This is a genomic window from Aeromonas sp. ANP5 (assembly GCF_963870295.1).
In the GTDB taxonomy this organism is placed as follows: Bacteria; Pseudomonadota; Gammaproteobacteria; order Enterobacterales; family Aeromonadaceae; genus Aeromonas; species Aeromonas veronii.
In genome coordinates this window covers 53246-100449 of record NZ_CAWMRY010000015.1, presented here as the reverse complement: position 1 = coordinate 100449, position 47204 = coordinate 53246, and the positions used below count along the sequence as shown (strand labels likewise).

General features: G+C 60.3%; 42 protein-coding genes and 1 tRNA gene. 24 read left to right on the top strand and 19 right to left on the bottom strand.

Annotated elements, in window-relative coordinates:
• Positions 1-5 precede the first annotated feature (5 nt).
• Positions 6-701, top strand: coding sequence for a ChrR family anti-sigma-E factor (locus AACT07_RS10790; protein ID WP_069527670.1), 696 nt, complete (start codon positions 6-8; stop codon positions 699-701).
• A gap of 66 nt (positions 702-767) precedes the next feature.
• On the opposite strand, the gene bacA is transcribed toward AACT07_RS10790, so the two are convergent.
• The 5 genes from bacA to galE form a co-directional block, all read right to left on the bottom strand.
• Positions 768-1583 (bottom strand): undecaprenyl-diphosphate phosphatase, encoded by an 816-nt coding sequence (gene bacA / locus AACT07_RS10785; RefSeq protein ID WP_069527669.1) that lies wholly within the window; start codon positions 1581-1583, stop codon positions 768-770.
• Positions 1584-1698: 115 nt separating this feature from the next.
• Positions 1699-2688, bottom strand: coding sequence for a galactose-1-epimerase (gene galM, locus AACT07_RS10780; RefSeq protein WP_069527667.1), 990 nt, complete (start codon positions 2686-2688; stop codon positions 1699-1701).
• Entirely contained in the window at positions 2685-3833 is a 1149-nt protein-coding gene (galK, locus tag AACT07_RS10775) for a galactokinase (protein ID WP_069527665.1), read from the bottom strand. Before galK ends, galM begins: the two co-directional genes overlap by 4 nt.
• Positions 3830-4888, bottom strand: a complete 1059-nt coding sequence (locus AACT07_RS10770) for a UDP-glucose--hexose-1-phosphate uridylyltransferase (RefSeq protein ID WP_069527663.1) — start codon at positions 4886-4888, stop codon at positions 3830-3832. Before AACT07_RS10770 ends, galK begins: the two co-directional genes overlap by 4 nt.
• 60 nt (positions 4889-4948) lie before the next feature.
• Complete coding sequence (galE, locus tag AACT07_RS10765; protein WP_069527661.1) at positions 4949-5962, bottom strand: UDP-glucose 4-epimerase GalE; 1014 nt, start codon at positions 5960-5962, stop codon at positions 4949-4951.
• 201 nt (positions 5963-6163) lie between these two features.
• Here galE and AACT07_RS10760 point away from each other — a divergent pair, with 201 nt between their 5' ends.
• The 6 genes from AACT07_RS10760 to AACT07_RS10735 all read left to right on the top strand — a co-directional run bounded on the left by AACT07_RS10760 (position 6164) and on the right by AACT07_RS10735 (position 16069).
• On the top strand, positions 6164-7171 hold the full coding sequence (locus AACT07_RS10760) for a substrate-binding domain-containing protein (protein ID WP_005356970.1): 1008 nt from the start codon (positions 6164-6166) through the stop codon (positions 7169-7171).
• A gap of 189 nt (positions 7172-7360) precedes the next feature.
• A complete protein-coding gene (locus AACT07_RS10755; protein ID WP_069527659.1) occupies positions 7361-10420 on the top strand; it encodes a beta-galactosidase in 3060 nt (1019 codons plus the stop codon).
• A gap of 276 nt (positions 10421-10696) precedes the next feature.
• On the top strand, positions 10697-11683 hold the full coding sequence (mglB, locus tag AACT07_RS10750; protein WP_005340747.1) for a galactose/glucose ABC transporter substrate-binding protein MglB: 987 nt from the start codon (positions 10697-10699) through the stop codon (positions 11681-11683).
• A 53-nt stretch (positions 11684-11736) separates the two neighbouring features.
• Positions 11737-13257 carry a galactose/methyl galactoside ABC transporter ATP-binding protein MglA gene (gene mglA, locus AACT07_RS10745; protein WP_069527674.1) on the top strand — a complete coding sequence of 507 codons (1521 nt, stop codon included), beginning with the start codon at positions 11737-11739 and terminating at the stop codon, positions 13255-13257.
• Positions 13258-13273: 16 nt separating this feature from the next.
• Positions 13274-14284, top strand: a complete 1011-nt coding sequence (gene mglC, locus AACT07_RS10740; RefSeq protein ID WP_005342585.1) for a galactose/methyl galactoside ABC transporter permease MglC — start codon at positions 13274-13276, stop codon at positions 14282-14284.
• 51 nt (positions 14285-14335) lie between these two features.
• The gene (locus AACT07_RS10735) at positions 14336-16069 is read left to right on the top strand and encodes a methyl-accepting chemotaxis protein (protein ID WP_069527658.1); all 1734 of its coding nucleotides are present in this window, start codon (positions 14336-14338) and stop codon (positions 16067-16069) included.
• 67 nt (positions 16070-16136) lie between these two features.
• Here AACT07_RS10735 and trmA read toward each other — a convergent pair whose 3' ends face one another.
• Positions 16137-17270, bottom strand: a complete 1134-nt coding sequence (gene trmA / locus AACT07_RS10730; protein ID WP_005356965.1) for a tRNA (uridine(54)-C5)-methyltransferase TrmA — start codon at positions 17268-17270, stop codon at positions 16137-16139.
• Positions 17271-17440: 170 nt separating this feature from the next.
• Here trmA and AACT07_RS10725 point away from each other — a divergent pair, with 170 nt between their 5' ends.
• Together AACT07_RS10725 and AACT07_RS10720 are read left to right on the top strand one after the other, a co-directional pair.
• Entirely contained in the window at positions 17441-18583 is a 1143-nt protein-coding gene (locus AACT07_RS10725) for a DUF5610 domain-containing protein (RefSeq protein ID WP_069527656.1), read from the top strand.
• Between the two features lie 90 nt (positions 18584-18673).
• Positions 18674-19207: an ATP--cob(I)alamin adenosyltransferase gene (locus tag AACT07_RS10720; protein WP_042059505.1), complete on the top strand. Its 534-nt coding sequence runs from the start codon at positions 18674-18676 to the stop codon at positions 19205-19207.
• Between the two features lie 99 nt (positions 19208-19306).
• Here AACT07_RS10720 and malZ read toward each other — a convergent pair whose 3' ends face one another.
• From malZ to AACT07_RS10675, 9 genes are all read right to left on the bottom strand, one after another.
• Positions 19307-21136, bottom strand: coding sequence for a maltodextrin glucosidase (gene malZ / locus AACT07_RS10715; protein WP_069527655.1), 1830 nt, complete (start codon positions 21134-21136; stop codon positions 19307-19309).
• A 5-nt stretch (positions 21137-21141) separates the two neighbouring features.
• Positions 21142-21972, bottom strand: a complete 831-nt coding sequence (locus AACT07_RS10710) for an HDOD domain-containing protein (protein ID WP_069527653.1) — start codon at positions 21970-21972, stop codon at positions 21142-21144.
• 100 nt (positions 21973-22072) lie between these two features.
• Positions 22073-22489, bottom strand: coding sequence for an META domain-containing protein (locus AACT07_RS10705; RefSeq protein ID WP_069527651.1), 417 nt, complete (start codon positions 22487-22489; stop codon positions 22073-22075).
• Positions 22490-22654: 165 nt separating this feature from the next.
• On the bottom strand, positions 22655-24016 hold the full coding sequence (yegD, locus tag AACT07_RS10700; protein ID WP_064339148.1) for a molecular chaperone: 1362 nt from the start codon (positions 24014-24016) through the stop codon (positions 22655-22657).
• Between the two features lie 92 nt (positions 24017-24108).
• On the bottom strand, positions 24109-25098 hold the full coding sequence (locus AACT07_RS10695; RefSeq protein ID WP_005340720.1) for a 2-hydroxyacid dehydrogenase: 990 nt from the start codon (positions 25096-25098) through the stop codon (positions 24109-24111).
• A 74-nt stretch (positions 25099-25172) separates the two neighbouring features.
• On the bottom strand, positions 25173-25667 hold the full coding sequence (locus AACT07_RS10690) for a CreA family protein (RefSeq protein WP_005355485.1): 495 nt from the start codon (positions 25665-25667) through the stop codon (positions 25173-25175).
• A gap of 26 nt (positions 25668-25693) precedes the next feature.
• Complete coding sequence (locus AACT07_RS10685; protein ID WP_069527649.1) at positions 25694-26140, bottom strand: Mpo1 family 2-hydroxy fatty acid dioxygenase; 447 nt, start codon at positions 26138-26140, stop codon at positions 25694-25696.
• A 62-nt stretch (positions 26141-26202) separates the two neighbouring features.
• Entirely contained in the window at positions 26203-27060 is an 858-nt protein-coding gene (locus tag AACT07_RS10680) for a hypothetical protein (RefSeq protein WP_069527648.1), read from the bottom strand.
• A 147-nt stretch (positions 27061-27207) separates the two neighbouring features.
• The gene (locus AACT07_RS10675) at positions 27208-27594 is read right to left on the bottom strand and encodes a TraR/DksA family transcriptional regulator (RefSeq protein ID WP_005356952.1); all 387 of its coding nucleotides are present in this window, start codon (positions 27592-27594) and stop codon (positions 27208-27210) included.
• A gap of 480 nt (positions 27595-28074) precedes the next feature.
• Here AACT07_RS10675 and AACT07_RS10670 point away from each other — a divergent pair, with 480 nt between their 5' ends.
• The 9 genes from AACT07_RS10670 to AACT07_RS10630 all read left to right on the top strand — a co-directional run bounded on the left by AACT07_RS10670 (position 28075) and on the right by AACT07_RS10630 (position 37256).
• Positions 28075-29406, top strand: a complete 1332-nt coding sequence (locus AACT07_RS10670) for a glutamine synthetase family protein (RefSeq protein WP_013723370.1) — start codon at positions 28075-28077, stop codon at positions 29404-29406.
• Between the two features lie 173 nt (positions 29407-29579).
• Positions 29580-30941 (top strand): aspartate aminotransferase family protein, encoded by a 1362-nt coding sequence (locus tag AACT07_RS10665; protein WP_069527646.1) that lies wholly within the window; start codon positions 29580-29582, stop codon positions 30939-30941.
• 53 nt (positions 30942-30994) lie between these two features.
• Positions 30995-32092: an extracellular solute-binding protein gene (locus AACT07_RS10660; protein WP_005340709.1), complete on the top strand. Its 1098-nt coding sequence runs from the start codon at positions 30995-30997 to the stop codon at positions 32090-32092.
• A gap of 119 nt (positions 32093-32211) precedes the next feature.
• Positions 32212-33297, top strand: a complete 1086-nt coding sequence (locus tag AACT07_RS10655) for a polyamine ABC transporter substrate-binding protein (RefSeq protein WP_005355476.1) — start codon at positions 32212-32214, stop codon at positions 33295-33297.
• A gap of 78 nt (positions 33298-33375) precedes the next feature.
• Positions 33376-34530 (top strand): polyamine ABC transporter ATP-binding protein, encoded by a 1155-nt coding sequence (gene potA / locus AACT07_RS10650; protein WP_005340704.1) that lies wholly within the window; start codon positions 33376-33378, stop codon positions 34528-34530.
• Positions 34527-35432: an ABC transporter permease subunit gene (locus AACT07_RS10645; RefSeq protein WP_005340703.1), complete on the top strand. Its 906-nt coding sequence runs from the start codon at positions 34527-34529 to the stop codon at positions 35430-35432. Before potA ends, AACT07_RS10645 begins: the two co-directional genes overlap by 4 nt.
• Entirely contained in the window at positions 35429-36274 is an 846-nt protein-coding gene (locus AACT07_RS10640) for an ABC transporter permease subunit (RefSeq protein WP_005355472.1), read from the top strand. Before AACT07_RS10645 ends, AACT07_RS10640 begins: the two co-directional genes overlap by 4 nt.
• Before the next feature lie 45 nt (positions 36275-36319).
• Positions 36320-37024: an MOSC domain-containing protein gene (locus AACT07_RS10635; protein ID WP_069527645.1), complete on the top strand. Its 705-nt coding sequence runs from the start codon at positions 36320-36322 to the stop codon at positions 37022-37024.
• A gap of 155 nt (positions 37025-37179) precedes the next feature.
• Positions 37180-37256 (top strand) — tRNA-Pro (locus tag AACT07_RS10630).
• 259 nt (positions 37257-37515) lie between these two features.
• On the opposite strand, the gene AACT07_RS10625 is transcribed toward AACT07_RS10630, so the two are convergent.
• Positions 37516-38043 carry an AbiTii domain-containing protein gene (locus tag AACT07_RS10625; protein ID WP_005356927.1) on the bottom strand — a complete coding sequence of 176 codons (528 nt, stop codon included), beginning with the start codon at positions 38041-38043 and terminating at the stop codon, positions 37516-37518.
• Between the two features lie 124 nt (positions 38044-38167).
• Positions 38168-38632 carry a thioesterase family protein gene (locus AACT07_RS10620; protein ID WP_069527643.1) on the bottom strand — a complete coding sequence of 155 codons (465 nt, stop codon included), beginning with the start codon at positions 38630-38632 and terminating at the stop codon, positions 38168-38170.
• A 133-nt stretch (positions 38633-38765) separates the two neighbouring features.
• Here AACT07_RS10620 and recQ point away from each other — a divergent pair, with 133 nt between their 5' ends.
• The gene (recQ, locus tag AACT07_RS10615) at positions 38766-40601 is read left to right on the top strand and encodes an ATP-dependent DNA helicase RecQ (protein WP_069527641.1); all 1836 of its coding nucleotides are present in this window, start codon (positions 38766-38768) and stop codon (positions 40599-40601) included.
• Positions 40602-40667: 66 nt separating this feature from the next.
• Here the strand turns inward: recQ and AACT07_RS10610 are convergent, their stop codons facing one another.
• Positions 40668-40970 carry a c-type cytochrome gene (locus tag AACT07_RS10610; protein WP_005340687.1) on the bottom strand — a complete coding sequence of 101 codons (303 nt, stop codon included), beginning with the start codon at positions 40968-40970 and terminating at the stop codon, positions 40668-40670.
• Between the two features lie 105 nt (positions 40971-41075).
• Between AACT07_RS10610 and AACT07_RS10605 the strand changes: the two genes are divergently transcribed.
• The 3 genes from AACT07_RS10605 to AACT07_RS10595 all read left to right on the top strand — a co-directional run bounded on the left by AACT07_RS10605 (position 41076) and on the right by AACT07_RS10595 (position 43635).
• Positions 41076-42503 (top strand): protein adenylyltransferase SelO, encoded by a 1428-nt coding sequence (locus tag AACT07_RS10605; protein WP_069527639.1) that lies wholly within the window; start codon positions 41076-41078, stop codon positions 42501-42503.
• Positions 42504-42513: 10 nt separating this feature from the next.
• Positions 42514-42801, top strand: coding sequence for a DUF3630 family protein (locus AACT07_RS10600; protein ID WP_069527637.1), 288 nt, complete (start codon positions 42514-42516; stop codon positions 42799-42801).
• Between the two features lie 159 nt (positions 42802-42960).
• Positions 42961-43635 (top strand): 7-cyano-7-deazaguanine/7-aminomethyl-7-deazaguanine transporter, encoded by a 675-nt coding sequence (locus tag AACT07_RS10595; RefSeq protein WP_005340680.1) that lies wholly within the window; start codon positions 42961-42963, stop codon positions 43633-43635.
• Between the two features lie 270 nt (positions 43636-43905).
• Here AACT07_RS10595 and rraA read toward each other — a convergent pair whose 3' ends face one another.
• Entirely contained in the window at positions 43906-44391 is a 486-nt protein-coding gene (gene rraA / locus AACT07_RS10590; protein WP_005340678.1) for a ribonuclease E activity regulator RraA, read from the bottom strand.
• Positions 44392-44537: 146 nt separating this feature from the next.
• Between rraA and AACT07_RS10585 the strand changes: the two genes are divergently transcribed.
• Positions 44538-46391, top strand: a complete 1854-nt coding sequence (locus tag AACT07_RS10585; RefSeq protein ID WP_069527636.1) for a methyl-accepting chemotaxis protein — start codon at positions 44538-44540, stop codon at positions 46389-46391.
• 122 nt (positions 46392-46513) lie between these two features.
• The gene (locus AACT07_RS10580) at positions 46514-47164 is read left to right on the top strand and encodes a chromophore lyase CpcT/CpeT (protein WP_069527634.1); all 651 of its coding nucleotides are present in this window, start codon (positions 46514-46516) and stop codon (positions 47162-47164) included.
• The last annotated feature ends 40 nt before the right edge of the window (positions 47165-47204 follow it).

Below are 47204 nucleotides of genomic sequence, written 5' to 3'. Positions count from 1 at the left end.
AGGCCATGATTAAAGCCCATCCGACCGACCCTATGCTGCGTGCCTTCGCCGCTGACGAGCTCCCTCTGCCGCTGGCGGTGGGGCTCTCCGCCCACTGTGAACTCTGCCCCGATTGTGCTGCCCGCCTGAAGACATTCGAAGAGGAGCTGGCGCAGCAATATCTTGCCTCGCCAGCAGAGCCCGAGCTGGACTCCCGCGATGAAGTAGCGCTGGACGCCGGATTCGACGCCATGCTGGCGGATATTCTGGCCCAGCCGCTGGCAGAACCCCTCTCCGAGCCAACACATGACCAGCCCCGAACGCAGCACGGCGAGCTGGAGGTGGCCGGTCAGGCCTACCGTTTGCCACGGGTGCTGGCCCGCTATCGTTCCCCCAAGTGGCGCCATATCGGGGCTATTCGTCAGCATAGTTTGCCGCTGGACGAGATGGGGGCACGCGCCAGCCTGCTCCATATCGAAGCGGGCGGCCGCATCCCCGAGCACACCCATCAGGGCTATGAGCTGACCTTGCTGCTGGCGGGCAATATTCAGGATGGCGATACCCTTTACAAGGCGGGAGATTTCATCTGGCGCGATGCCAGCCACTCCCACAGCCCGCATACGCCGGACGGTTGCCTCTGCTACACGGTGCAGGATGCGCCGGTGCAGTTCACCAAAGGGTTGTCGCGGCTGCTGAATGGCATCAGCCAGCACCTCTACTGAGCACCATGACGCCATAGAAAAAGGGACCAGATTGGTCCCTTTTTTCATTTGATTGCTGGTTGCCGGTCAGGCGACAAACACCAGATAGACGGCGAATGCCACGATAAAGCGGTAGATGGCGAACGGGATGAAGTCGATGCGGCGGATCAATGTCAGGAAGGTCTTGATCGCAAACATCGCTACCACGAAGGCGGTGATAAAGCCCACGGCAAACATCGGGAAGTCGGCCATCGAGAGGAAATCGCGGCTCTTGTAGAGATCAAGCCCGCTGGCCGCCACCATCATGGGCACTGCCATGATGAAGGAGAACTCGGCGGCAGCGTGACGGCTGATCCCCATCAGCATGCCACCACTGATGGTGGCGCCGGAGCGGGAGAAGCCGGGCCACAGGGCCAGACATTGGAACAGACCGATGCCGAACGCCTGCTTGTAGCTGATGTCATCCAGGGTTTCGGCTGTGACGGCCGGGCGGAACTTCTCGGCGATGATCAGCAGGATGCCCCCCGCGACCAGCGCGTACATGACGGTCTGCGGACCAAACAGGTTGGCCTTGATCCAGCTGTGGATGGCCAGACCGACCACGATGGCGGGCAGCATGCCGAGGATGACGTGGATCAGCGACAGGGTGGCGTGATCCCGGGACGGCTTCTGGCCGAAGTGAATGCCAATCAGGCCAAACAGGCGGCGCCAGAAGACGGCGACCACGGCGAGGATGGAGCCAAGCTGGATCACCACTTCGAAAGTGGCAGCCTTGGGCCCTTCAAAGCCCAGCAGATGGCCGACGATAATCATGTGGCCGGTGGAGGAGACGGGGAGGAACTCGGTCAGCCCCTCGACGACGCCCAGAATAAAGGCGACCAGCAGGCTATAAGTGTCAGTCATCGAACAAACGATCCTTAACTTCGTTGATGTAAAAACGCCCCGGGAGGGTCTCGGGGCGGCTTATCTTGCTCGATAGTGACTGCTGAGGCTATGTAAAAATCATGAAACCTTTAAGTCAGTCGCGGATAAAGCGGTAGCGGGTTTGGTGGTGATAACGCCCGCCCGGCAGCAGCCAGGGGTCGCCCAGCTCGGGGCGATTGGGGCTGTCCGGTAGCTGTTGCGCCTCAAGACAGAAGCCGTCGTGATCCCGGTGCGACAGGCCGCTGCGGTTCGGGGTATTGGCCAGCCAGTTTCCGGTGTAGAACTGTAGCGAGGGCTGGTTGGTGTAGACCTCCATCGCCAGCTGCCTGTCCCCTGATACCACGCGAGCAGCCCACTCTTGCGTTGGGCCGTTGAGCACAAAGGCGTGATCGTACCCCTTGGCCTGTTGCTGCTGGGGATGGTTCAGCCAATTCTGGCCAATCAGGCGCTCTTGGCGCAGATCGAATGGCCCATCCACCGGAGTGATGGTGATCGGCAAACCGCTCGGGTCGGTCGGCAGGAAGTGGTCGGCATTGATGCTGATGAGGTGGTCACGGATATCTCCGCCATCGGTTTGCCCATCGAGATTGAAGTAAGCGTGGCTGGTGAGGCTGACCGGCGTAGCGGCATCCGTGCTGGCGATGAAATCCACCACCAGATCGCTCTGCTCAAGCCGGTACTCCAGGGTGACCCGCAGATTGCCGGGAAAGCCCTGATCCCCCGCTCGGGAGAGCAACGCCAGCTTGACCCGATCTGCTTCCAGTTCCTTGATCTGCCAACGCTGGCGATGAAAGCCAGCCTGCCCGCCGTGCAGACAGTTGGGTGCCTGATTGGCATTCAGCGGCCAGTGCTGTCCATCACGCACCAGCTCGGCACCGCCGATGCGGTTGGCAAAACGTCCCGCCACCGCGCCCAGCCACACCTGTTGGGCGGGATAGGCGTCGTCGGCACAACCCAGCAGCACTTCGCGCCGTTTGCCCGCCACCGGCAGGGTGAGGGAGGTGAGGGTAGCGCCGAAGTCGAGGCCGCGCAGGCGCAGCCCCTCCTCGTTTTCCAGTTCGAATGGCGTCATGGCGCTGCTCATAGCTTGCCTGCACCGGCGCTGGCAGAGCAGACGTAGCAGTCGGCCTTGAGGCCCGAGATGGCCGGATACTCTGCCTCGACGGCAGCGATCACCTCGGCCACCTTCTCCGGGCGCAGCAGGGCGACCACGCAGCCGCCGAAGCCGCCACCTGTCATCCGCACGCCGCCATCTGTGCCGATCCTGGCCTTGATGATCTCCACCAGACCGTCGATGGCGGGCACTGTGATCTCGAAGTCATCGCGCATGGCGGCGTGCGACTCGGCCATCAGCTTGCCGAGGCGGGTCAGGTCGTGGCTGGCCAGCGCATCGGCGGCCGCCAGGGTGCGGGCGTTTTCCCCTACGATGTGGCGGGCACGGCGGTAGCAGGCCTCATCCAACCCGGCCTTGCCCGCTTCCAGTCCGGCCAGATCGAGATCGCGCAGCGCCTTGACCCCGTAGTGACGGGCGGCCTCTTCACACTGCTGGCGACGAGTGTTGTATTCGCTGTCCACCAGACCGCGGCGTACATTGGAGTTGACGATCAGCACCGCCAGATCGCTGGGCATGGGGATGAGGCGAGTCTCCAGCGAGCGACAGTCGAGCAGCAGGGCGTGGTCTGTTTTGCCGCTGGCGGAGATCATCTGATCCATGATGCCGCAGTTGCAGCCGACGAACTTGTTCTCCGCCTGCTGACCGTTGAGGGCGATCTCGGCCTGGCTGATGTCGAGCCCCAGCACCTCCTTGAAGGCCTGACCGATGGCCACTTCCAGCGAGGCAGAGGAGGAGAGCCCCGCCCCCTGCGGCACGTTGCCGGAGACCACCAGATCGAGGCCGCGCAGGGCATAACCGCGCTCCTGCAGATACTTCACCACGCCGCGGATGTAGTCGCTCCAACGCTGGCTGGGGTGGTGCTCGATGGGCTGGTCGAGTTCGAACTGGTCGCGCTGGTTGTCGTAGTCGGCGGCGATCACCTGCACTTGCCGGTCATCGCGCAGGCCGATGGCAACGCAGGTCTCGTAGTCGATGGCGCAGGGCAGCACGAAGCCGTCGTTGTAGTCGGTATGTTCACCGATGAGGTTGACGCGGCCGGGGGCGCGCACCAGCAGATCGGGCGCTTTGGCAAATTGCTCGGCAAAAACGGTGCTGACGCGTTGGCTGGGGGTCATAAGGCCTCCTCATTGGTGTGGCTGGTCTGGGTGTAGTGAACGGGGCTCAGGGCACGCAGCCGCTCGGCAGCCTGCTCGGGGGTAAGGTCGCGCTGGGTTTCGGCCAGCATCTCGAAGCCAACCATGAATTTGCGCACGGTGGCGGAGCGCAGCAGCGGCGGATAGAAGTGGGCATGCAGTTGCCACGCCTCGGGACAACCCGATTTGGGCGGGGCAAAGTGCCAGCCCATGGAGTAGGGGAAGCTGCACTCGAACAGGTTGTCGTAGCGGCTGGTGAGCTCCTTGAGCGCCACTGCCAGATCCTGTTGCTGGACCTGAGTCAGGTTCAGCATGGAGGGGACGTGCGCCTTGGGCAGCAGCAGGGTTTCGAACGGCCAGGCGGCCCAGAAGGGGACCACGGCAAGCCAGTGCTCGGTCTCCACCACGATGCGAGAGCGATCCGCCAGCTCCCGCTCTACATACTCCAGCAGCATGGGGCGGCCATGTTCGGCCAGCCAGTCGCGCTGGTGCTGCTCTTCGCGGGCGATCTCGTTGGGCAGGAAATCGCTGCCCCAGATCTGGCCGTGGGGGTGCGGGTTGGAGCAGCCCATAACGGCCCCTTTGTTTTCAAATACCTGCACCCACTGCCACTGGGCCGACAACTCGGCGACCTGATCCATCCAGGTGGTGATCACCCCCTCGATGGCGGGTAGCGGCAGCTCGGGCAGGGTCTTGCCGTGATCCGGCGAGAAGCAGATGACCCGGCTGGTGCCGCGGGCGGCTTCCAGTTTCAACAGGGGATCGCTGGCGCTATCGGCGGCCGGGGTATCCTGCATCAGGGCGGCGAAGTCGTTGGTAAAGACAAAAGTGCCCTTGTAGTCGGGGTTGATGTCGCCAGTGACCCGGGTGTTGCCGGCGCAGAGGAAGCAGTCGGGATCGTGGGCCTGTTTGGGGGCCTGACTCACCTTCTCCACCTGTCCCTGCCAGGGGCGTTTGGCCCGATGGGGGGAGACCAGCACATACTGGCCGGTCAGCGGGTTGAAGCGGCGATGGGGATGATCGACGGGGTTGAACATCATCTCTCCTGAATAAGGTATTGAAAAATAGGGTCGTCTATTAACAGGGAGCAGGCAGGCCTACTCCTCGTAACCGTTCGGATTGGCGGATTGCCAGCGCCAGCTGTCGGCGCACATGGCGTCGATGTTGCGGGTCGCCCGCCAGCCCAGCTCCCGCTCAGCCTTGGCCGGATCAGCCCAGCAGGCGGCGATATCGCCGGGACGGCGCGGTTCGATGCGAAACGGCAGCGGCTTGCCGCAGGCATTGGAGAAAGCGGCGACCAGCTGCAACACGCTCTGGCCCTGGCCGGTGCCCAGGTTGTAGGTGTGCACGCCACCCTTGCCGGCGCAGTGTTGCAGTGCCTTGACGTGCCCCTCGGCGAGATCCATCACATGGATGTAGTCGCGCACGCCGGTGCCGTCCGGGGTGGGGTAATCGTTTCCAAAGACAGACAGGCAGTCGCGACGGCCAATAGCGACCTGGGTGATATAGGGCATCAGGTTGTTGGGGATCCCCTGCGGGTCTTCACCCATGGTGCCCGATTCGTGGGCGCCGACCGGATTGAAGTAGCGCAGCAGGGTCATGCTCCAGTGGGGCTCGGCCAGCTGCAGATCTTCGAGGATCTCCTCGATGATCAGCTTGGATCGCCCGTAAGGGTTGGTGGCGCTGCGAGGGAAATCCTCGCGGATCGGCAGGCTGGCGGGATCGCCATAGACGGTGGCAGAGGAGCTGAACACCAGATTGTGCACATTGGCCCGCTTCATCGCTTGCAGCAGGGTGAGGGTGCCGCCGAGGTTGTTCTCGTAGTAATCCAGTGGAATGCGGGTCGATTCACCGACCGCTTTGAGGGCGGCAAAGTGGATCACTGCATCGATCTGCTGCTCGGCGAAGATCCGGTCCAGCAGGGCGGCATCGCGAATATCTCCTTGATAGAAAACGGGTTGTTGGCCGCTGATGGCTGCGACTCGGGCCAGCACGCTGCGTTTGCTGTTGCCGAGGTTGTCGACCACCACGGGATTCATGCTTGCCGCTTGCAAGGCCAGACAGGTGTGGCTGCCGATATATCCGCAGCCGCCGGTGACCAGAACGTTCATCTTGCTCTCCACTGAAAAGTGTCTGGAAGGAGTCTAGCCGAGGGTGTGGCGACCAAACTGTGAGCTTGCTTGCAAAATGGTGTAAACGATTACACTGTTTTTATGGTCATCCTGACGGCAGATATACGTTTCACCCCTGTTTTCAATGGGTTTGCTGGGTATAATGGCGCTCTATTGCACAGTGAAAGAAGTGAAAACAGCATGAGCACCATCAAGGATGTCGCCCGTTTGGCCAATGTGTCGGTGGCAACGGTTTCACGGGTGATGAACAACTCCCCCAAGGCCAGCGCTGCGTCTCGCGAAGTGGTGCAGAAGGCCATGGCCGAACTGGGCTACACCCCCAACGCCAACGCGCGGGCACTGGTTAGCCAGACTTGCGACACCATGGGGGTGGTGGTCGGTGATGTAGCCGATCCCTTCTTCGGTGCACTGGTGAAGGGGGTCTCCGGCGTGGCCGTCGAGCAGAACCTTCACCTGCTGATGGGTAACGGTTTTCACAAGGCGCGTCAGGAGCGTGAGGCTATCGAGCTGCTGATCGGCAAGCGTTGCGAGGCGCTGGTGGTGCACAGCAAGGCGCTGAGCGACGAGGAACTGTACGATTACGCCATGCGGGTGCCCGGTATGGTGCTGATCAACCGCGATATTCCGGCCCTCAAGGGACGCTGCATCGCCCTCAACAATCGGCTGGGTGCGGCTACGGCGACTCGCCACCTGATCGAACTGGGTCACCGCCATATCGCCTTTATCAGCTCGGATCACGCCATCGAGGATGCCACCTTGCGCCTGCAGGGTTATCAGGATGGGTTGATGGAGGCTGGGCTGGCAGCCGATCCCGAGCTTATCGAGAGTGGCACGCCGAACGAGGAGGGGGGCGAGCGCGCCATGCTTAACCTGCTGGCCAAGGGGCTCAAGGTGACCGCCGTAGTTGCCTATAACGATGCCATGGCGGCGGGCGCCATCTCAGTGCTGGCGGATAACGGCCTGCGAGTGCCGGAGGAGGTCTCGGTGGTGGGCTTCGATGACATTATCTATGCCAGATATTTGCGCCCCAAGCTCTCCACCATGCGCTATCCCATCGAGCTGATGGCGGCCCAGGCGGCCAAGCTGGCCATTCAGCTGGCGGCGGGGGAGAGTGACGCGACCCAGAGCAGGATCTATACCCCCACCCTGATCAATCGCCACTCGGTGGCACCGGTTCGGGCCGGATAGCCCCCTTTTGCGGCCCTGTTCGGGGCCATTTCTTGCACAGTTATTGTTTTACCTATTTTTAATCATTTTTACTCCGCTTTACTTAACAAAATTAGTGTAATCGTTTACATCTGTGTGAGCGAGATCGCCGTTCCCTGCGTCATACTTCTCTAGACTGAATACGTTTTCCAATCAGCAGGGAGAGAGTGAATGCTCAGGGAGATAGTGGCGCGTCAGGATTGGCAGACTCAGGCTATTACGTCGGTAAACCGGCTGGCAGCCCATACCCCCATGTTCAGCTGGCGCAGCGAAACGGATGCCAGGGGTGATCTGGCCTCTTCCTCCCGTCTCTTGCTCGATGGCGAGTGGCGCTTCTCCTTCTTTGCTGCTCCCGAATTGGTGCCCGAGAGCTGGCTGGCGCAGGATCTGGTGGATGCTTGCCCCATTACAGTGCCGGGTAACTGGCAGCTGGATGCCGCCTATCCGGCTGCGCGGCCGCTCACCGATGGCCCCATCTACACCAATATCAAATACCCCTTTCCCTGCGATCCGCCCCGGGTGCCGGCAGAGAACCCCACCGGTTGCTACTCCCGCGAGTTCGAACTGCCCGCCGACTGGCTGGTAAGCGGACAGAGCCGGATCATCTTCGACGGGGTGAGCAGTGCCTTCCACCTCTTCTGCAACGGCCGCTGGGTAGGTTACTCCCAGGACAGTCGCCTGCCCGCCGAATTCGATCTGACCCCATATCTGCAGAGCGGTCGCAACCGGTTGGCGGTGCTGGTGCTGCGCTGGTCCGACGGCTCCTATCTGGAAGATCAGGATATGTGGTGGCTGTCGGGGATCTTCCGCTCCGTCAGCCTGCTGCACAAACCGTCCCGCCATCTTATGGATATGCGGGTGACACCCGAGCTGGATGCCTGCTATCGGGACGGTCGTCTCAAGATTGCATTGCAGGTGGCTAATGGGGCCGGTTTGTCGGTGGAGGCCAATCTCTATGACGGTGGCGAGCGGGTTGTGACCATGCGCCAGCCGATCGGCACCCAAGCCATTGATGAAAAAGGTGCGTATGACGATCGCGCCGAGCTGTGGATCGATGTGGCTGCGCCGCGCAAGTGGAGCGCCGAGACGCCCCATCTCTATCGTCTGACCCTGACCTTGCTGGACGAGCAGGGCCAGGCCATCGAGAGCGAAGCGTGCGATGTGGGCTTTCGGACAGTGGAGATCCGTGGCGGCCTGCTGCGGGTCAACGGGCAGCCGCTGCTTGTTCGCGGTGCCAACCGTCATGAACACCACCCCGCCAAGGGTTATGCCATCGATCGCGCCACCATGGAGCGGGATCTGCTGCTGATGAAGCGGCACAACTTCAATGCGGTGCGCTGCTCCCACTATCCCAACCACCCCGATTTCTATCGCCTCTGCGATCGGCTCGGTCTCTATGTGGTGGACGAGGCGAATCTGGAGACCCACGGCATGACCCCGATGGGGCGGCTGGCGCGGGATCCCGCCTGGAGCAACGCTTTTCTGGAGCGGGCCACCCGCATGGTGGCACGGGATTTCAACCACCCCTCCATCATCATCTGGTCGCTGGGCAATGAGTCGGGGTACGGCCCGGCCCACGATGCCATGTATGGCTGGATCAAGCGCAGCGACCCGAGCCGTCCGGTGCAGTACGAGGGGGGCGGGGCCGATACCCCGGCGACCGACATCATCTGCCCCATGTATGCCAGAACCCATCAGGATCAGCCCTTCCCGGCGGTGCCCAAGTGGGCGCTGGCCAAGTGGATCGGCCTGCCCGGCGAGCACCGGCCGCTGATCCTCTGCGAATATGCCCACGCCATGGGCAACAGCCTGGGGGGCTACGCCCACTACTGGCAGGCGTTTCGCGATCATCCACGTCTGCAAGGCGGGTTTGTCTGGGATTGGGTCGATCAGGGGCTCGACAAATACACCGCAGATGGTCGCCACTACTGGGGCTATGGCGGCGACTTCGGTGATGTGCAAAACGATCGCCAGTTCTGCTGCAACGGCCTGCTGTTCCCGGATCGCACCCCCCATCCCACCCTGTGCGAGGCAAAACGTGCCCAGCAGCCGTTCCGCTTCAGCCTGCTTGAGCACACCCCGCTGCGGGTGCGGATCGAGAGCGAATACCTGTTTCGGGAAACCGACAACGAGCGGCTTTGCTGGCAGCTGTGTGAGAACGGCCATGTGCAGCAGCAGGGGGAGGTTTCCCTTGAGCTGGCGCCACAAGGGGTGGTCGAGTTGACCCTGAGCGAGGCGTTGCCCCCCTTTGCGGCAGGTTCACTGGCCTGGCTCGATCTGGCCATCGTTCAGCCGCAGGCCACCCCTTGGTCGCAGGCAGATCACAAGGTCGCCCGTCAGCAGTTCACCCTGCCGACTCACCTTGCCCTGCCAGCGCCGGTCGCTGCCGCCACCCTGAGCGAGCAGCCGGATGGCTGGCGGATCACCGCCGCTAACAGCCAGTGGTGGCTCGACAAGCAGAGCGGTCGCATCACCAGTTGGCAAAAATCGGGGCAGGAGCAGTTGCTGGCGCCGATCATGGATCACTTCTACCGCGCGCCGCTCGATAACGACATCGGCACCAGCGAAGCGGATCACGCTGACCCCAACTCCTGGATTGCCCGCTGGCAGGGCTGTGGTCTCGGTCAGTGGCAGCACCGCTGTCTGGGGATCGCGGTCGCCGGAGCGGATATCCGGGTTAGTCATGGCTACTTCCACCACGATGAGCTGCTGCTGGTGAGTCACTGGCATCATCACTTTACCGACGATGGCGCCATGAGCCTCGAGATAGAGACCGAGCTGGCACAGGTGCTGCCGTCGCTGCCGCGGATTGGCCTGCTGCTTCATCTGGCCGAGGTACCGGCGCGAGCCGAATGGTTGGGACGCGGCCCTCACGAGAACTATCCGGATCGTCTGCTGGGCGCTGATCTGGGGCGCTGGAGCCTGCCGCTGGAGGCCATGCACACCCCTTACATTTTCCCGAGTGACAACGGCTTGCGCTGCGATACCCGTCAGCTGCAGCTGGGCAGCACGACGGTGAGCGGCACCTTCCATTTCAGTGCCAGCCGCTTCAGTCAGCAACAGCTGGCCGTTGCTCGTCACCAGAGCGATCTGGTGGCCGAAGAGGGGCTGTGGGTCTGCCTCGATGGCGCCCATATGGGGGTGGGCGGTGATGACTCCTGGAGCCAGAGCGTGCGTCCCGAGTATCAACTGCTCGAGCGTCGTTACCGTTGGGGCTGCACTCTCCGCTAATCCAGCTATTGAAGCGACTGTCTAGCCAGTGCGCCATTTTGACAACAGACCAGTAACGACTAGCCTCAATGCTGTGGGAAAGATTGAGTCTCAAATCTGATTTTTATTTATATGTATTTGAAAAATAAATATAAAGTTTCAATGTAACAGAGTGTAAACGTTTTCATTTTGTCGTCATGATCACAGAAGAAATGACAACAAACTGATTACATTGATTGGCGCTTGCTCAATTGCTCGCCACCCTACAACACAGATAGACACATCGGAGCACACATAATGAAAAAACTGACCACAGTTGCCGCCCTGCTGATGGGCATGATGGCTGGAGCCAATGCCCAGGCTGACACCCGTATCGGGGTAACCGTCTACAAGTACGACGACAACTTCATGGCGGTCGTGCGCAAGGCCATCGAGAAGGAGGCGGCAGCCACTCCGGGGGTGGAACTGCTGATGAACGACTCCCAGAACGACCAGTCCAAGCAGAACGACCAGATCGACGTGCTGCTGGCCAAAGGGGTGAAGGCGCTGGCCATCAACCTGGTTGACCCGGCTGCGGCACCGGTGGTGATTGAGAAAGCCCGTGGCGAAGATATCCCGGTGGTCTTCTACAACAAGGAGCCAAGCGCTACCGATCTGGCCAGCTACGACAAGGCCTACTACGTGGGCACCGACTCCAAGGAGTCAGGGATCATCCAGGGTCAGCTGATTGCCAAACACTGGAAAGCCCATCCGGAGTGGGATCTGAACAAGGATGGCGTGATCCAGTTCGTGCTGCTGAAAGGGGAGCCGGGCCACCCGGATGCGGAAGCGCGCACCTCCTACGTGGTCAAGACCCTGAACGATGGCGGCGTCAAGACCGAGCAACTGCACATGGATACCGGTATGTGGGATACCGCCATGGCGAAAGACAAGATGGATGCCTGGATCTCCGGCCCCAACGCCAACAAGATCGAAGTGGTCATCGCCAACAACGACGGCATGGCAATGGGTGCAGTCGAGTCACTGAAAGCCCAGGGCAAGACTGCCATTCCGGTATTCGGCGTCGATGCGCTGCCGGAAGCGCTGGCCATGGTCAAGAGCGGTGCCATGGCGGGTACCGTGCTGAACGATGCGGCCAACCAGGCCAAAGCCACCTTCGAGCTGACCAAGAACCTGGCTGAAGGCAAACCGGCCGGTGAAGGTACCAAGTGGAATATCGTCGACAAGGTAGTACGTGTTGCCTACGTCGGTGTGGATAAAGACAACCTGTCCCAATTCGAGTAATTCCCTCCTCCAGGGCAAGGGAGATCCCCTTGCCCTTTTTTCAACCAGATGTGATGGCTGATATGACAACACAGCAACAATCAGAATGGCTGTTGGAGATGATTGACGTCAGTAAGAGCTTTCCCGGCGTCAAGGCACTCGATAATGTCAATTTACGGGTCCGTCCTCATTCTGTGCATGCGTTGATGGGCGAGAACGGAGCGGGAAAATCCACACTGCTCAAGTGCCTGTTCGGCATTTACGAGAAGGATCAGGGCAAGATCTTCTTCAAGGGGCAGGAGATCAACTTCACCTCCTCGAAAGAGGCGCTGGAAAATGGCGTCTCCATGGTGCATCAGGAGCTCAACCTGGTGTTGCAGCGTACCGTGATGGACAACATGTGGCTCGGCCGCTACCCCACCAAGGGGTGGTTTATCGACCACGGCAAGATGTATGACGACACCAAGCGCATCTTCGATGAGCTGGATATCGACATCGACCCCAAGGTGAAGGTCGCGACCCTGTCGGTCTCCCAGATGCAGATGATCGAGATCGCCAAGGCGTTCTCCTACGACGCCAAGATCGTCATCATGGACGAACCCACCTCCTCGCTGACCGAGAAAGAGGTGAACCACCTCTTCAAGATCATCAACAAGTTGAAGGAGAAGGGGTGCGGCATCGTCTACATCTCTCACAAGATGGAGGAGATCTTCCAGCTCTGTGACGAGATCACCATATTGCGGGATGGCCAGTGGGTGGCAACCCAGCCGCTCAAGGGCATGACCATGGATCAGATCATCGGCATGATGGTCGGCCGTGAACTGACCCAGCGTTTCCCGGAAAAGACCAACCAGCCGAAAGAGGTGATCCTCGAGATCGAACACCTGACGGCGAAGAACCAGCCCTCCATTCAGGACATCACCTTCAACCTGCACAAGGGGGAGATCCTCGGCATCGCCGGACTGGTGGGGGCCAAGCGCACCGACATCGTCGAGACCCTGTTCGGTATTCGCGATCGCAGTCAGGGCAGCATCAAGCTGCACGGCAAAGAGGTGGCCAACCACAACGCCCACGAAGCGATCCGCAACGGCTTTGCGCTGGTGACGGAAGAGCGCCGCTCCACCGGTATCTACTCCCGGCTCGATATCGCCTTCAACTCCCTGATCGCCAACATGGACAGCTACAAGGGCTCCATGGGGCTGCTCAGCGACAACAAGATGAAGAGCGATACCCAGTGGGTGATCGACTCCATGCGGGTCAAGACGCCGACCCAGCAGACCCAGATCGGTTCCCTCTCCGGGGGCAACCAGCAGAAGGTGATCATCGGTCGCTGGCTGCTGACCCAGCCGGAGATCCTGATGCTCGACGAGCCCACCCGCGGCATCGACGTCGGGGCCAAGTTCGAGATCTACCAGCTCATCCTGGAGCTGGCGAAGAAGGACAAGGGGATCATCATCATCTCGTCAGAGATGCCGGAATTGCTGGGGATCACCGACCGCATCATGGTGATGAGCAATGGCCGGGTCGCCGGGATCGTCAATACCAAAGAAACTGACCAGAGCGAGATACTGCGCCTGGCATCTCTGTACCTCTAGAGACAGGAAGACATTTATGGAGTCGGCTAAAAATTTCAATCTGATGCAGGCGCTCAAGGAAAACGCCATCTATTTGGTGCTGCTGGTGCTGCTCATGGTCATCGTGATCCAGGAGCCCTCCTTCCTGAGCCTCACCAACTTCAGCAACATCCTGACCCAGTCCTCGGTGCGGGTCATCATAGCGCTGGGGGTGGCGGGCATCATCATCACTCAGGGGACGGATCTCTCGGCCGGTCGTCAGGTTGGTCTGGCGGCACTCATAGCAGCAACCATGTTGCAGGCGCTGACCAACGTCAACAAGGTGTTCCCGACGCTGGGGGAGGTGCCCATTCCTGCGGTGATCCTGCTGGTGTGTGTGGTGGGGGCGCTGATCGGGCTGGTTAACGGCCTCATCGTGGCCTACCTGAACGTCACCCCGTTCATTACCACTCTGGGCACCATGATCATCGTTTACGGTATCAACTCCCTCTACTTTGACTCGGTCGGGGCCTCGCCGGTGGCCGGGTTTGACCCTCGCTTCTCCAGCTTCGCCCAAGGGTTTATCCGGATAGGAGGATTCAAGCTCTCCTATCTCACCTTCTATGCGGCCATCGCCAGCGTGTTCGTCTGGGTGCTGTGGAACAAGACCCGCTTTGGCAAGAATATCTTTGCCATCGGCGGCAACCCGGAAGCGGCCAAGGTCTCCGGCGTCAATGTGGCGGTCAATCTGGTAATGATCTACGCGTTGGCAGGGGTCTTCTACGCCTTCGGCGGCATGCTGGAAGCGGGCCGGATCGGTAGCGCCACCAACAACCTCGGCTTCATGTACGAGCTGGATGCCATCGCGGCGTGCGTGGTGGGCGGCGTGTCGTTTGCCGGCGGGGTGGGAACGGTCGCGGGTGTGATCACCGGCGTACTTATCTTCACCCTGATCAACTATGGCTTGACCTATATCGGCGTCAGCCCTTACTGGCAGTTCATCATCAAGGGCGGCATCATCATTCTGGCGGTGGCCCTGGACTCCATGAAGTACGCCAAGAAGAAATAACGATTGGCAGAGAGGGTTGGCGTTGTCAGCCCTCTCTTCTGGAGGGAACCCATGCCATTCAAGGTCAAGATTTACCTCTTGCTGCTACTGGCCATTCTGGTCACCATCGGCACCGCCGGGCTCAGCGTGAATCACTTCATCAGTGGCTACATTCGCACTCAGGCCACCCACAACATCACCGAGCAGATCACCCTGGTCAAAGAGAAGCTGGCCAGCGACATCAATCAGAAAATCCTGTTGGCCGCCAACCTCAACTTCGGGGTGACCAACGTCAAGAAAACTCTGCAAGAGACCGGCTTTCACAACATCGTCAAGGTGATCGGCGATATGGCCTTCGACGTGAGCGGGGTCATCAACGACAGCGCCAAAGTCGATGCCCTGCGCAAGCTGATCCCCGCCGCCAACAACCAGATCACCGTCAGCCCGCTGCAACAGGTGGATGGCAAGCCGGTCATCTCCATTCTGGTGCCGCGCGGTGCCGATTCCGCCTATCTCTACTACCTCGACATGAGCGAGTTCAAAAGCCTGCTGGAGAAGATGAGTGGCGATGGCCGCTACTTTACGCTGGCCGACAGTCAGGGCAACAACCTCTATGACAGCAAGCCGCAGGGGGAGAGCGAAGCGCGTCCCAACCAGCTGGATATTCGTGGCAGCAGCTGGACGCTGACCGGCTACATCGACCTTGACTACATCCGGGCCATGACTAGGGGCCTCAACGGCCAGATCATCATGGCGCTGTGCGGCGTGGCGATCGTGGTGATGGTGCTGGCCATACTGGCGCTCAACGTGGCCTATCGCCCCATTCTCTCGTTGCGGGATCTGGTGCTGGAGCTCTCTCGCGGCAGCGGCGATCTCACCCGCCGGCTGGCGGTGACCAGCAAGGATGACCTCGGTCAGATCTCGGCCGGGATCAACCGTTTTATCGAACGGTTGCAGGAGATGATGGGGGAGGTGCGACAGGCGAGCGGCCAGCTCAACAGCGGCATCGAGGAGCTGGCCAGCCAGACCGGCGCCGCCCAGTCCCTGCTGGCGGACCATGTACGCGAGACCGAGCAGGTGGTGACCGCCATCAACGAGATGAGCAGCACCGCGGTCTCCGTCTCCGAGAGTGCGGCCAGCACCGCCCGACTCACCGGCCAGAGTCAGCAGCTGGCGAGCCAGTCCCGTCAGGTGGTGGATCAGGCGATGGCCAGCGTGATGGCGCTGGTGGATGAAGTGGAAGCCACTGCCCGCTCCATCGAGGCGATGCAGCAGGATGTGCAGCAGATTGGCTCTGTGCTCGGGGTGATCGGCAGCATTGCCGAACAGACCAACCTGCTGGCCCTCAACGCCGCCATCGAGGCGGCCCGCGCCGGGGAACAGGGGCGCGGTTTTGCGGTGGTGGCAGACGAAGTGCGCTCCCTCGCGGCCCGCACCCAGCAGAGCACAGCCGAGATCCAGACCATGCTGGCCAGTCTGCAGCGGGGCACTCAAACGGTGGTGGATGCCATGGGCAACACCAAGCAGAGCTGTCAGGGGGCGGCCGAGAACACCACCAGGGTCAACGAGTCGCTGGATCTAATGGCGGGAGAAGTGGTGGAGATCAACGATCTCATCAGCCATATCGCCACGGCGGCGGAACAGCAGAGCGCGGTGGCCGAAGAGATCAATCGCAACATGAGCGCCATCGCCGAAGTGATCCGCCAGCTGACCCACAATGGCGAAGCGACGGTCGCCAGCTCTGCGGCGATGCAGCAGACCTACGACCGGCTGCGGGAGATCGTGGGTCACTTCCGGCTGGAGTGAGGCCGATGTTCAGTCAATAACAAAACAGGGCCATCCGGCCCTGTTGTTGTTTTCCTGTCTGCCTGAATCAACCGGCCTTGCGGCGCAGATAGACCCCGGCTTCCATGTGATGGGTCCAGGGGAACTGGTCGAACAGGGCGAAACGGGCGATCTCGTGGGTTTCGCCCAGCACGGCCATGTTGGCCTGCAGGGTCTCGGGGTTGCAGGAGATGTAGAGGATGTTGTCGTACTCCTGCACCAGCTTGACGGTGGCATCGTCGAGACCGGCGCGGGGCGGGTCGACGAAGATGGTGTTGCACTGGTAGCTCTTGAGATCGACCCCCTTGAGGCGGTTGAACTCCCGCTCGCCACGCATCGCCATGGTGAACTCCTCGGCCGACATGCGCAGGATGATCAGGTTGTCGACGCCGTTGGCGGCGATGTTGAACTGGGCGGAGTCGACGCTCGGCTTGGCGATTTCGGTGGCCAGCACCTTGCGGAAGTTCTGCGCCAGCGCGATGGAGAAGTTGCCGTTGCCGCAATAGAGCTCCAGCAGGTCCCCTTCGCTCCCCTTGGTCACATCCAGCGCCCAGGCCAGCATCTGCTCGTTGATGGCGGCGTTGGGCTGGGTAAAGCTGTTCTCCACCTGCTTGTAGATGAGCTGGCGACCCGCCACGTTGAGCTGTTCGATGACGAAGTCATCCCCCAGACAGATCTTCTGCTTGTGGGCGCGGCCAATCAGCTGTAGCTCGAACCCCTTGGCGCGCAGGTCGGCCTGCAGCGCTTCGGCGGCTTGTTGCCACTCTGCTTCCAGCTTGCGGTGATAGAGCAGGCTGACAATGATCTGGCCGGACTGGGTGGAGAGGTAGTCAATCTGGAACAGCTTGCGGCGCAGCACCGGGTGTGGGCGCAGCCCCTCCAGCAGCAGCGGCATCAACTGGTTGATGAGGCGGCTGGCGGTGGGGAAGTGGTCTATCTTGATGATCTCTTTGGTCGCCGGGGCATACATGCAGTGGAAGAGGTCATCCCCTTCGTGCCAGATGCGAAATTCGGCGCGCATCCGGTAGTACTCCGCCGGCGAGCTGTGCACTTCCAGCGCCGGGAGGGTGAAGCCGGCAAACAGCTCGGTGAGGCGAGCGCGCTTTTCGTCGAGTTGGGCCTGATAGTCGGCCGCGGTTCTAGGCGCCGGAGCGTTCGCGGAAGGCTGTTGGGACTGGGTCATAAATACCTCACATGCACACCGGCCGGGCCGGGTCGAAATCGGGGGAAGGCAACAGGCCACCCAAAGGGGCCCGATTTTAAAAGCCAGCCGCAGATTGTCCAGCATTTTGTGGTCAAGAAGTGTTCAGTCAGGCCGATAGCTGATCTACAGGCATGGTGGGAGGACACATTATGCAGATCGAAGGCGTGGGCGCAGCCCAACCCAAGGGAGTGGGTGTTTCTCCCAAATCGCCCCAACAGGCGGAGCAGAAACAGGTCAAGAGCGAGGAGGAGGTCTCCTTGCACAAGCCGCCCAAGTGGGCGCAGGTGCTGATCCAGCAGGCGTTGCAGTTCTCGCTGGAGATCAACGGCCAGGGCTATCAGGCTCCGAAGGTGAAAGAGCCCGAGGAGATCACCCCGGAGACCCTGTTCGACTTCCAGTCGGTGGCGGACAACGTGCTGCAGTTCGTGACCGGGCGGCTTGGTGCCGCACGGGCCGATGGCAAATCTGACGACGACCTGACCGGGATGATGGAGCAGGCCCGCAAGGGGGTCGACAAGGGCTTTGAGGAGGCGAAGAAGCAGCTCGGCAAGTGGGCGACTGACAACGACGATATCAAAACCGGTATCGATCAGAGCTACAAGCTGATCCAGAAAGGGCTCGAGGAGTTCGAGAAGGAGTTCTTCGGCAAGGTCTCTCCGACCGACATGGGACAGGCCGAGATGGCCAGTCGCCAGCAGGGGTATCTGGAGATCCAGACCAAGGATGGTGACAAGGTGGTGCTGCGCTTTAACGACAGCTGGCAGACCAAGTCCCAGAGCAGCGAGAGCGGCAGCCAGTTCAGCCTCAAGTCGAGCCAGAGCTTCAGCTTCTCGCTGGAGGGAGATCTCAGCAGCGACGAGATGGAGTCCATCGGCAAGCTGGTCAAAGGGATCGACGAGCTGGCGGGGAGCTTCTTCTCCGGCAACTTCGAGGATCTGCTGGACAAGGCGGGCGAGCTGAAACTGGATGACAGCCAGTTGGCCTCCTACTCCCTCAAGCTCAAGCAGAGCGTCAAGCTGAGCCAGACCTATCAGGGGGCGCACTCCCTGCAGGATCTTATCAAGCCGTTTGCCGACTATCTGCCGAAGTTGGATCAGGTGCAGAAACAGGCGGATAGCCTACTGCCCCCAGCCCAACAACAGGCGTTGACCCCGGCCGTGCTGGCCGCGAGAGGGGAAGGGGAACCGGCACAGGTCGATCGCTTCACCAGCTTCAACCAGCGGATGCTGGAGGCGCTGCGGATGATCAACCAGTTCCAGCCGTCCACCGAGCCTGCCGGCAAGGGCGTCTGAGCCGCCAGCACGCAACCCAAGCCATAACCTGCCGTTTGCCAGCCCTTCCCGGGGCTGGCAAACTGGCCTTTTCTCCAATCCGGTTGCCCCATGAACCCCAAGAAGCCAAGAGACAAGCGCGAGCTCTGCTACCCCTTTATCTTCGAAACCTCGCTCAAATGTGATTTTGAAATCGCCACCGACGAGCTCTGCTGTCAGGTCGGGGCCGTGCTGTCACACCTTGCGCCGGATGCCGATACCGAGCCCATGCTGGTGGATCTCGCGGCGTTGCAGCGACTTATCTACAACCTAAACGGCTCGGTACGCGGCAAGCTGGGGATCTTCGATGCAGACCTTGAGTGGCTCAAGGCCCGTTACGACCACTACAACGAGGCGAGTCGCGGCAGCGTTACCGGTTTTGTGCTGCCACAGGGGCCGCAGCCCATTCCCACCCTCCACCTGTGCCGCTGCGGCAGCAAGAAGGTGGTGCGGCTGTTGGTCCGGCTGGAAGAGAGCGGGGTGGCCTTCGATCCCATTCTCTATCGCTTCGCCAATTTGCTGGCCAACTTCTTCTTCGTGCTCACCGTCTACCTCAAGCAGCGCTGGCAGGTGCCGGAAGTGCCCTACGTCAGCATCAACTACTGATGGCGGCAGGCAAAGAGCCAAACGTCATGGTGGATTGAACGGAATAAAAAACCGGAACCTTGGGCTCCGGTTTTGTTTTTCAGCATGTCAGTTGCCCACTCAGCTGGAGATCAGCACCCGGGCCGAGTTGGCAGGGATGGTGAGCTGCACCTCGCCCTGCACCACTTCAAACTTCTCACCGTTGAAGGCATCGGTGAAACGGCTGGCGGGGCTGGCGGTCTGCCACAGGGGCAGGCTGATGGTGCGCGGCTCGCTCGGGTGGCGGTTGCAGGCCACCACCACCTGATCGCTCTGCAGGGTACGGGCGAACACATAGCTGTGGGGCCCGGCGTAGAGTGTCTGGATATCGCCACGGCGCAGGGAGGGGCGCTGGCGGCGGATCTGGATCAGCCGACGATAGTGGTCGTGCAGCACGTGATCCCAGTCTGTGGTATCCCACGGGAAGCAGCGGCGGCAGTCCGGATCGTTGCCGCCGGAGAGCCCCACTTCATCGCCGTAGTAGATGGAGGGTACACCGATATAGGTGAGCAGCAGGGTGGCGGCCAGCTGCATTCGCTGCTTGTCTTCACCCAGCAGATGGAGGAAGCGGGCGGTATCGTGGCTGTCCAGCAGGTTGAACTGTGCCAGCTGGTTCTTGAACGGGATGTGGGCCCGCGCCAGCTTGAGCCAGCGATCCAGCTCTTCGGCGCTGATCTTGATGGGGTGGTAGGCGATATCCTGCCCCGCAAGGAAGGCGCGGACCGGGTGGGCGAAGCCATAGTAGTTCATGGCGCCATCCTCCTGATCCCCTTGCAGCCACTGGCTCGCCTCGAAGAAGTGTTCGCCGAGCACATAGGCTTCCGGGTTCTCCTGCTTCACTGCCCCGCGAATGGCGCGTACATGGCTGCGGTTGCCTTCGGCGGTGCCGCGCTCACCCAGCATGTGGATGACGTCAAAGCGCCAGCCATCGATCTGGTAGGGGGCGCGCATCCAGTAACGGAGGATGGCGTCGTCGGCCCGATAGACGGCGTCTTGCACCTTCTCGCAGGAGAAGTCGAGCTTGGGCAGGCTGCGAATGCCCTTCCAGCTGACATAATCCCCTTCTTTGTCAAAGGTGTAGAAGCTGCGCCACGGGGAGTCCGGGTTGCTCTGGGCTCCCAGTGGCGGGCAGAACCAGGGGTGCTCGGTAGAGGTGTGGTTGACCACTGCATCGAGGATGATCTTCATGCCGCGCTGGTGCAGGTTGCGGGTCAGCTCGGCGAACTGCTCGTTGCTGCCGAGGTGGGCATCCACCTTGAAGTAGTCCTGAGTGTCGTACTTGTGGTTGCTCGGCGAATCGAAGATGGGGTTGAGGTAGAGCGCCGTCACCCCGAGAGATTGCAGGTAGTGGAGCTTGGCATCGATCCCCGCCAGATCGCCACCGTAAAATTCGCAGGCGCCGTGGCCCTCTTCGTGGCGACTGACCGGCTCGCCCCACGCCTTGCTGATCACCGCTTTGCCGCGATATTCGTACTCGTGATGCTTGACGCTCAGCGACGGATCGCCGTTGCAGAAACGGTCGGGGAAGATCTGGTAGAACACCTGATCCTGCACCCAGGCCGGTGGCTGGTGCAGGCTGTTGAAGCGAAAATGCTGTTCCCGTGGCGGCATGGACGCGCTGACGCCCGCACCGTGCAGCCACCACTGCTCCTCGTCGGTGAGGCACTTGAAGCTGTAGAGGTGGATATCCTGTCCCTTGATGAGCGGCAGAGTCGCCTGCCACACCTGCAGCCGATCGCGGGTGGAGACTGCCGTCATCGGGATCAGGTACTCCTCGTTATCCGGCTCGTGGCGCAGCCACACCTCGCGGATCGGTGCATCCAGCTCGCTAAAGAGGGTCAATTGCAGTGCGTCGGCGCTCTCTTTGAACCAGGGCGCCACCTGGGGATGAAACAGAAACGGATGGGTCATGATGCTTATTGAGTCAGAAGATCGGCGAGGGCATTACCCTGTTCATGCAGTGTTTCGAGCTGGCCTGCCAGCGACTTGGGATCCAGTCCCAGCTGATCGGCGAGCGGTTTTGGGAAGCGGGCGATGATGGCCTGGGCAGGCACGCCCGCGTTCCAGGCGAAGGAGATAAACACGGCGAGGCGGATCAGCACCGCCTCCTTGCTGACCGGATCGTGGGAGAGCGGGTCAAGCTGCTGGGAGATGGCATCAACGAAGGCCTCGGAGAGGTTCCAGCGCCGCGCCAGCTCGGCACCAAGCTGGGCATAGTCGTAGCCCAGCATCTCCCGCTGGGCCTCGACCCGGCTGCTGCCGTTCTGGATCGCCATGTTGATGAGCTCGGCCTCCTCCGGCAAGGTGCTCTGGATAAGCAGTTCGCCGATGTTGTGGATCAGGGCGCAGGTAAAGGCGGTCTCGGGATCCAGTGCCTTGGTCTCCTGTGCCAGGGTTTTGGCGATGGTGGCGACCTGGAAGGTCTCGGTCCAGAACTTGTTCTTGTCGAAGCTGGGCGGGGCCTTGAAAGTGCCGATGATGCCGGAGGCGACCACCACGGAGCGCAGCCGGTTGAAGCCGAGCCGGATCACCGCCTGTTCGATGGAGGTAACTTCGTTGCCCCGGCGCAGGGCGGCCGAGTTGGCCATCCGCAGCACCTTGACGCTGATCACCTGATCCATGGCGATCTTGGCCGCAATCTCGTCGATGCGGGCATTCTCGTCGTTGAAGCTCTGCATCAACTCGTGCAGCAGCTTGGGAATAGTGGGGAGTTGTTTGATCTTGTCAAACAGGCGATCCATCGACATGGCTGAGGCAGCCTCCGTTGCGAACTCTGCCTCATATTGTGCCACAGCCGGACAACATGTTCCTGTTTGTGATGCGGCTTTGTGATGGGGATTGCGGGCGCTAGAGCACCCAGTCGCGCAAGGTGTATTCCAAACGGTGCTGTTTGCCCTGCAGGATCAGGTTCTGACTGGTACCGCTCAAGGTCGCCCCCTCGGTTAGAGTGGTCAGCACGGCCTGTTCTATGGTGTCCAGCGGCGGCATGCAGGCCATTTCTGTGCTGCCCAGACTGGTGACCCACAGCTTGTCATCTTCCAGATGGCCCTGACCGAAGTAGCGGTTACAACCGGCGATACCGTTGACGGTGAAGTGCTCGCTGATCTCGAAATCGGGGGGATTGTCGCGGGGGGCCTCGATCGGTTGGCCATCCAGTTTGCTCAGAACCCAGTGGTGGTGTTGCAGATCTTGCTGAACAAAGGCGGTCGAGCTGCAGCCAGCGAGCAGTAACAGGGGGATCAGCAAAAAGGGCAATCTGGGCATGAGGGGGCTCCGGTTGGGGGAGCGTCAAGAATACCCTTTTTAGGCAGTCGGGAGCAGGGCGGGAGAGGGGACGACCGACCGCTTCTGTCGTCCCTTGTCCCGCACGACTGTCGCTTAATGGCAACACACGGGTGATGTTGCCATCAATTTACGCTATCTCAGGGATCAGTTGGCGAACAGCCGCTCGGCATAACGGGCGAGACCGGCAGCCACCGAGCCGAAGTCATCGCCCCCTTCAAGCGGGATGGACGGGAGCTTCTGGCGGATAAAGCTGGCGATCAGCGGTGAGCGGGCGCTACCGCCGGTGACGAAGATGCGATCCGGCTGCACACCGGCGGCGGCAATCGCTTCGTCCATCAGCTCGCCAATCTTCTCCAGCAGCAGGGCCGAGGCGTTGGCCAGCTGTTCGCGGGTCAGTTCCGCTTCAAGCCCTTTTTCCAGCTCGGCCAGCGACTGGCGATTGAGTTCCTGCTCCGAGAGGGCGATCTTGCCCTGCTCGGCACGCCATACCAGCTGGTGGCTCAGCTTGTGTGCCCGCAGGCTGGCCAGACGCCCCAGCTTGCTGCCGGGTTGGCTGTCGAGCTGCAGATCCTGCAGCTGGCGGGCGGTGTCGAGACTGTAGAAGCGGCTCTGGGCGCTGACGTCGTTGATGGCGGCCGCATCCCAGAACAGCGGATGGGGCAGCGGCTTGCCGGTCTTGAGGGTCTCGTGCATGCCGAGCAGCGGCATCATCCCCTCCACCGTCAGGCGGATATCGAAGTCGTTGCCGCCGATCCGCTGGCCGCTGTGGCCAAGCAGATCGCCGCTGCGATCCAGCTGATCGCGGTAGCTCGGGCCCATCCGCAGCATGGAGCAGTCGGTGGTACCGCCGCCGATATCCACCACCAGCACCACGGCGTCTTCGGTTAGGCGCGCCTCGAATTCAAACCCGGCGGCCACCGGTTCATAGAGGAACTCCACCTGCTCGAAACCGGCCAGACGGGCCGCCTCGGTCAGGATGGCGATAGCTTGCTGGTTGCTCTCCTCCCCCGCCAGGCCCTGGAAGTTGACCGGACGGCCGATCACCGCCTGGCGGATCGGGGCGCCGAGCTGCTGCTCCGCCTGCTGACGGACGTGGAGCATCATGGCGCAGACGATATCTTCAAACAGGGCGATCTGGGGAGCCTTGAGGCCATAGGCGCCGAGGAAGGATTTCGGCGATTTGATGTAGTAGCCGTCGTCCGGCTCTTCCAGATAGCGTTCCAGCGCGGCACCGCCAAAGCTCAGCTCGTCGATCAGTCCCTCTTCGCGCATCTGGCGGCGAACCATCTGGGCGCGGGTGACCACGGGGCCACGCAGCTTGAGGTACTCTGCCTGCTGGGCGGGGGCCAGCCCTTCGGCCAGCAGACCGGCGATAGCATCCCGGTGGGGGGCATGCAGGGTGGAGGGGAGATAGCGGGATGCGCCAAGATTCAGCAGCCTGGGGCTACCTTGTTCCATCACGGCCACGGCACAGTTGGAGGTGCCGTAATCAAATCCGATAAACATGGGCGCCAGACTCCTGAATAAAAAAGGGGGGCTAGCCTACCCGAAGGCGCCGGGTCTCACAACCCGGCGCGTGACGAAGAGAGGGCGAGCCCTTATTCCACTTCGTTGTCGCAACGGCCCTGGCTCTCGATGGCGCGGATATTGCCGAGGGTGGTATCGGCGATGGCGTGCAGTGCCTCGCGGGTCAGGAATGCCTGATGGCCGGTGAACAGCACGTTGTGGCAGGCGGACAGACGGCGGAACACGTCATCGGTGATCACCTCGTTGGACTTGTCGGAGAAGAAGAGATCCTCTTCCTCTTCGTAGACATCCAGCCCCAGCGCACCGATGCGGGAGGTCTTGAGCGCCTCGATGGCGGCGTTGGAGTCGAGCAGGCCGCCACGGCTGGTGTTGATGATCATCACCCCGTCCTTCATCTTGGCGAATGCCTCCTTGTTCAACAGGTGGTAGTTCTCTTTGAACAGCGGGCAGTGCAGGCTGATGATGTCAGATTGGCGGAACAGGGTATCGAGATCCACGTACTCGGCTCCCAGCTCGATGGCTGCCGGATTCTGGTAAGGATCGTTGACCAGCAGGCGAACCCCGAAGCCCTTGAGGATGCGCAGAGCGGCCAGACCGATCTTGCCGGTGCCGATGACGCCAACGGTCTTGCCATGCATGTTGAAGCCGACCAGCCCCTCCAGCGAGAAGTTGGCGTCGCGGGTGCGCTGATAAGCCTTATGGATGCGGCGGTTGAGGCACATCATCATGCCGACGGCGTGTTCTGCGGTGGCCTCGGGGGAGTAGGCAGGCACCCGCACCACTTTCAGCCCCAGCTCTTTGGCAGCGGCCAGATCCACGTTGTTGTAACCGGCGCAGCGCAGGGCGATCACCTGGGTGCCGTTGGCAGCCAGTTCGGTCAATACCTCGCGGTCGGCATCGTCATTGACGAACAGACACACCACCGGGAAGCCGTGAGCCAGTCGGGCCGTTTTGGCCTCCAGCCGCACATCGAAAAACTCCAGGTCGAAGCCGTACTGGCTGTTGGCCTGGTTGAAATGCTCTTTGTCATAGCTCTTGGTACTGAATACGGCGACTTTCATGGTATGTGCTCCGCAGCGTGTGTGTCGTCAAATTACAACAAAATGGGTCAGCTATCACCTGACAAACCGGCTGGTTATTGTCCCCACGGCATAATGGGAACGGCGCTGACTGCACTCTTGTACGAACCATCCACCAGTTTGGTGCTGTAGGTCAGGTAAACCAGTGCATTGCGTTTCTTGTCGTAAAAACGCACCACTTTCTGCTCCTTGAACACCAGCGAGGTGCTGACATCGAACACCTCTTCCCCCGCCTTCAGTTTTTCGGGCAGGGTGATGGGGCCGATCTGGTGGCACGACAGGGAGGCGTGGGAGGGATCTTCCGCCAGTCCCAGCCCACCTTTGACGCCACCGGTCTTGGGGCGCGCCAGATAGCAGGCGACGCCGTCGATGCGCGGGTCGTCGAACGCCTCCACCAGGATCTTGTGGTTGGGGCCGAAGAGCTTGAAGGCGGTGCTCACTTCACCGACCGGGTCGGCCTTGTCGGCCAGTGCCGGGCCGGCAAACAGGGCCCCCAGCAGTAGGGGCAGGGCGCGACGAAGGGCGTTATGTCGTGTGTGGTTATGTGTCATGGTCTCTCCTGTTGGCCCGGCACTCCTCAATAGGGAATGCCCAGGCGACGATAGAGGCTGGCAAGCACCCAGGCGGGGCCTATCAGCAGAAATTGCAGGTTGGCGAGGAAGGAGGGGCGCTTGCCCTCGATCTTGTGGCCGACAAACTGGGCTATCCAGAGCAGCACGAACGCTGCCACGGCGGGCCACAACAGCGGCCCCTGCCATTGGTGGCAGAAGGCCAGCCCGAGCGCGGTCAGCCCGGCCATCCCCGCGAACAGCGAAAACGACAGCTGCAGGTAGAACAGCAGCACCGGAATAGCTGCCATTGCCGCCCAGTTGAGGGGCTCTGGCAAGGGCCCGCGTGGCAGACACCAGAGCAGTGCCAGCGAGCAGAGATAGATGCCCGGTACCGCCAGCTTGTGGATGGCGACGTTGACCGGATGGCGATGACTCTGGCCGTACTCCTCAAACCACTCCTGGATTCCCTTCATGACACCTCCCTGGCGCACTGTGTTCTCGCTGCCTGACCTTCGTGGTCAGGCGCTCGCGATGTTTATCCCTGCGGTGGATACTCCCAATATTGGGCCGGAATGGATTTTAGCAACGGGGTCATGTCCGGATTGGGCAGGGCGATGGTGACCCGCTGATCGAGGTTGGCGCTGGCGAGCGCTTCGCGGATCTTGGGGTTGTCATTGAAGAACTTCATAAAGCTGCCATCGGCATAGGCCCGCTCCAGCCCGGCCTGAATCGCCTTGGCCAGCTTGGGGTATTCGGGGCTGACGAAGAAGAACTGGGCGAAGGGGTAGCGGATCAGCAGATGCTGCTCGATGGCGAGGTTGGGATACTGCGCCACCAGTTCGCTGCGCTCGGCGAAGATTTCCACCAGGGCGCGCGGGAAGAAGTCGATCTTGTCGCCGTCGTTGATAAGGCGAAACAGGCTGCTGTATCGGCCGGAGAAGGTCGGGATGCCTGCATTTTCCAGAATTTTGTTATCGGCCCAACCGACCCCTTGCGCCGCCTTCAGCTGTTTGAGGTCGGCCAGGGTATTGATCTGGTTGAACTTCTCTTGGGCATCCGCGTGGATGAAGGACAGCCGCAATCCTTCCAGCCCGCGAAACAGCGGAATGGGGACGGCAATCAGGGAAGATTCGAGTGCGCTGGAGGTGCCCATCCAGAAGACGTTGATGGTCTTGCCCTTGCTCAGCTGCTGCTGGAGGGTGAACTGGTTGAGGTCGAGTTCGACAGGCTGGATGCGAAAGGGTTGCCCGGAGCGGGTCAGGGCCAGTTCCAGCAGCTTGTACTGGTACTCCTGGTCAAGATTGTTGACGGGGCGGCTGGGGACCTTGACCGTCAGAACCTGTGCTTGTGCCAGCAGTGGCAGGCACAAGCACAGCTTGATGAGCCATTTCACTCTCTGTTCTCCTGTAGATTCCGGAAGGTGTCCGGAGTCTAACAGAACTTGTCACCATCTTGCTGCGAGGCGTTGTGCAAGGTTTGAGCGCGGTGCCCTGCCTTGCTGGCGTCTGTTGCACCAGAATGGTGACGGTTCTTCGAAGAATCAGGCGACGCGACGGAACACGTGGGTATCGTTAAATTCCTTGGTGCTCTGGCATTCGACGCAGAAACGGGATTCCGGACGGGCATGCAGCCGCTTGAGGGAGATCTCGTCACCGCAAGATTCGCAGTAACCAAAATCCCCTTCGCTGATGCGCTTCAATGCGCCCCGCAGCTTGCGCAGGTGCAGCTTGTCGTGCTCGATGCGGTTCAGCTCCAGACGGCGGGCTTCCTCGATACTGGCACGGTCAATTTCATCAGCCATCTCGTTGGTGTCGGTGGCGATGGCCTGGCTGGCCTGGGAGTTCAGGCGCTCTTCGAGCTCGACGATCTGTCGCTCGATCTGCCCCTTGTAAAAGGCCAGTTGGTCTTCAGTCATGAAATCACACATACGATTAACTACCAGTCAGTTTACTAACCCAATTATCCCTGTTTATGGGGGCTGTCTGCCTACAGACCAAGCCCTTGTATCCCGATTTGCACCTGTTTCATGCAAGAGAGTGCAAATCAGGGCGGGCCTTGTACCAAAAAAATGCAGCCAAGCAAAGCAAATAGGATAAGGATTGTGCGCCCTTGCAAAAAAATGGTCCGTTCCTGCGGGGGATTGGTCGGGATCTGGCGCCTGCTTCACCCTCTGTTGGCATCGCCTTTGCAACGATGAGAAGGGGTGGCTTCGTACGAATTTGAGTGTTTAGTATTTGGTGCCGCCTTGGTCATTATATGCGCCGTTATTTATAGTTTTTTAAACACGCCCGCTTGACATTGCCCTTGATGGCGGGCTTTTATGGTGATGTTGATTACAATTTTATAACAAGGGTGTTCCATATATTAGACACCCTTGCCAATGGCAACCGTAAAGTCGGGGTTTAACATGGACAGTATCAAAGGCTGGATGGAGAGCAATCGCATCACGGAAGTGGAGTGCCTGTTCCCGGATTTCACCGGCAACGCCCGGGGCAAGATCATCCCAGCCAACAAGTTTTTGCGTGAAGGGGGCATGCGTCTGCCCGAGGTGATTTTCACCCAGACGGTGACCGGCGAATATCCAGATGACGACAGCATGATCGACCCGCTGGAGCGGGACATGCAGCTCTATCCCGACCCCAACACCATCCGTTTTGTCCCCTGGGCGCTGGAGCCCACTGCACAGGTGATCCACGACTGTTTCGACGTCAACGGCAAGCTGATCGACATCGCGCCGCGCTCCGTGCTGCGTCGGGTTCTGTCATTTTACGAGAAGCAGGGCTGGAAGCCGGTGGTGGCGCCCGAGCTGGAATTCTATCTGGTCACCCGCAACGAAGACCCCGACTATCCGCTGGTGCCGCCGGTGGGTCGCAACGGCCGCCCGGAGACCGCCCGCCAGTCGTTCAGTATCGATGCGGTCAACGAGTTCGACCCCATCTTTGAAGACATGTATGACTACTGTGAGGCGCAGGAACTGGAAGTGGACACCCTGATCCACGAGTCGGGCGCCGCCCAGATGGAGATCAACTTCCTGCATGGTGATGCCATCGATCTGGCGGATCAGGTGTTCCTGTTCAAGCGCACCATGCGTGAAGCCGCTCACCGCCACGGCATCTATGCCACCTTTATGGCCAAGCCGATGAGTGACGAACCGGGGTCGGCCATGCACATCCACCAGAGTCTGGAAGATGTGAACGGCCACAACCTGTTCGGTACCCCGAACGGCGGCAACAGCGAACAGTTCATGCACTTTATCGCCGGTCTGCAGAAATACACCCCGGCGGTGACCGCCCTGCTGGCCCCCAACGTCAACTCCTACCGCCGCCTCACCTTTGGCGAGAGCGCGCCGCGCAACGTCCAGTGGGGTGTCGAGAACCGCACCTGCGGCCTGCGGGTGCCCTTCTCCGACCCCAGTGCCCGCCGGGTGGAGAACCGTTTCGCCGGTGCCGATGCCAACCCCTATCTGGCGCTGGCCGCCACTCTGGCCTGTGGCTATCTCGGCATGATGGAGAAGCTGGAGCCGCTGCCGGAGATGAAGTCGAGCGCCTATGACCTGCCCTACAGCCTGCCCCGCTCTCTGGAGGAGGCACTCAGCCATCTCGAACAGTGCGAGCCCATCAAGGAGATGCTGGGCGAGCGCTTCACCCGCGCCTTTGTTGCGGTCAAACGCAAAGAGTACGAGACCTACTTCGGGGTGATCAGTCGCTGGGAGCGGGAGTTCCTGCTGCTGAACGTCTGATCCCCCTGTAACGGGGAGGTCGGAGTCGGCCTCCCCGGTCCCTGTATCGAAGAGACCGGAACGCGAGTCAGGTGGCGGCTGCCACCTGTGAGTGGTTGTGGCCGAAAGAGCGCTGCCACCTGGATTGATTAACGATTGAATCTTGCCAAATCGAAGGAACCGAGGAGCAACAAATGCAGCAGACAACCCGTGAGTGGCAACAGCTGGATGCCAGCCACCACCTGCACCCCTTTACCGACTTTCAGGCCCTGAACAAGAAGGGCTCGCGCATTATTACCAAAGCCAGCGGCGTCTATCTGGAGGATTCCGAGGGCAAACGCATTCTCGACGGCATGGCGGGCCTGTGGTGCGTCAATATGGGCTATGGCCGCCAGGAGCTGGTGGATGCCGCTACCCGCCAGATGCAGCAGTTGCCTTACTACAACCTCTTCTTCCAGACCGCTCACCCGCCGGTGATCGAGCTGGCGACCCTGCTGGCCGAGGTGACGCCAGCCCATCTCAACCACGTCTTCTTCACCGGCTCCGGCTCCGAGTGCAACGATACCGTGCTGCGGATGGTGCGCCACTACTGGGCCAGCAAGGGTCAGCCTGACAAACAGGTGATCATCAGTCGCCATAACGCCTATCACGGCTCCACCGTGGCGGGGGCGAGTCTGGGTGGCATGAAGGGGATGCATGCCCAGGGTGGTCTGCCCATTCCCGGCATAGTGCACATCGATCAGCCCTACCACTTCGGTGAGGGGCAGGGGATGAGTGCCCACGAGTTCGGGCTGGAGCGGGCCCGCCAGCTGGAGCAGAAGATTCTGGAGCTGGGGGTGGACAACGTGGCGGCCTTTATCGGCGAGCCGATCCAGGGGGCGGGCGGCGTCATCATTCCGCCTGACAGCTACTGGCCGGAGATCCAGCGCATCTGCGATCACTACGGCATCCTTCTGATCGCTGACGAGGTGATCTGCGGCTTTGGCCGCACCGGCCACTGGTTTGCCAGCGAAGGGTTTGGCATCAAGCCGGACCTGATGTGTCTGGCCAAGGGGATCACCTCCGGTTATCTGCCGCTCGGCGCAGTGATGGTCAGTGACCGGGTTGCCAAGGGGTTGGTGGAGGAGGGGGGCGAGTTCAACCACGGCTTCACCTACTCGGGTCATCCGGTCTCTTGCGCCGTGGCGATGGCCAATATCCAGCTTATGCAGAAAGAGGGCATAGTTAAGCGAGTGCATGATACTATCGGCCCCTATTTGCAGCGCCGCTGGGCGGAGCTGGCCGATCATCCGCTGGTGGGAGAAACCCGTGGCAAAGGATTGGTCGCCGCGCTGGAAATCGTTGAGGACAAGCAGACCAACCGGCGTTTCCCGGCTCAGGCAAATGCGGGGATGACTTGCCGGGAGTTCTGCTTTAACAATGGCTTGGTGATGAGGGCGGTAGGCGATACCATGATCATATCGCCCCCCTTGGTCATCACCGAGGAACAGGTTGATGAATTGGTCGATCTGGCCAGGCGCAGTCTGGATCTGACAGCCGCAAAGCTGAAAGGTTGAGGTGGGTCGGGCAGGTTGGCATGCGCATACAATTTGCTTAGGAGACAAGGATGATGTCTTTCAAAACAGGAGTGATCGCTGCCTCTGTGGCTCTGGTCATGGCAAGTGCCGGAGCAATGGCTGAAGAGAAGGTGCTGCACGTCTACAACTGGAGCGACTACATAGCGCCGGATACTCTGGATAACTTCCAGAAGGAGACGGGGATCAAGGTGGTCTATGACGTGTTCGACAGTAACGAGGTACTGGAAGCCAAGTTGCTGGCGGGTAGCTCGGGCTACGACATCGTGGTGCCATCCAACCCCTTCCTGGCCAAGCAGATCAAGGCGGGCGTGTTCCAGAAACTGGATAAGTCCAAGCTCTCCAACTGGCAAAACATGGATGTCGACCTGCTCAAGGCGCTCGAGCCGAGCGATCCGGGCAACCAGTACTCCATCCCCTATCTGTGGGGCACCATCGGCTATGCCTACAACGCCGAGAAGGTGAAAGCCGTGCTGGGGGCTGATGCCCCGGTCAACTCCTGGGATCTGGTGTTCAAGCCGGAGAACATGGCCAAGTTGAAAGAGTGTGGCGTCTCCTTCCTCGATTCACCGACCGAAATGCTGCCGGCTGCCCTGCAATATCTGGGCTTCAAACCGGATAGCCAGAAACCGGCCGAGCTGAAGAAGGCTGAGGAGCTGTTCCTCTCCATCCGCCCCTATACCGCCTATTTCCACTCCTCCAAGTACATCTCGGATCTGGCCAACGGCAACCTCTGCGTCGCGGTCGGTTACTCCGGTGACTTGCAGCAGTCCAAGGCGCGGGCAGCCGAGGCCAAGAATGGCGTCGCGCTCACCTACACCATTCCGAAAGAGGGGGCAGGCAGCTTCTTTGACATGATCGCCATTCCGGCGGATGCCAAGAACGTCGAGGCAGCCCACACCTTCATCAACTACCTGATGAAGCCCGAGGTGATCGCCAATATCACCAACGTGGTGCAGTTCCCGAACGGCAACAAGGCGGCGACCCCGCTGGTGGATGAGGCGATCCGTACCGATCCGGGTATCTACCCTGATGCGGCGACCCTGCAGAAGATCTACACCTTCCCGGATCTGCCGGCCAAGGTGCAGCGTCTGATGACCCGCAGCTGGACCAAGATCAAGTCCGGCAAGTAAGTAACGAATGCCCCTCCCGGTCCGCAGTTCGGCCGGGAGGGTAGTGATGCCATCCATCCGGATGGGCCGCGCGAATGGATGCGCAGACGGTCAACCACTGAAACAGGAGAACTGACACCGTGAATACAACCAGATTGCTAACCATAGCGCTGACCATGGGATTGGCGAATGTGGCCCAGGCTGCCCCTGTGCTGCACTTCTACAACTGGTCTGACTATATCGGCGAGACCACCCTCAGCGATTTCCAGCAGGCGACCGGGATCAAGACCGTCTATGACGTGTTTGACTCCAACGAGACCCTGGAAGGCAAGTTGCTGACGGGGCGGACCGGTTACGATTTGGTGGTGCCCTCCAATAATTTCCTGGCCAAGCAGATCAAGGCGGGAGCCTTCCAGAAACTGGATAAATCCCTGCTGCCCAATCTGGCCAACCTGGATCCCGTGCTGCTCAAGCAGCTCGACAAGGTGGATCCGGGTCATCAGTACGCGGTGCCCTATCTGTGGGGGACCAACGGCATTGGCTACAACGTCGACAAAATCAAGGCGGTGCTGGGGGTCGACAAGATTGACTCCTGGGCCACCATCTTCGAACCGGAAAACATGGCGAAACTCTCTCGCTGCGGCGTCGCCTTCCTCGACTCTGCCGACGAGATGATCCCTGCTGCCCTCAACTACCTCGGACTCGATCCCAACAGTCATGCGACGGGGGATATCAAGCAGGCCGAGGCGCTGCTGCTCAAGGTGCGGCCCTATGTGGCCTACTTCCACTCCTCCAAATACATCGGCGATCTCGCCAATGGCGACATCTGCGTGGCGGCCGGTTTTTCCGGCGATATCCTGCAAGCCGCTGCCCGCGCCGATGAAGCTGGCAAGGGGGTGAAAATTGCCTATAGCATTCCGAAAGAGGGGGGCAATCTCTGGTTCGACATGATGGCGATCCCGTCCGATGCCACCAATGTCAAAGAGGCGCACGCTCTCATCAACTACGTCCTGCAGCCCGAAGTGATCGCCAAGGTCAGCGACTATGTGGGCTACGCGAATCCCAACTCAAGGGCGGGCGAGTTTATGGATGAGGCGGTGCGCAACAATGAGGAGGTATATCCCCCTCAGGCCGTGCTGGAGCGACTCTATGTGCAGGAAGCACATCCCCGCTCGGTACAGCGTCTAATCACCCGGAGTTGGACCAAGATCAAGTCCGGTACCTAACCTTGGTGCCCGTTCGGGGGCGCCAAATCGCTTTTATGGATCGGCCGCAAGGCCGGTATCACGTTGGGGAGTTTGGTAATGGCGATAGCCTCCAGTGCCTACAAGAAAGCCCTCGAGGGCAGTCAGCAGCGCAAAGAAGTGCTGGTGAAAATTGATCGGGTAAGCAAGCAGTTCGACGAAACGCTGGCGGTCGATAACGTATCTCTCAATATTCACAAGGGGGAGATTTTCGCTCTGCTCGGCGGGTCCGGTTCCGGCAAATCGACCCTGCTGCGGATGCTGGCCGGTTTCGAACGCCCGACCGAGGGGCGGCTGTTCCTCGACGGGGTCGACATCACCGACATGCCCCCCTATGAACGCCCCATCAACATGATGTTCCAGTCCTACGCCCTGTTCCCCCATATGACGGTGGCCCAGAACATCGCCTTTGGCCTCAAGCAGGATGGCCTGCCCAAGGCCGAGATCGATGCCCGGGTGGAGGAGATGCTCAAGCTGGTACAGATGACCCAGTACGCCCGCCGCAAGCCGCATCAGCTCTCCGGTGGCCAGCGCCAGCGGGTGGCGTTGGCTCGTTCCCTGGCCAAGCGTCCCAAGTTGCTGCTGCTGGATGAACCCATGGGGGCGCTCGACAAGAAGTTGCGTTCCAAGATGCAGCTGGAGCTGGTGGAGATCATCGAGCGGGTCGGGGTGACCTGCGTCATGGTGACCCACGATCAGGAAGAGGCGATGACCATGGCGGAGCGGATCGCCATCATGCACCTCGGCTGCATCGAGCAGATCGGTAGCCCGATGGATATCTACGAGACTCCGGCCAGTCGGCTGGTGTGCGAGTTCATCGGCAACGTCAACCTGTTCGATGGTCTGCTGGTGGAGGATGAGCAGGACCACGCCACCATCGCCTGCGCCGACTTGGAACAGCCCATCTATGTGGGCCACGGCATCAGCTCCCGCGCCGAAAACAAGAAGGTGACCTATGCCCTGCGGCCGGAAAAACTGCTGATGAGTCTGCAAAAGCCGGAGGAGATCGAGCACCCGGACTTCAACTGGACCAAGGGGGAGGTCTATGACATCGCCTATCTGGGCGGTCACTCGGTTTATCACATCCAGCTGCCCTCGGGCAAAATCGTTCAGGCTTTCATCGCCAATGCCGAACGCCACGGCAAGCGGCCAACCTGGGATGACCAGGTGTTCCTCTACTGGGAAGATGACAGCGGCGTGGTGCTGCAATCATGAAGTTCTTGCAACGACTGAAGCGGGTCGGGGGGCGCCGACTGGTGATTGGCATCCCCTTCTTCTGGCTGTTCCTCTTCTTCTTGCTGCCCTTCGTCATCGTGGTGAAGATCAGTTTTGCGGAAGCGGATGTGGCGATCCCGCCCTACACCGACGTGGTGAGCTGGGCCGACAATCAGCTCACCATCCTGCTCAACATGGGCAACTACCTGCTGCTGCAGGAGGATGAGCTCTATATCGCGGCCTATCTGGGCTCCCTCAAGATGGCCTTCGTCAGCACTTTGCTCTGCCTGCTGATTGGCTATCCGATGGCCTACTCCATCGCTCGGGCCAACAAGGAGACCCAGACAGTTCTGCTGCTGCTGATCATGATGCCGACCTGGACCGCCATTCTGATCCGGGTCTATGCGTGGATGGGGATCCTCAGTAACAACGGCCTGCTCAACAGCGTCTTGCTGGGGATCGGGGTGATCGACGAGCCGCTGCAGATCCTCAACACCAACCTGGCGGTCTATATCGGCATCGTTTACTCCTATCTGCCCTTCATGGTGCTGCCGCTCTACGCCAATCTGGTCAAACACGATCAGAGCCTGCTGGAGGCGGCCTCCGACCTGGGGGCCCGCAACCTGACCCGCTTCTGGCAGATCACGGTGCCGCTCTCCAAGAACGGCATCATCGCCGGCTGCATGCTGGTGTTCATTCCGGTGGTGGGAGAGTTCGTTATTCCGGAAATGCTGGGCGGCCCGGAGACCCTGATGATCGGCAAGGTGCTGTGGCAGGAGTTCTTCAACAACCGCGACTGGCCGGTTGCCTCTGCACTGGCGGTGGTGATGCTGGCGGTGCTGATCATTCCGATCATCCTCTTCAACCGTAACCAGGCCAAAGAGCTGGAGGGCAAGGCATGATGAAGCGTTTCGGTTTTGCCAAACTGATGCTCTGGCTGGGGCTGCTGTTTATCTACCTGCCCATGATCATCATGGTGATCTACTCCTTCAACGCCTCCAAGCTGGTGACGGTGTGGGGTGGCTGGTCGCTCAAGTGGTACTTCGGCCTGCTCGACAACAAGCAGCTGATCGGGTCTGTGTTCCGCTCGCTGGAGATCGCCTTCTACACCGCGATCGCCGCGGTGGCGCTGGGGACGGTGGCAGCCTTCGTGCTGACTCGAATTCCCCACTTCCGTGGTCGCACCCTGTTCGGTGGCATGGTGACGGCGCCGCTGGTGATGCCCGAGGTGATCACCGGTCTGTCGCTGCTGCTGCTGTTCGTTGCCATGGCCCAGCTGGTGGGCTGGCCCGCCGAGCGGGGCATGCTGACCATCTGGATCGCCCACACTACCTTCTGTACCGCCTATGTGGCGATCGTGGTGTCGGCGCGGTTGCGGGAGCTGGATCTCTCCATCGAGGAGGCGGCGATGGATCTTGGCGCCAAGCCGTGGAAGGTGTTCTTCCTGATCACTATCCCGATGATCGCCCCCTCGCTGGCGGCAGGCGGCATGATGTCGTTCGCCCTGTCGCTGGATGATCTGGTGCTGGCGAGCTTCGTCTCCGGCCCGGGCTCGACCACCTTGCCGATGGAGGTCTTCTCGGCGGTGCGGCTCGGGGTGAAACCCGAGATCAACGCGGTGGCCAGCCTGATCCTGCTGTCGGTATCGCTCTTTACCTTCGGCAGCTGGTATCTGATGGCCAGGGCGGAGAAGCGCCGTCGTGCCGAGATCGCCATGACCACCCAGATGCAGGCCGTGGTCTGACGGCATGATAAGATCCGCCTACTCTCGTCAACCAGGAGGATGAGTATGCGGATCTCCCTTTTTAGCGGTCGTGGCACCGAGCTGGTGCCCGGCCTCACCAGTGCCATTCACAAGCAACCGATCTCTGCACCAGTTCGCTGTACCTTTGCCGGTCTGGAAGGGGATGAGCAGTGTGACCTGCGCCACCACGGTGGCCCGGATCGGGCGCTCCACTACTATCCGGCCGATCACTATCTCTGGTGGCAGACCTGGCAAACCGCACTGGGCTTGCCTGCGCCACGTATCCCTTGGCAACCTGCCGCCTTTGGCGAGAACCTCTCCGGTATCGGGCTGGCCGAGGTGCAAGCCTGCATTGGTGATGTCTATCGACTCGGCGAGGCGCTGATCCAGATAAGTCAGCCAAGATCCCCCTGCTTCAAGCTCAACCAGCGCTTTGGCTATGGCCAGATGTCCCAGGTGATGCAGCTAAATGGCCGTTGTGGCTGGCTGCTGCGGGTGCTGGAGGAGGGGATGATCGCGCCTGACAGGGCCATGGAGCTGGTAGACAGACCCTATCCCGAACTGACGGTGAAGCGCACGGCGGATATCCTGTTCAATCAGGTGCGCAATGAAGCGGATCTGCTGATGTTGCTGGAGAATCCTGCTCTCTCCCCCAACTGGCGCCAGCATGCAGCCGACTGGCTGGAGCATGGCACTGTGGCTGACTGGCAGCGCCGTCTGCTGGGGCCAGCCTCCCTGCGCCTGGCCTGACGGCCGGTTACCGGAATGTCACCAGCTGGCTGTAGCCCGGTAAACGGATGAAAAGAGTGCTGAATAGTTGAGCGAACGACACTTTTTTTCCTGCCAAATGCAAAAAAGGCTTGTGTCGGGTCTGGGCTTTCGGTAAATTCCAGTCCCGCAGACATCGGTGTGTAGCGCAGCTTGGTAGCGCACTTCGTTCGGGACGAAGGGGTCGGAGGTTCGAATCCTCTCACACCGACCAAATTTGAAAAGGCCGCTCAATAGAGCGGCCTTTTTGCATTTTCCTTCCAGTTACTCGGTTTTTCATTAGCTGCTGACCTGTTACCTGGCCAAGTGATCTGACTTGCAGTATGCAGGGTCGAAGCAAGACCACAGACATTAAAAGGGCCACCGCTCGGTGGCCCATCGGTGGAGTCTGATCCTGACTCCGGCACTCTAGATTGTGGCAATCTCGCTATGGGTCTTGTCTATGGTGCCCTCCTTGCGCGCCAGGCGCTTACTCAGATATGCCAGTGCTGATGCCGCAAAGCCTTGAAACTGTGTTGAGGCAGCAAGGCCGCGTGCTTGGGGTACTCACTAATGAAATGTTCTATTCCCTCCATCAGTTGTGCACGTAATGAAATCACGGGCTCATGCCAGGCTTGCAGGCATAAATGGCCGGGGATCAACTGCTCCTGATAATCTTCCAGCAGCTGTTCTGGCCAGGGTTCAATACCGGAATTGCGTTGCAGCAAATAGTGGGCGGCGGGTTCACGGGCATAAATGAACTGAATTTGGGCCAGATCGCGTTGGCATAGCGTTTGACTGTTGATATGACAGGTCAAATATTTTCCCGTTTTCAGATCCAGAAAGTGACCGCGTTGCCGACAGGGAACGATGCGATACCAAGGCAGGGGTGAGGAGAGAGAATACCCCTCAAGCTCCTGTTCCAACCAGTGGCGACACTCGGGTGTCTGCACCTCGTCGAGCATGGACTCGAGCTGTGTCAACAAGGCTCTGGATGGTTTGATGGCCAGTTTCGCACTCATCGCCTGCAATCCTCCCTCTGCACACAATCCCGACTATCAGTATGGACCTTGTTCGGCCAGAGGGGGTAAGGAATCTAATGATTAAAAGTGGATTAGCCGCGTGGTTTTTATGCACTAACTTGGTTCAACCCACCAGATAGGTACCGGTGCCGAAGGCGATGTGGGTGCCCTCTTCGTTGTGCAGCTCCATCCGGGTGACAGCGACCTTGCTGCCAGCCCGGATGATGTGGGCGGTGGCGATAAACTCGTTGCCGCGCCCCGGGCGCAGGTAATCCACCCGCAGGTCTATGGTGCCGAGGCGGGCGAAGCGCTCCTTGAGATAGCTGGGGGAGAACTCCTCCAGCTCGTCAATGCAGGAGGCGGCGACGATCATGCCGCCCGCCACATCCAGCAGCGTGGCGGTGACGCCGCCGTGCAGGATGTTGTGGAAAGGGTTGCCGATCAGCTTGTCGTCCATCTTGATGCGCAGTTCCACCTTGTCGAAGTCGTAGTGGGTCACCTGCATGCCGATCAGCTTGTTGAAGGGCATCTTCTCGGCAAACAGGTTGGCAATGCCACTGAGCGCCATCTTCTTGAGCATCTGTTTCATTCTCTGATCCCAATCCTTGTCATCAAAGCCGAGTAAAAACTCCAGCCAGTCTGCAACAGTTTCTTAACAGTCGCAATGGCAGGTTTATTGTGGGCGGCGGCTGCTTTAGAATGGCGACCCCAAAGGAGAGCCCATGACCGCGATTGCCGAAACCCTGCCAGATACTCAGCCAGAGAGTCCGCTTGCCCTGCTGCAGGCGGTCTTCGGCTATCAGCAGTTTCGGCCGGGTCAGCTCGAGATCATCGAGCAGATCGTGGCGGGGCGCGATGCGCTGGTGCTCAAGCCCACTGGCGGCGGCAAGTCGCTCTGCTACCAGATCCCGGCACTGCTGCGGCCCGGGCTCGGGGTGGTGGTCTCTCCCCTTATTTCGCTGATGAAGGATCAGGTCGACAGCCTGCGCGCCAACGGCGTAGCGGCGGTCTACATCAACTCGGCCCTCAGTCGGGAGGAGATGATTCAGAACTTCGCCGCCATGCGCCGCGGCGAGATCAAGCTGGTCTATGTCTCCCCCGAGCGCTTGCTGCAGCACGAGTTTATGGATCGGCTGGCCGAACTGCCGCTCGGGCTGTTCGCCATCGACGAGGCGCACTGCGTCTCCCAGTGGGGCCACGATTTCCGGCCTGAGTATGCGGCGCTGGGGCGGCTCAAACAGTGGTTCCCGCAGGTGCCTGTGGTGGCGCTGACTGCCACCGCCGATGAGGCGACCCGTAGTGATATGCTGCACCGCCTCGAGCTGAACGATCCCTTTATCCACACCGCCAGCTTCGATCGCCCCAATATCCGTTACAGCCTGGTGGAGAAGTTCAAGGCGGCCGAGCAGTTGCTGCGTTACGTGCAGAGCCAGAAGGGCAACTGCGGCATCGTCTACTGCTCCAGCCGCAACCGGGTGGAGGAGGTGGCCGAGCGGCTATCCCGCCACGGCTGCAAGGCGGCGCCCTATCATGCGGGGCTGCCGCTCGAGCTGCGCCAGCAGACCCAGGATGCCTTCCTCAAGGATGACATCGAGATCGTGGTGGCGACGGTGGCGTTCGGTATGGGCATCGACAAGCCCAATGTGCGCTTCGTGGTGCACTACGACATCCCGAAGAACATCGAATCCTACTATCAGGAGACCGGTCGCGCCGGGCGCGATGGCACTCCCGCCGAGGCGCTGCTGCTCTACGATCCCGCCGATATCGGCCGGGTGCGCCGCCTGCTCGACAACATCGAGAACCCGCAGCAGTTGCAGGTGGAGCAGTACAAGCTCAACGTGATGGCGGCGTTTGCCGAGGCGCAGACCTGTCGCCGCCAGGTGCTGCTCAACTACTTTGGCGAGTACAACGACAAGCCGTGCGGCAACTGCGATATCTGTCTCGATCCGCCCAAGAGCTATGACGGCACCGAAGATGCCCAGAAGGCGCTCTCCTGCGTCTGGCGGGTGGGGCAGAATTTCGGGGTGGGTTATGTGGTGGAGGTGCTGCGCGGTTCCCTCAACCAGCGCATCAAGGATCATGGTCACGATAAGCTGTCGACCTACGGCATCGGCAAGGATCAGAGCCACGAATACTGGATGAGCGTGATCCGCCAGCTGATCCACAAGGGGCTGCTGACCCAGAACATCACCCGCAATCTGGTGCTGCAGCTGACCGAAGCGGCCCGCCCCGTGCTGCGTGGCGAGGTGAAGCTGGAACTGGCGGTACCCCGCCTGCAGCCCATCTCCAGCCGCAAGGAGAAGCGCAACGGCCTGCTCGACAATGCCAACTATGACAAGCGGTTGTTCAAGGAGTTGCGCGGCCTGCGCAAGCAGATTGCCGAGGACGAAGAGGTGCCGCCCTACGTGGTGTTCAACGATGCGACCCTGGTGGAGATGGCTCAGCTGATGCCGATGACCGAAGACGAGATGCTGGCCATCAACGGCGTTGGTCACCGCAAGCTGGAGCGCTTCGGCGAAGCCTTTATGGATCTGATCATCGACTACTGCCGGCGGTAGGGTCGATTAGGCAGCCTAATCGACCACGGTAAGCGCGGCTCGGAAGAACTTGAGTCAGACGCGAGGTTATTTCAGGCTGGCGTAGAAGGCGGCCAGATTGTCGATATCCGCATCGGTCAGCGGCGCCATGAAGGGGTCCATCAAGGGCTCTTTGCGGGTGCCATCTTTGAAGGCTTTCAACTGTTTCACCAGATAGGCGGCATTCTGACCCGCCAGATGGGGATAGTTGGGGATCATCGCCTTGCCTTCCACCCCGTGACAGGCGGCACAGACCGCTGCCTTGGCTTTGCCGGCTTCTATATCGGCAGCCTTGGCCTGATGGCCCCACGCCAGTGCCAGCAAGGGCAGGGCATATACCCATTTTTGCATCTTCTTCTCCTTGAATTGAAAAATGATGGTTGCCAGTTAGCGCAAGCATGGCTGACAGCAGTATAAAGAGTGACACGAGCATACGCAGGGACGAATGGCACAACCATGAAGCTGATCAACACTTTTGCGACCGAGTTGCCCTGGGCCTGTGAACCCGTGGTCCCCCAGCCGCTGCAGCAACCCCGGTTGCTTCATCTCAACCGGACTTTGCTGGATGAGCTGGGATTGGGAGGCGTCAGCGAGGCTGACTGGATCGCCTGTTGTGGTGAGGGAAAAGTGCTGCCCGGTATGCAGCCGGTAGCGCAGGTCTATGCCGGCCATCAGTTCGGGGGTTATAGCCCGCGGCTTGGGGATGGTCGCGCGTTGTTGCTGGGTGAGCAGCTGGCGCCGGATGGTCAGCGCTGGGATCTGCACCTGAAGGGGGCAGGAAAGACGCCGTTTTCCCGCTTTGGCGACGGCCGCGCCGTGCTGCGCTCCAGCATCCGCGAATATCTCGCCTCCGAGGCGCTCCATGCTCTCGGCATCCCGACCACGCGGGCGCTGGTATTGGCGGGGAGTCAGGAGCCCGTTTATCGCGAGCAGGTTGAGACAGGGGCGACTGTGCTGCGCACCGCCCCCAGCCATCTGCGCTTCGGTCATATCGAGTATTTTGCCTGGAGCGGGCAGGGAGAGAAGATCCCGCCACTCATCGACTATCTGCTGCGCCACCACTTCCCCGAGCTGGAGAGTGGCGCCGAACTGTTTGCCGAAGTGGTGCGCCGCACCGCGCGGCTGATTGCCAAATGGCAGGCGGCGGGCTTCTGTCACGGGGTAATGAATACCGACAACATGTCGCTGCTCGGCTTTACGCTGGATTACGGGCCATACGGCTTTATCGATGCCTACGTGCCGGACTTTGTCTGCAACCACTCGGACCCTGCGGGCCGCTACGCGCTGGATCAGCAGCCCGCGGTCGGTTACTGGAATCTGCAAAAGCTGGCGCAGGCGTTGGCTGGCCATGTAGACAGTGATGAGCTGGCTGCTGCGTTGGCCCAGTACGAGCAGCAGCTGATGCTGCACTACTCCGAGCTGATGCGGGCCAAACTCGGGCTGGCAGTGTGGGAGGAGGATGACCCGGCGCTGTTTCGCGAGTTGTTCCGGTTGCTGGCGGCCCACAAGGTGGATTACCACCTGTTCCTGCGCCGTCTCGGTGAGGTAACGCAAGAGGGGGCGTGGCCCGCGTCTCTGCTGGCCCTGCTGTCTGAACCAGGTGTTTGGCTGGCGTGGCTGGAACGCTATCGGACACGGCTAATGCGCGAAGGAAGCAAGGATGCCGTGCGCAAGGCGCAGATGGATGCCATCAATCCCAAGTATGTGCTGCGTAATGCGCTGGCCCAGCAGGTGATCGACGCCGCCGACGCAGGGGATATGCGGCCTTTCGAGCGGCTGTTCGCCGCCTTGCAGCGCCCCTATGATGAACAACCCGAATATGAGGATCTCGCCACCCCGACTCCGGCATGGTATTGCGGTGGTGAGCTCTCCTGCAGTAGCTGAGAGATTGGGCATGAGTTGGCAAATCAAACAGGTAGATAGCGAAGCTGGCGTGGTGACGCTGGATTGTCCGGCACTCGACTGGGACACTTTTCCGCTGTTGGCGCAGGCCTTGCTGCGAGAGTGGGAGCTGCAGCCGCTCGATCAGGATGCGGGGGCCGACCGCCATAGCTGGTTGCTGGAGTTTGAAGGGAGCCAGTTTCGGCTGGAGTACGAACACTACAGCGGCTGCTGGCTGGAGGCGGTGCGCCCGGCGGATCGGGAGGCGCTGCTCTGGCTCGCCAGACAGCACAAGGCGTGAATATCGACCACAAGGCCAGCTCTACCACTGGCCAACCTGGATGAGCGTAATCGCATAAAGATTGAACTATCGGTTTTGGGGCGTATAATCTCGCCCCTCGATTATCGCCAATGGTGGCGATATGGGTTCCCTAACCCCATTAACCAAAAAGGTCACAAGATGAATCTGACCCCTGCGCAGTACCAAACGGCGCTCGTTCGCCTGTCGTTGTTCCACATCCTGATCATTGCCAGCAGCAACTATCTGGTGCAGCTGCCGATCACCGTGTTTGGCTTCCACACCACCTGGGGTGCGTTCAGCTTCCCGTTTATCTTCCTCGCCACTGACCTGACGGTGCGGATCTTCGGTGCCGGTCTGGCGCGCAAGATTATCCAGACCGTGATGCTGCCAGCACTGGCGGTCTCCTATGCGCTCTCCGTACTCTTCTTTGAAGGGAGTTTCCAGGGTGTTGGTCATCTGGCCGAGTTCAACCTGTTCGTAGCGCGTATCGCGCTGGCCAGCTTTATGGCCTATCTGGTAGGGCAGTTCATGGATGTGGTGGTGTTCAACCGGCTGCGTCTGCTCAAGCAGTGGTGGATTGCACCTGCGGCCTCCACCCTGTTCGGTAATCTGGTCGATACCATCGCTTTCTTCAGTGTGGCCTTCTGGCGCACGACAGATCCTTTCATGGCAGAGCACTGGGTCGAGATCGCAACCGTCGATTACGTATTCAAGTTGCTGATAAGTCTTGGTTTGTTCGTGCCGCTCTACGGTGTCTTGCTGCGCTACCTCAGCCGCAAGCTGGTGGGCGAGGCCGGATTATCCAGCCTGCAAACGGCCACCCGGCAAGCCTGACCAGATTGACCACCCTTCGCGGTGGTCAATTTTTTTGCACTTTCTGCAAATAGCGCTTGCCTAGTTAAATGAGAATGATTATTGTTAACTTGTTTTCCGGGAAAGACTTCATTCGTTCCAACGTGATGGACTTCTTGTGAAGGCACGACATTGCTCACATTGCTTCCAGTTAAGGGCCAGTTTATCTGGCCCTCTTTTTTTGTCATTTTTCAGCAAGTTGCAGGCATAAAAAACGGGAGCCAAGGCTCCCGTCGTCACGCTGTCTGTGGCTTACTCGATATCGAGTGCCTCGGGGGAGAGGATCACCCCTGTGGTATCGGCGTAGAGGTGGTCGTCAGGCAGGAAGGTCACGCCACCGAAGTTGACCGGCAGATCGGTCTCCCCTACATCCTTGCTGTCGGCACCGACCGGAATGGCTGCCAGTGCCTGAATGCCGATATCCAGATCTTCCAGAATATCGACTTCGCGGACGCAGCCGTAGCAGACAATCCCTTCCCAATCATTCTCGGCCGCCGTGGTGGCGATGTCGCTGTCGATCAGGGCGCGGCGCATAGAGCCACCGCCATCGATCAGCAAGACGCGTCCCAGTCCGTTCTCTTTGACGAGTTCACGGATCAGGCCATTCGATTCGAAGCATTTGACGGTGGTGATGACGCCGCCGAAAGAGGCGCGGCCGCCGAAGGAGCAGAGCATGGGTTCAAGCACATCCACCATGTCCTGATAGATGTCGCACAGTTCAGAAGTATTGTATTCCATAGTGTCAAATCCACGGCTGGAAACAGGTGCAACCAGTATAAGGAGTGGGTGTGGCATTTCAATGAATATTCCTTGCACAGATCACCTGTCGCCGCTTTTCTGCATAAGCTCAATGCAGTTCACTGCCAGTTTGCGAGAGGTCCATCGTGCTTATCCGTCATAAGTTGATCCTGAATACCGTGCTGGTTGCCGTTGCCATGCTGGTACTGAGCGGCCTGTTTATCTACTCCAGCCAGGTGCACCGTCACCTGACCGAAGCCCAGCGCAATATCGACCAGCTGGAGATCGCCATGCTCAACCTGCGGCGGGCCGAGAAGGATTTTCTGATCCGCAAGGATATGGCCTTCGTCGAGCGCTTCAATCAGGGGTTGTCAGATTTTCACCAGCACAATCGGGAGCTGCTGACCGATGACAACCTGGCGGCCGTCGAGGGGGAGCTGACCAGACTGGATCAGCAGATCAGCGGTTATGGCAAAGCCTTCAACGATCTGGTGGCCCAGCAGCAGAAGATTGGTCTGGGGCCGGAGGAGGGGCTCTATGGCAAGCTGCGAGCGGCGGTGCATGAGGTGGAGAATGGGCTCAAGCAGCTGGATCTGCAGGGGTTGCTCATCACCATGCTGCAACTGAGGCGGGCGGAGAAAGACTTCATGCTTCGCTCCGATATCCAGTATCTGGAGCGTTTCGAGACCTTGCACAAGAGTTTTCAGGATAGTCTTGCCACTTTGCCGGAGGGGGAGCGCGGCATGTTGGAGCAGGCCAGCAAGCAGTACCGGCAGGACTTTGTGGCGCTGGTGCAGGGGATGCAGGTACTGGGGCTGAAAGAGGATGAGGGGCTGCGCAACCAGATGCGGGATCTGGTGCATCAGACCGAACAGGGGTTTGCCGCCGTCGATCAGCACATTGTCGCTGAGCTGGAGCGGCAGAGCGCTCGCCTCAACAGCCTGATGCTGGTCTGTGGCGGGGTGATTGTGGTGCTGATCGGCATCATGAGCGTGCTGCTGGGGCGCAGCATCGACCGCCCCATTACTCAGGTGAATGATACCGTCAACCGCATTCGTCAGGATAATGACCTGCGCCTGAAGATAGAGCTGCGCGGGGCAGATGAAATGGCCCAGCTGGCAGGCAATCTCGACGTGATGCTGGGCGGGTTTCGCAACCTGATTGGCGATGTGAAGCAGAGCGTGCACACCCTGACCGAAGCGGCTGATCACCTCTCGGCCAACGTCAAGCGCACCAGTGAAGGGGCGGCGCGTCAGCTGCAGGAGACCGACATGGTGGCGACCGCATCCACCGAGATGGGCTCCACCATCGAAGAGATCGCCCGCAACACCGAGCAGGCGGCCAACAATGCACAGGCGACCAACAACAAGGCGATGGAGGGGCGGGCTGCGGTCGAGAATACTGTCGAGCAGATCCGCTCGCTGGCGGGCAATCTGGAGAGCTCATCTCGCGAGGTGAGCCAGCTGCAAAAAGAGAGTGAGACCATCGGCTCCGTGCTTGACGTGATCCGTGGCATTGCCGAGCAGACCAACCTGCTGGCCCTCAACGCAGCCATCGAAGCAGCTCGGGCAGGAGATCAGGGGCGTGGTTTTGCGGTGGTGGCCGATGAGGTGCGCAATCTGGCCATCCGTACCCAGAAATCGACCCAAGAGATTGCCGGCATCATCAGCTCGCTGCAGAAACAGACCGGCAGCATCGTCGAGGTGATGGCGACCTGCCGCGAGCAGGGCAACCGCAGCTCGGATCAGGCCAGTACCGCAGGGGAGTTGCTGGGGCAGATCACTCAGGATGTTACCAACATCATGGACATGAGCACCCAGATTGCTGCGGCCATCGAACAGCAGAGTCTGGTGGCCAACGAGGTGAACCGCAACGTCAACAACATCCGCGACATCGCCCAGGAGTCGAGCATCATGGCGGAGGAAAATGCGAGATCCAGCGAGGGCCTCAACGAGCAGGCCCAGCTGCTCAACAAGGCGGTGGCAAAATATCGGGTTTAGTGAGCGGACTGGCATCCTTGTGAGGTTTTTGCACCAGAGTGGCAATGATTTGATCGTAATGGCTGTTATTGGGGAAATTCGCTCATATAATCGCCGCCACTATGATGATTCGGAAGGATTCGATGGCAAAGTTGCTGGTGGCCGTATTCGGGCTGCTCTGTTCCTGTCTGGTGTTGGCAGGTTCGGCGCCTCAGGCTACCCCACTCAAGCCCGGTATGGAGCCGCTACTCAGCTGGTTCAACGGGGCCTTTACGAGCCGGGAGCAGGCCAGTTACGACAGCCGCTTTACCAGTGCCGAGCTGCGCCTGATGGAGATCTGGCCCGGCTATCAGGGCTATCGCTGGGTCTATGCCGAGCAGTATCTGAGCATGCGCTCCATCCGCCCCTTTCGCCAGCGTATTTATCGCTTCTCACCCGCCCCTGACGGGCGGATCCTGATGGCAGAGCTGACCATGCCCCGAGCCACCGATTTTGCCGGTGCCTGGCATGATCCCGCCCTGCTCGACAGTCTGACCCCGCAGCAGCTCTCCTTGCGCCACGGATGCGAGATCTGGCTGACACGCACTCCCTCCGGCGAATATGCCGGTCACACCCGGGTGGGCCACTGCTCCACCGATTTTGGTGGAGCCACGACGCTGGTGCAGCATATCTGGATTGGCCCCGACAGCGTCAGATTGCTGGATCGCGCCTATGACAACGCAGGGAGCCCGCGCTGGGGTAGCCCGGGTGAGGGGTATGTCTATTTGCGTCGTTCCAAAGGGTTTGGCCAGTAGGGGAGAGTGCGTCTGGCTGCGGGAACATGAAGGATGAAAA

What these genes read in the sequence shown, in the direction of transcription:
- mglA (WP_069527674.1), top strand. Translation starts at nt 11,737, where the DNA reads ATGGCTGATATGACAACACAGCAACAATCAGAATGGCTGTTGGAGATG.
- malZ (WP_069527655.1), bottom strand. Translation starts at nt 21,136, where the DNA reads ATGACCCATCCGTTTCTGTTTCATCCCCAGGTGGCGCCCTGGTTCAAA.
- potA (WP_005340704.1), top strand. Translation starts at nt 33,376, where the DNA reads ATGGCGATAGCCTCCAGTGCCTACAAGAAAGCCCTCGAGGGCAGTCAG.
- AACT07_RS10675 (WP_005356952.1), bottom strand. Translation starts at nt 27,594, where the DNA reads ATGTGTGATTTCATGACTGAAGACCAACTGGCCTTTTACAAGGGGCAG.
- AACT07_RS10620 (WP_069527643.1), bottom strand. Translation starts at nt 38,632, where the DNA reads ATGAAACAGATGCTCAAGAAGATGGCGCTCAGTGGCATTGCCAACCTG.
- AACT07_RS10600 (WP_069527637.1), top strand. Translation starts at nt 42,514, where the DNA reads ATGAGTTGGCAAATCAAACAGGTAGATAGCGAAGCTGGCGTGGTGACG.
- AACT07_RS10595 (WP_005340680.1), top strand. Translation starts at nt 42,961, where the DNA reads ATGAATCTGACCCCTGCGCAGTACCAAACGGCGCTCGTTCGCCTGTCG.
- mglB (WP_005340747.1), top strand. Translation starts at nt 10,697, where the DNA reads ATGAAAAAACTGACCACAGTTGCCGCCCTGCTGATGGGCATGATGGCT.
- AACT07_RS10625 (WP_005356927.1), bottom strand. Translation starts at nt 38,043, where the DNA reads ATGAGTGCGAAACTGGCCATCAAACCATCCAGAGCCTTGTTGACACAG.
- AACT07_RS10705 (WP_069527651.1), bottom strand. Translation starts at nt 22,489, where the DNA reads ATGCCCAGATTGCCCTTTTTGCTGATCCCCCTGTTACTGCTCGCTGGC.
- AACT07_RS10640 (WP_005355472.1), top strand. Translation starts at nt 35,429, where the DNA reads ATGATGAAGCGTTTCGGTTTTGCCAAACTGATGCTCTGGCTGGGGCTG.
- AACT07_RS10645 (WP_005340703.1), top strand. Translation starts at nt 34,527, where the DNA reads ATGAAGTTCTTGCAACGACTGAAGCGGGTCGGGGGGCGCCGACTGGTG.
- galK (WP_069527665.1), bottom strand. Translation starts at nt 3,833, where the DNA reads ATGACCCCCAGCCAACGCGTCAGCACCGTTTTTGCCGAGCAATTTGCC.
- AACT07_RS10610 (WP_005340687.1), bottom strand. Translation starts at nt 40,970, where the DNA reads ATGCAAAAATGGGTATATGCCCTGCCCTTGCTGGCACTGGCGTGGGGC.
- AACT07_RS10755 (WP_069527659.1), top strand. Translation starts at nt 7,361, where the DNA reads ATGCTCAGGGAGATAGTGGCGCGTCAGGATTGGCAGACTCAGGCTATT.
- AACT07_RS10660 (WP_005340709.1), top strand. Translation starts at nt 30,995, where the DNA reads ATGTCTTTCAAAACAGGAGTGATCGCTGCCTCTGTGGCTCTGGTCATG.
- AACT07_RS10665 (WP_069527646.1), top strand. Translation starts at nt 29,580, where the DNA reads ATGCAGCAGACAACCCGTGAGTGGCAACAGCTGGATGCCAGCCACCAC.
- AACT07_RS10580 (WP_069527634.1), top strand. Translation starts at nt 46,514, where the DNA reads ATGGCAAAGTTGCTGGTGGCCGTATTCGGGCTGCTCTGTTCCTGTCTG.
- galE (WP_069527661.1), bottom strand. Translation starts at nt 5,962, where the DNA reads ATGAACGTTCTGGTCACCGGCGGCTGCGGATATATCGGCAGCCACACC.
- AACT07_RS10670 (WP_013723370.1), top strand. Translation starts at nt 28,075, where the DNA reads ATGGACAGTATCAAAGGCTGGATGGAGAGCAATCGCATCACGGAAGTG.
- rraA (WP_005340678.1), bottom strand. Translation starts at nt 44,391, where the DNA reads ATGGAATACAATACTTCTGAACTGTGCGACATCTATCAGGACATGGTG.
- AACT07_RS10770 (WP_069527663.1), bottom strand. Translation starts at nt 4,888, where the DNA reads ATGTTCAACCCCGTCGATCATCCCCATCGCCGCTTCAACCCGCTGACC.
- AACT07_RS10725 (WP_069527656.1), top strand. Translation starts at nt 17,441, where the DNA reads ATGCAGATCGAAGGCGTGGGCGCAGCCCAACCCAAGGGAGTGGGTGTT.
- AACT07_RS10735 (WP_069527658.1), top strand. Translation starts at nt 14,336, where the DNA reads ATGCCATTCAAGGTCAAGATTTACCTCTTGCTGCTACTGGCCATTCTG.
- AACT07_RS10710 (WP_069527653.1), bottom strand. Translation starts at nt 21,972, where the DNA reads ATGTCGATGGATCGCCTGTTTGACAAGATCAAACAACTCCCCACTATT.
- AACT07_RS10605 (WP_069527639.1), top strand. Translation starts at nt 41,076, where the DNA reads ATGAAGCTGATCAACACTTTTGCGACCGAGTTGCCCTGGGCCTGTGAA.
- AACT07_RS10690 (WP_005355485.1), bottom strand. Translation starts at nt 25,667, where the DNA reads ATGACACATAACCACACACGACATAACGCCCTTCGTCGCGCCCTGCCC.
- recQ (WP_069527641.1), top strand. Translation starts at nt 38,766, where the DNA reads ATGACCGCGATTGCCGAAACCCTGCCAGATACTCAGCCAGAGAGTCCG.
- mglC (WP_005342585.1), top strand. Translation starts at nt 13,274, where the DNA reads ATGGAGTCGGCTAAAAATTTCAATCTGATGCAGGCGCTCAAGGAAAAC.
- bacA (WP_069527669.1), bottom strand. Translation starts at nt 1,583, where the DNA reads ATGACTGACACTTATAGCCTGCTGGTCGCCTTTATTCTGGGCGTCGTC.
- AACT07_RS10720 (WP_042059505.1), top strand. Translation starts at nt 18,674, where the DNA reads ATGAACCCCAAGAAGCCAAGAGACAAGCGCGAGCTCTGCTACCCCTTT.
- AACT07_RS10790 (WP_069527670.1), top strand. Translation starts at nt 6, where the DNA reads ATGATTAAAGCCCATCCGACCGACCCTATGCTGCGTGCCTTCGCCGCT.
- AACT07_RS10635 (WP_069527645.1), top strand. Translation starts at nt 36,320, where the DNA reads ATGCGGATCTCCCTTTTTAGCGGTCGTGGCACCGAGCTGGTGCCCGGC.
- AACT07_RS10685 (WP_069527649.1), bottom strand. Translation starts at nt 26,140, where the DNA reads ATGAAGGGAATCCAGGAGTGGTTTGAGGAGTACGGCCAGAGTCATCGC.
- galM (WP_069527667.1), bottom strand. Translation starts at nt 2,688, where the DNA reads ATGAGCAGCGCCATGACGCCATTCGAACTGGAAAACGAGGAGGGGCTG.
- AACT07_RS10695 (WP_005340720.1), bottom strand. Translation starts at nt 25,098, where the DNA reads ATGAAAGTCGCCGTATTCAGTACCAAGAGCTATGACAAAGAGCATTTC.
- AACT07_RS10760 (WP_005356970.1), top strand. Translation starts at nt 6,164, where the DNA reads ATGAGCACCATCAAGGATGTCGCCCGTTTGGCCAATGTGTCGGTGGCA.
- trmA (WP_005356965.1), bottom strand. Translation starts at nt 17,270, where the DNA reads ATGACCCAGTCCCAACAGCCTTCCGCGAACGCTCCGGCGCCTAGAACC.
- yegD (WP_064339148.1), bottom strand. Translation starts at nt 24,016, where the DNA reads ATGTTTATCGGATTTGATTACGGCACCTCCAACTGTGCCGTGGCCGTG.